This window comes from Accumulibacter sp. (genome assembly GCF_023806635.1).
Lineage (GTDB): Bacteria > Pseudomonadota > Gammaproteobacteria > Burkholderiales > Rhodocyclaceae > Accumulibacter.
In genome coordinates this window covers 1-52,820 of the sequence record NZ_JAMTDQ010000109.1, presented here as the reverse complement: position 1 = coordinate 52,820, position 52,820 = coordinate 1, and the positions used below count along the sequence as shown (strand labels likewise).

The 52,820-nt window shown below is 67.6% G+C and carries 52 protein-coding genes and 1 pseudogene; 38 read left to right on the top strand and 15 right to left on the bottom strand.

Annotated features, from left to right (window positions below):
* Positions 1-10 precede the first annotated feature (10 nt).
* The 3 genes from NFW30_RS18900 to NFW30_RS18890 are packed head-to-tail and all read left to right on the top strand — an operon-like array spanning position 11 to position 3,604.
* Positions 11-751 carry a CbbQ/NirQ/NorQ/GpvN family protein gene (locus tag NFW30_RS18900; RefSeq protein WP_295349564.1) on the top strand — a complete coding sequence of 247 codons (741 nt, stop codon included), beginning with the start codon at positions 11-13 and terminating at the stop codon, positions 749-751.
* A gap of 13 nt (positions 752-764) precedes the next feature.
* Positions 765-1,769: a 4Fe-4S binding protein gene (locus tag NFW30_RS18895; protein WP_295349556.1), complete on the top strand. Its 1,005-nt coding sequence runs from the start codon at positions 765-767 to the stop codon at positions 1,767-1,769.
* Positions 1,769-3,604: a nitric oxide reductase gene (locus tag NFW30_RS18890; RefSeq protein WP_295349554.1), complete on the top strand. Its 1,836-nt coding sequence runs from the start codon at positions 1,769-1,771 to the stop codon at positions 3,602-3,604. Before NFW30_RS18895 ends, NFW30_RS18890 begins: the two co-directional genes overlap by 1 nt.
* Before the next feature lie 191 nt (positions 3,605-3,795).
* On the opposite strand, the gene NFW30_RS18885 is transcribed toward NFW30_RS18890, so the two are convergent.
* From NFW30_RS18885 to NFW30_RS18875, 3 genes are all read right to left on the bottom strand, one after another.
* On the bottom strand, positions 3,796-4,407 hold the full coding sequence (locus tag NFW30_RS18885) for a response regulator (protein ID WP_295349562.1): 612 nt from the start codon (positions 4,405-4,407) through the stop codon (positions 3,796-3,798).
* Positions 4,408-4,756: 349 nt separating this feature from the next.
* Positions 4,757-5,419 (bottom strand): choice-of-anchor C family protein, encoded by a 663-nt coding sequence (locus tag NFW30_RS18880; RefSeq protein ID WP_295349552.1) that lies wholly within the window; start codon positions 5,417-5,419, stop codon positions 4,757-4,759.
* Positions 5,420-5,748: 329 nt separating this feature from the next.
* Entirely contained in the window at positions 5,749-6,639 is an 891-nt protein-coding gene (locus NFW30_RS18875) for a LysR family transcriptional regulator (RefSeq protein WP_295349550.1), read from the bottom strand.
* Between the two features lie 95 nt (positions 6,640-6,734).
* On the opposite strand from NFW30_RS18875, the gene NFW30_RS18870 reads away from it, so the two are divergent.
* The 7 genes from NFW30_RS18870 to NFW30_RS18840 all read left to right on the top strand — a co-directional run bounded on the left by NFW30_RS18870 (position 6,735) and on the right by NFW30_RS18840 (position 12,109).
* Positions 6,735-7,541: a class III extradiol ring-cleavage dioxygenase gene (locus NFW30_RS18870; protein WP_295349548.1), complete on the top strand. Its 807-nt coding sequence runs from the start codon at positions 6,735-6,737 to the stop codon at positions 7,539-7,541.
* A gap of 340 nt (positions 7,542-7,881) precedes the next feature.
* Positions 7,882-8,583: a pirin family protein gene (locus tag NFW30_RS18865; protein ID WP_295349546.1), complete on the top strand. Its 702-nt coding sequence runs from the start codon at positions 7,882-7,884 to the stop codon at positions 8,581-8,583.
* Between the two features lie 28 nt (positions 8,584-8,611).
* Positions 8,612-9,166: a flavodoxin family protein gene (locus NFW30_RS18860; RefSeq protein WP_295349543.1), complete on the top strand. Its 555-nt coding sequence runs from the start codon at positions 8,612-8,614 to the stop codon at positions 9,164-9,166.
* A 405-nt stretch (positions 9,167-9,571) separates the two neighbouring features.
* Positions 9,572-9,883 (top strand): DUF2282 domain-containing protein, encoded by a 312-nt coding sequence (locus tag NFW30_RS18855; protein ID WP_295349541.1) that lies wholly within the window; start codon positions 9,572-9,574, stop codon positions 9,881-9,883.
* Between the two features lie 29 nt (positions 9,884-9,912).
* Entirely contained in the window at positions 9,913-10,827 is a 915-nt protein-coding gene (locus tag NFW30_RS18850) for a DUF692 domain-containing protein (protein WP_295349539.1), read from the top strand.
* The gene (locus NFW30_RS18845; RefSeq protein ID WP_295349537.1) at positions 10,824-11,618 is read left to right on the top strand and encodes a DNA-binding domain-containing protein; all 795 of its coding nucleotides are present in this window, start codon (positions 10,824-10,826) and stop codon (positions 11,616-11,618) included. The genes NFW30_RS18850 and NFW30_RS18845 overlap by 4 nt, the downstream gene beginning before the upstream one ends.
* On the top strand, positions 11,615-12,109 hold the full coding sequence (locus NFW30_RS18840) for a DoxX family protein (protein ID WP_295349535.1): 495 nt from the start codon (positions 11,615-11,617) through the stop codon (positions 12,107-12,109). Before NFW30_RS18845 ends, NFW30_RS18840 begins: the two co-directional genes overlap by 4 nt.
* A gap of 96 nt (positions 12,110-12,205) precedes the next feature.
* On the opposite strand, the gene NFW30_RS18835 is transcribed toward NFW30_RS18840, so the two are convergent.
* Positions 12,206-12,817 carry a hypothetical protein gene (locus NFW30_RS18835; RefSeq protein ID WP_295349533.1) on the bottom strand — a complete coding sequence of 204 codons (612 nt, stop codon included), beginning with the start codon at positions 12,815-12,817 and terminating at the stop codon, positions 12,206-12,208.
* A 328-nt stretch (positions 12,818-13,145) separates the two neighbouring features.
* Between NFW30_RS18835 and NFW30_RS18830 the strand changes: the two genes are divergently transcribed.
* A complete protein-coding gene (locus NFW30_RS18830) occupies positions 13,146-13,520 on the top strand; it encodes a VOC family protein (protein ID WP_295349530.1) in 375 nt (124 codons plus the stop codon).
* Between the two features lie 31 nt (positions 13,521-13,551).
* Here NFW30_RS18830 and NFW30_RS18825 read toward each other — a convergent pair whose 3' ends face one another.
* Positions 13,552-14,103, bottom strand: coding sequence for a DUF1439 domain-containing protein (locus NFW30_RS18825; protein ID WP_295349528.1), 552 nt, complete (start codon positions 14,101-14,103; stop codon positions 13,552-13,554).
* Between the two features lie 385 nt (positions 14,104-14,488).
* Between NFW30_RS18825 and NFW30_RS18820 the strand changes: the two genes are divergently transcribed.
* Both NFW30_RS18820 and NFW30_RS18815 read left to right on the top strand, forming a co-directional pair.
* Complete coding sequence (locus NFW30_RS18820) at positions 14,489-14,638, top strand: hypothetical protein (RefSeq protein WP_363322129.1); 150 nt, start codon at positions 14,489-14,491, stop codon at positions 14,636-14,638.
* Positions 14,625-15,503 carry a methylated-DNA--[protein]-cysteine S-methyltransferase gene (locus tag NFW30_RS18815; protein ID WP_295349526.1) on the top strand — a complete coding sequence of 293 codons (879 nt, stop codon included), beginning with the start codon at positions 14,625-14,627 and terminating at the stop codon, positions 15,501-15,503. The genes NFW30_RS18820 and NFW30_RS18815 overlap by 14 nt, the downstream gene beginning before the upstream one ends.
* 42 nt (positions 15,504-15,545) lie before the next feature.
* Here NFW30_RS18815 and NFW30_RS18810 read toward each other — a convergent pair whose 3' ends face one another.
* Entirely contained in the window at positions 15,546-16,442 is an 897-nt protein-coding gene (locus tag NFW30_RS18810) for an SPFH domain-containing protein (RefSeq protein ID WP_295349524.1), read from the bottom strand.
* 383 nt (positions 16,443-16,825) lie between these two features.
* Between NFW30_RS18810 and NFW30_RS20140 the strand changes: the two genes are divergently transcribed.
* The 16 genes from NFW30_RS20140 to ureG all read left to right on the top strand — a co-directional run bounded on the left by NFW30_RS20140 (position 16,826) and on the right by ureG (position 32,876).
* Positions 16,826-16,900: a PEP-CTERM sorting domain-containing protein gene (locus NFW30_RS20140; protein WP_363322130.1), complete on the top strand. Its 75-nt coding sequence runs from the start codon at positions 16,826-16,828 to the stop codon at positions 16,898-16,900.
* A gap of 427 nt (positions 16,901-17,327) precedes the next feature.
* The gene (urtA, locus tag NFW30_RS18805) at positions 17,328-18,596 is read left to right on the top strand and encodes an urea ABC transporter substrate-binding protein (protein ID WP_295349522.1); all 1,269 of its coding nucleotides are present in this window, start codon (positions 17,328-17,330) and stop codon (positions 18,594-18,596) included.
* A gap of 92 nt (positions 18,597-18,688) precedes the next feature.
* A complete protein-coding gene (gene urtB, locus NFW30_RS18800) occupies positions 18,689-20,290 on the top strand; it encodes an urea ABC transporter permease subunit UrtB (protein ID WP_295349520.1) in 1,602 nt (533 codons plus the stop codon).
* A gap of 20 nt (positions 20,291-20,310) precedes the next feature.
* Positions 20,311-21,486, top strand: a complete 1,176-nt coding sequence (urtC, locus tag NFW30_RS18795; RefSeq protein ID WP_295349518.1) for an urea ABC transporter permease subunit UrtC — start codon at positions 20,311-20,313, stop codon at positions 21,484-21,486.
* The gene (gene urtD / locus NFW30_RS18790) at positions 21,483-22,325 is read left to right on the top strand and encodes an urea ABC transporter ATP-binding protein UrtD (protein WP_295349516.1); all 843 of its coding nucleotides are present in this window, start codon (positions 21,483-21,485) and stop codon (positions 22,323-22,325) included. The genes urtC and urtD overlap by 4 nt, the downstream gene beginning before the upstream one ends.
* 7 nt (positions 22,326-22,332) lie before the next feature.
* Positions 22,333-23,025 (top strand): urea ABC transporter ATP-binding subunit UrtE, encoded by a 693-nt coding sequence (gene urtE / locus NFW30_RS18785; RefSeq protein ID WP_295349514.1) that lies wholly within the window; start codon positions 22,333-22,335, stop codon positions 23,023-23,025.
* A gap of 89 nt (positions 23,026-23,114) precedes the next feature.
* Positions 23,115-26,276 (top strand): EAL domain-containing protein, encoded by a 3,162-nt coding sequence (locus NFW30_RS18780; RefSeq protein ID WP_295349512.1) that lies wholly within the window; start codon positions 23,115-23,117, stop codon positions 26,274-26,276.
* Positions 26,277-26,408: 132 nt separating this feature from the next.
* Positions 26,409-26,750, top strand: a complete 342-nt coding sequence (locus NFW30_RS18775) for a hypothetical protein (RefSeq protein ID WP_295349510.1) — start codon at positions 26,409-26,411, stop codon at positions 26,748-26,750.
* 481 nt (positions 26,751-27,231) lie between these two features.
* A complete protein-coding gene (locus tag NFW30_RS18770) occupies positions 27,232-27,792 on the top strand; it encodes a Uma2 family endonuclease (protein WP_295349507.1) in 561 nt (186 codons plus the stop codon).
* A complete protein-coding gene (locus tag NFW30_RS18765; protein ID WP_295349505.1) occupies positions 27,789-28,670 on the top strand; it encodes an urease accessory protein UreD in 882 nt (293 codons plus the stop codon). The genes NFW30_RS18770 and NFW30_RS18765 overlap by 4 nt, the downstream gene beginning before the upstream one ends.
* A gap of 18 nt (positions 28,671-28,688) precedes the next feature.
* Positions 28,689-28,991 (top strand): urease subunit gamma, encoded by a 303-nt coding sequence (locus NFW30_RS18760; RefSeq protein ID WP_295349503.1) that lies wholly within the window; start codon positions 28,689-28,691, stop codon positions 28,989-28,991.
* Between the two features lie 11 nt (positions 28,992-29,002).
* Positions 29,003-29,311 carry an urease subunit beta gene (locus tag NFW30_RS18755; protein ID WP_295349501.1) on the top strand — a complete coding sequence of 103 codons (309 nt, stop codon included), beginning with the start codon at positions 29,003-29,005 and terminating at the stop codon, positions 29,309-29,311.
* Positions 29,308-31,020, top strand: a complete 1,713-nt coding sequence (ureC, locus tag NFW30_RS18750) for an urease subunit alpha (protein ID WP_295349498.1) — start codon at positions 29,308-29,310, stop codon at positions 31,018-31,020. Before NFW30_RS18755 ends, ureC begins: the two co-directional genes overlap by 4 nt.
* A gap of 7 nt (positions 31,021-31,027) precedes the next feature.
* A complete protein-coding gene (gene ureE, locus NFW30_RS18745; RefSeq protein WP_295349496.1) occupies positions 31,028-31,579 on the top strand; it encodes an urease accessory protein UreE in 552 nt (183 codons plus the stop codon).
* Positions 31,576-32,247 carry an urease accessory protein UreF gene (locus NFW30_RS18740; RefSeq protein ID WP_295349494.1) on the top strand — a complete coding sequence of 224 codons (672 nt, stop codon included), beginning with the start codon at positions 31,576-31,578 and terminating at the stop codon, positions 32,245-32,247. The genes ureE and NFW30_RS18740 overlap by 4 nt, the downstream gene beginning before the upstream one ends.
* 17 nt (positions 32,248-32,264) lie before the next feature.
* Positions 32,265-32,876 carry an urease accessory protein UreG gene (ureG, locus tag NFW30_RS18735; RefSeq protein ID WP_295349492.1) on the top strand — a complete coding sequence of 204 codons (612 nt, stop codon included), beginning with the start codon at positions 32,265-32,267 and terminating at the stop codon, positions 32,874-32,876.
* A 91-nt stretch (positions 32,877-32,967) separates the two neighbouring features.
* Here ureG and NFW30_RS18730 read toward each other — a convergent pair whose 3' ends face one another.
* Positions 32,968-33,759, bottom strand: a complete 792-nt coding sequence (locus NFW30_RS18730; protein ID WP_295349490.1) for a hypothetical protein — start codon at positions 33,757-33,759, stop codon at positions 32,968-32,970.
* Positions 33,760-34,571: 812 nt separating this feature from the next.
* On the opposite strand from NFW30_RS18730, the gene NFW30_RS18725 reads away from it, so the two are divergent.
* The 5 genes from NFW30_RS18725 (at position 34,572) to NFW30_RS18705 (ending at position 41,398) form a co-directional block, all read left to right on the top strand.
* A complete protein-coding gene (locus NFW30_RS18725; RefSeq protein WP_295349561.1) occupies positions 34,572-35,369 on the top strand; it encodes an NF038130 family PEP-CTERM protein in 798 nt (265 codons plus the stop codon).
* 150 nt (positions 35,370-35,519) lie between these two features.
* Positions 35,520-37,055 (top strand): MraY family glycosyltransferase, encoded by a 1,536-nt coding sequence (locus NFW30_RS18720; protein WP_295372471.1) that lies wholly within the window; start codon positions 35,520-35,522, stop codon positions 37,053-37,055.
* Positions 37,056-37,060: 5 nt separating this feature from the next.
* Positions 37,061-37,501, top strand: coding sequence for a low molecular weight protein-tyrosine-phosphatase (locus NFW30_RS18715; RefSeq protein WP_295349487.1), 441 nt, complete (start codon positions 37,061-37,063; stop codon positions 37,499-37,501).
* Between the two features lie 295 nt (positions 37,502-37,796).
* Positions 37,797-39,002, top strand: a complete 1,206-nt coding sequence (locus tag NFW30_RS18710) for a polysaccharide biosynthesis/export family protein (RefSeq protein WP_295349485.1) — start codon at positions 37,797-37,799, stop codon at positions 39,000-39,002.
* Between the two features lie 128 nt (positions 39,003-39,130).
* On the top strand, positions 39,131-41,398 hold the full coding sequence (locus tag NFW30_RS18705; RefSeq protein ID WP_295349483.1) for a polysaccharide biosynthesis tyrosine autokinase: 2,268 nt from the start codon (positions 39,131-39,133) through the stop codon (positions 41,396-41,398).
* Between the two features lie 45 nt (positions 41,399-41,443).
* Here the strand turns inward: NFW30_RS18705 and rlmB are convergent, their stop codons facing one another.
* The 8 genes from rlmB to NFW30_RS18665 form a co-directional block, all read right to left on the bottom strand.
* The gene (rlmB, locus tag NFW30_RS18700) at positions 41,444-42,208 is read right to left on the bottom strand and encodes a 23S rRNA (guanosine(2251)-2'-O)-methyltransferase RlmB (RefSeq protein WP_295349481.1); all 765 of its coding nucleotides are present in this window, start codon (positions 42,206-42,208) and stop codon (positions 41,444-41,446) included.
* A gap of 71 nt (positions 42,209-42,279) precedes the next feature.
* Positions 42,280-43,356, bottom strand: a complete 1,077-nt coding sequence (locus NFW30_RS18695; protein WP_295349479.1) for a carboxysome shell carbonic anhydrase domain-containg protein — start codon at positions 43,354-43,356, stop codon at positions 42,280-42,282.
* Between the two features lie 125 nt (positions 43,357-43,481).
* Positions 43,482-44,795: a GTP-binding protein gene (locus tag NFW30_RS18690; RefSeq protein ID WP_295372467.1), complete on the bottom strand. Its 1,314-nt coding sequence runs from the start codon at positions 44,793-44,795 to the stop codon at positions 43,482-43,484.
* Positions 44,795-45,715: a sulfate adenylyltransferase subunit CysD gene (gene cysD, locus NFW30_RS18685; protein WP_295349475.1), complete on the bottom strand. Its 921-nt coding sequence runs from the start codon at positions 45,713-45,715 to the stop codon at positions 44,795-44,797. Before cysD ends, NFW30_RS18690 begins: the two co-directional genes overlap by 1 nt.
* Before the next feature lie 27 nt (positions 45,716-45,742).
* Positions 45,743-46,468, bottom strand: a complete 726-nt coding sequence (locus NFW30_RS18680; protein ID WP_295349473.1) for a phosphoadenylyl-sulfate reductase — start codon at positions 46,466-46,468, stop codon at positions 45,743-45,745.
* Positions 46,465-46,986: a DUF934 domain-containing protein gene (locus NFW30_RS18675; RefSeq protein ID WP_295349472.1), complete on the bottom strand. Its 522-nt coding sequence runs from the start codon at positions 46,984-46,986 to the stop codon at positions 46,465-46,467. The genes NFW30_RS18680 and NFW30_RS18675 overlap by 4 nt, the downstream gene beginning before the upstream one ends.
* On the bottom strand, positions 46,979-48,682 hold the full coding sequence (locus NFW30_RS18670; RefSeq protein WP_295349470.1) for a nitrite/sulfite reductase: 1,704 nt from the start codon (positions 48,680-48,682) through the stop codon (positions 46,979-46,981). The genes NFW30_RS18675 and NFW30_RS18670 overlap by 8 nt, the downstream gene beginning before the upstream one ends.
* A gap of 58 nt (positions 48,683-48,740) precedes the next feature.
* Entirely contained in the window at positions 48,741-49,517 is a 777-nt protein-coding gene (locus tag NFW30_RS18665; RefSeq protein ID WP_295349559.1) for a sulfite exporter TauE/SafE family protein, read from the bottom strand.
* 105 nt (positions 49,518-49,622) lie between these two features.
* On the opposite strand from NFW30_RS18665, the gene cysB reads away from it, so the two are divergent.
* The 4 genes and pseudogenes from cysB (at position 49,623) to NFW30_RS18645 (ending at position 52,544) form a co-directional block, all read left to right on the top strand.
* The gene (gene cysB, locus NFW30_RS18660) at positions 49,623-50,570 is read left to right on the top strand and encodes an HTH-type transcriptional regulator CysB (RefSeq protein ID WP_295349468.1); all 948 of its coding nucleotides are present in this window, start codon (positions 49,623-49,625) and stop codon (positions 50,568-50,570) included.
* A 165-nt stretch (positions 50,571-50,735) separates the two neighbouring features.
* Positions 50,736-50,931: pseudogene (locus NFW30_RS18655) on the top strand (hypothetical protein); the annotation flags it as partial.
* Between the two features lie 16 nt (positions 50,932-50,947).
* Positions 50,948-51,979: a hypothetical protein gene (locus NFW30_RS18650; protein WP_295349466.1), complete on the top strand. Its 1,032-nt coding sequence runs from the start codon at positions 50,948-50,950 to the stop codon at positions 51,977-51,979.
* A 73-nt stretch (positions 51,980-52,052) separates the two neighbouring features.
* A complete protein-coding gene (locus NFW30_RS18645; RefSeq protein ID WP_295349464.1) occupies positions 52,053-52,544 on the top strand; it encodes a hypothetical protein in 492 nt (163 codons plus the stop codon).
* The last annotated feature ends 276 nt before the right edge of the window (positions 52,545-52,820 follow it).

Genomic DNA, 52,820 nt, shown 5'->3' with positions numbered 1-52,820 from the left:
CGTTCGCGGGATGAGCGAGCGCCTCAGCCCTCTGGGAGAGGAAGACGTAACACTCAAGGGGCCGACCGGCGTCGGCAAGACGCGTTTCGTCGAATACATGGCCGCGCGGCTGGGTCTGCCGCTGTTCACCGTTTCCTGTCACGACGACCTCGCTGCCGCCGATCTGATCGGCCGTCACCTGATCGAGGCGGGCGAGACGCGCTGGTGCGACGGCCCGCTGACGCGCGCCGTTCGCGCCGGCGGCATCTGCTATCTCGACGAGGTGGTCGAGGCGCGCAAGGACACCACCGTCGTCATCCATCCGCTCGCCGACCATCGGCGCGAGTTGCCGATCGATCGCACCGGCGAGGTTCTGCCGGCGCCGCCGTCCTTCATGCTCGTCGTTTCCTACAATCCCGGCTACCAGAACCTATTGAAGGGCATGAAGCCCTCGACCCGCCAGCGCTTCGTCAGCCTGCGCTTCGACTTCCCGGCGGCGCTGCGCGAGGTGGCGATCGTCGCCCGCGAGAGCGGTTGCGCGATCTTCGTCGCCCGCCAGCTGGTCGACCTCGGCAACCGCCTGCGCGCGCTGCAGGACATCGACATCGAGGAAGTCGCCAGTACCCGCCTGCTGGTCTATGCCGGCAAGCTGATGCAGTCCGGGATGTGCGCGACGGATGCCTGTCGCGCCGCGCTCGTCGAGCCGCTGACCGACGACGAGGAGACCGCTGCGGCGCTGATGGAGGTCGTCGCCATCAGCTTCGGCGGCTGAACGCGAGCGACGCATGCCCAATCTCGGCGAGACGCCAGACCGGCTGCAGGCGAAGCGCAGCGCCGCGCAGATCGCTTTCTTCCTTCTCTTTGCGCTGGCACCGGTGTTCGACATCTTCCGCATCGATCTCGTCGCCGCTCACGCGGTGATCATGGGAATGGAATGGCGTCTCGGCATCGACGCCTTTCTCGCCGGGCACATCGGCGCCGGCGAGATGGCGGCCAACCTGTTCCTGCGTCTTTTCCTGCCACTCGGCGCTGCCGCCGGGCTCCTGCTCATCGTCGCCTGGCGCTGGGGACGTCTCTACTGTGGCTGGCTGTGTCCCCACTTCGCGGTCGTCGAGACGATCAACGACCTGATGCGCTGTGCCACCGGCAAGCCCTCGCTCTGGGATCGCCAGAGCTTGCCGGCGCGCCATGCGGACGGATCACCGATCTCGCGCCATCGCGCGTGGTGGCTGCTGCTGCTGCCGACTGCCGCCACCGTCGGCTTCGTCTGGGCGGTCGTCCTGCTCAGTTACCTGCTGCCGCCGGCCGAGGTCTATGGCAATCTGATCGCCCGCTCGCCGACGCGCAACCAGGCGCTGTTCATCAGCATCGCCACGGTCGTGTTCACCGCCGAATTCCTTCTCGCGCGCCACCTCTTCTGTCGGTTCGGCTGCGCTGTCGGTGTCTTCCAGAGCCTGCTCTGGATGGCGAATCGGGGTGCCATGGTGGTCGGCTTCGCGCGCGGCCGCGCCGCCCACTGCGCCGATTGCTACGCCGCCGACGGCCCCGGCCACGCCGTCTGCGAAGGCGTTTGCCCGATGCGTCTGCGACCGCGACTCGCCAAACGCAAGATGTTTACCTGCACGCAGTGTGGCCAGTGCCTGAGCGCATGCGCCACCGTCGAAGCGGGCCGCGGACGCGAGCCGCTGCTGCGCTGGATCGAAGGCGAGGCCGCGCGGCAGAGCGAGGCGCCGGTTAGCCTCATCGGCCGCCGCGGCAAGGCACCGGCAGTTGCGCGGGGAGACGGTTGATGGAAGAGTGGATCGGCGGTGTCTGGGACCGTTTCATCACTCGCGTCGCATGCCGCGAGCACCCCGAGGCGGCGGTGTCGCTGCACGAGGTCGAGCGCAGCGTCGGCGTCCTCTACCGCGCCTTCGGCGGCAGCGCCGGGGTGCGCATCGTCGCCGCCAGCGAGGCGCGTCACGGTGCCCGGCGACGGCTGATCGAGCGTATCGCCGGCAGCGGCGAGAAGCGTGCGCAGGCATCGGTCGACGCGGAAACACTGCGCCTGCCCGAAATGATCGCCCTCTTCGCCGAGCGCGAACTGAACCGCGATCTCTACGTCTGGCTTGCCCTGCTCGCCGCGAGCGATGCAGCGGACTGCGGCGACGACTGGTTCGTGCGCAATCAGCGTCTGAGCAGCGCCTTGCTGCGGCGGCAGCCTGCGCTGCTGCCACGCTACCGGCGTCTCGTCGAAGCCGTACTCGCGACGCGTCCGCCGCCGGCGACGCTCCCTGGCGATGAGGCGGCCTGCGAGGCGGCGATCCGCAGCGCACTGCAGGAGCCCGGCAGCGTCGCCAGCCTGCCGTCGTGTCGCCGGCCACCCGTACCGGTGCCGCTCTGGCTGCACGCACCACCGCCGGCCGGTGCCGCCGGCGAGCGACCCCATGCAGCAGCGGCAGGCGGTGCCGGCGGCAGTCGTCAGCGCCCGGGCGATGGCAAGCGGCGTGCTGCAGAACGCGTCGGCATGCCCGAGCGCAAGTCACCCTTCCTGCTCCCTTTCCGCGCCGAAAGCCTGCTCTCATGGGCGCAATTCGTGCGCGTGAATCGCGACATCGACGATGACGAGGATCCGGATGCCGCCCGCGCAGCCGACGACCTCGACAAGCTGACGCTCGCCGATGACGCCGGTGCCAATCCCGCCTCGCGCATCCGTTTCGACCTCGACCTGCCGCCCGCCGCCGAGGACGAGCTCATTCTCGCCGACGGCATCCGGTTGCCGGAATGGGACTGGCGGCGTCGGGTGCTGCGCCTGGACTACTGCCGGCTGCAGACGATGCGGGCGCGCGATGCGGCGGCGGTACCGCTGCCGCTGCAGCTGCGCCGTACCGCAGCGCACATCCGCCGGCAGTTTGCCTGCCTCGCGCCGGCGCACAGCTGGCTGAAGGCGCAGCCGGACGGCGAGGAGATCGATCTCGACGCCTGCGTGCGCGGGCATGCCGATCGCGTCGCCGGCATCGGCGCTTCGCTTCCGGCCAGCTTCCGCGCGCTGCAGCGCCACGAGCGCGATCTCGCCTGCCTGGTGCTTGCCGATCTTTCGCTGTCCACCGACGCCTGGGTCAGCGACACGCACCGCGTCATCGATCTCATCCGTGACGGCATGCTGCTCTTCGGCGAGGCGCTCGCGGCCACGGGTGACCGCTTCGCGATGTACGGCTTTTCGTCGCTCAAGCGCAGCCTGGTTCGCTTCCACGAAATCAAGACCTTCGACGAGCGCTACGACAATGCCGTGCGCGGTCGCATCCTGGCGATCCGGCCGGGCTACTACACGCGCCTCGGCGCGGCCGTGCGGCGGGCAACGACCCTGCTCGCCGCACAGCCGGCGAGGTTGCGGCCACTGCTCATCGTTTCCGACGGCAAACCGCACGACATCGACCACTACGAGGGGCGCTACGGCATCGAGGACACGCGGATGGCGGTCATCGAGGCACGTCGACAGGGGCTCGAGCCCTTCTGCATCACCATCGACCATGCCGGCGAGGATTACCTGCCGCACCTCTTCGGGACCGCCGGCCATACGGTCGTCAGGCGGCCGGAGGAACTGGCGCTGCGACTGCCGCGGCTGTATGCGCAGCTGACGCGTTGAGGGGTTGCGCGGGGATCGTCGCCGGTCGGCGTGGATGCTTGGCGCCGGTCAGCGAGCGAGGCAATCTGTCCAACGGGCGCCGAGGCGCGGCGAGTTCTCGGCGGACGCCATCGGCGCGACGACCGACCGCGCGCGCGATGGCCCAGGCTGCCGAACGGCGGATCGGGCGTGGAACGCTTCGCCGCCGGCCTTCACGGCGGCAAGCGCTTGGCCGGCGGCCGCAGCACGCGCGACAGCGCGGCGCCACGGTCGCCGCGGTTGCGTGCCGCCAGCTTGCGTTGCAGCGTCCGCCGATGCATGTCGAGTGCCAGCGCCGCGCGCGAGATGTTGCCGTCGCAGTCGCGGAGGGTCTTCAGGATATGGCGCCATTCGACGTCATCGAGGGTGTGCTGCCTGCCGCGCAGCGCAAGCGAAGGCTGCTCGACGGGCGAGTTTGCGGCGGCAGCACAACCGAGGGTCGCCAGGATCTCGTCGATGTGGACGGGCTTTGCCAGGTAGTGATGGGCACCAAGCTTGATCGCCTCGATCGCCGTCGCGATGCTGGCGAAGCCTGTCAACAGGCAGATGCGCGTTGCCGCGGAGAGCGCACGCAGTGGCCGGATCAATGGCAGAGCCGAGTCGCTGCCCAGCTTGAGGTCGAGGATGACGCAGTCGGGCGCCACTTCCCGTGCGACAGGCAGTGCCTGCGCCGCCGTCGTCACCAGAGTCACAGCGAAGCCCCGTGAACGCAGGCCCCGCGTCAGGACGCGCGAGAAGGCCGGATCATCCTCGACCACCAGAAAACACTTCCCGCCTGCCTGCATCGTCAGCACGACCCCGCCATCGAAGATGTGTCGAGCATAACGACCGGGAGGCTGCCGGGGAAGGCGACGGATTGCCGCGCGACGCGATGTCACAGGGCAAGCGGAACCTCTTTTCCCCTGGCAGTCGTCGTCGGAACGGCTGGCGTCGTGGCGGAATGCGGCTCTCGGGAGCCGCCGGATGCCTGCGCCGACCGCCCCGCGGATGCCGTGCGAGGTGTCCTGGATCGCAGCGGACCGCTTCTGCAACGCAGGTTCGCCAAGCCGGCGCGGCGGATGAAGCATCGTTCTCGAAGGCTCGCCGCGTGCGCCGTGGGCAAGCCCGCGACGATCCGCCGCGGCCGGCAAGGCCCTAACGGTGCTCGCCCTGCGGCCGCCGCTGCTGGCGGTTGCTCCGCGACCAGCCGAGGCCGGCGAGCGACAGGCCGACGAGCAGTGCCGAAGCGGGTTCCGGTACGGCGCCGGGTTGCGCCGTGATACGCACGTCGTCGAGCGCGGCGCCGTAGCAGCAGGTGCCGTTGAGTGCCGAGAAGCTCAGCGTCGTCTGCGCCGTGTCGGCGGTGAACTGGAAGCTGTAGTCCAGCCAGCCCATGTTCGATCGCGACTTGCCGCTCTGGTCGAACGAGAACTGGGCCTGCTCGTTGCCGGCGACGACCTGCAGCAGCTTCGTTGCCGGGCCGCCGTCGGTGTTGCCGGCCACCGCGAACTCGACCGTATACAGCCAGCCAATCTGGGTGTCGAAGGTCTGGCTGATCGTACCCAGCGTGTTGCCGGCGAGGTCGATGCTGCGGCTGCCCTGGGCTGCCTGCCAGTAGCTCCCGATGTAGTCGACGTTGCCGCCGCTGATCGTCCAGCCGGCGATCTGGCTGTTGTTGAGGCCAAGCGTGGTGAAGGTGCCCGGGTTGACGGCGGCGGTCTCGAAACTGCCGTTCTGGAAGGGCGTGGCATGCGCCAGAGCGGCGGCCGAAAGGGCGCCGACGAACGTCAGCAGGCGGGCGGTTGTACCTATGGTCATCGTGAATTTTCCTGGGTGGTGAAATGGAGAACTGGCGGCCCGTGCCGCTCCCGGCATGCCGGGGACTTGGCAGCAGCAACGCTCGCTGCCCTGTTCGCCTGTCGCTTCGCTCCGGGCGCCATGCACGAGCCTGTAGCAAGCACGCAGCGCGCGGCGGCAGTGTCGCCGGGCCGTCTTCCACTCTGGACCGGAGCAGCACGACGTTGCGGTGGGGCAATCAGGGCCCGCGGGAATTGCCGCCCGAGGCCATGGTTGAAGCATCCCGCATCGCGTGCTCGATCGCCGTGCGAAAGCGCACAGGCCGAGCGCATTTGCGGTGATGGCCGCGGTCAGCCGCTCGCGCCGACGCCGGCTGCCAGGAAGTCCATCAGCACGCGGACGCGGTGCGGCACATGGCGGTTGCTCGGCAGGATCGCGTAGATGCCGAGTCCGGGAGCGGGAAAGGCGGTCAGGATGGGCTCGACGCGGCCGGCGGCGAGCAAGTCCTCGACGATGAAGTCGGGCTGCAGGCTGATTCCGAGGCCCTGCGCCGCTGCTTCGCCCAGCACCTCACCATTGTTTGCCTGGATGCGGCTGCGCACGGCAAAGCTCGCCACTTTCCCGTCGACGAGGAACTGCCAGCCAGGCACGGCGCCGCCCGTGGTATATCCCAGGCACTCGTGATGGATCAGTTCCGATGGATGTTGCGGCTGCCCGTGGCGGGCGAGGTAGGCGGGGGCCGCGACCACCAGCATGCGACCCGAGCCGATCCGTCGTGCCACGTCACCGCCAGCGAGCCGGCGCGTGATGCGGATCGACACGTCGAAGCCTTCCTCGATCAGGTGCACCCGGCGGTCGCTGTAGTCCATGTCGAGCCCCACTTCCGGATAGAGGCGCGAGAACTCGAGCAACAGCGGTGCCAGCCGTTTGAGTCCGAAGCTCAGCGGCAGGCTCAGCCGGATGGTGCCGCGCGGCGTGGCGCGCTCCGCCGCGACATCCGTCTCCGCGGCATCGACGAGATGCAGGATCAGCCGGCACTTTTCCAGGTAGGCGGCGCCGGCCGAGGTCAGCGAGAGGTGGCGCGTGCTACGTTCCATCAGCCTGATGCCGAGATGGGTCTCGAGCGCTGCCACCTGCCGCGTGACGACCGAGCGTGCGACGCCGAGCTGCTGCGCCACGGCAGCAAAGCTGCCGAGCTCGGCGACGCGCAGGAAGAGTCTCATGGCCTCGAGTCGGTCCATTGTTGCTCCATGAGCAATGATGACTTGCAGATTGTCGCCTGTTTCGATCGTGAAGGAAGGTCTACAGTTCGTCCATCGCATCCGGACCCTGCCAAATGAAAACAAGCCAGACGCAACCCGCACTGTTCGTACCGCACGGCGCACCGACCTTCGCGCTGCGACCAGGCGCTGCCGGCGCAGCCATCGCCGACCTCGCCCGCACGTTGCCGCCAGCGCGCGCGATCGTCATCGTCAGCGCGCACTGGGATACCGCCGTGCCGACGGTCGGTTTCGCCGACCGGCCGCTGACCATCCACGATTTTCACGGCTTTCCTTCGGCGCTGTACGCGATCAGCTATCCGGCAACCGGTTGCCGCGAGGTGGCAGAAGAAGTGTTCGCGGCAATCCGCGCTGCCGGGATGGCGGCCGAACGGGCGCCTGCGCGCGGTCTCGACCATGGTGTCTGGGTACCGTTGCGGTTGATGTTTCCGCAGGCGGACGTACCGGTCATTCCGCTTTCGCTGCAGAGCCTTGGCGGCCCGCAACAGGCGTGGCTGCTCGGCCGGGCGCTGGCACCGCTGTTGCGCCGTGGCGTTCTCGTCATCGCTTCCGGCAACGTCACGCACAACCTGCGTGACTACCAGCGGGCGGCAGGCGACGGCGGCGCGATCCCCGCCTATGTCCGCCAGTTCCCGGCCTGGCTGGCGGAGCGCCTGCAGGCGGGCGACACGGCGGCCGTGCTCGACTACCGCCGGCAGGCGCCGGGCGCAGTCGCCGCGCATCCGAGCGAGGAGCACCTGCTGCCGCTCTTCGTCGCGCTCGGGGCGGCCGGCGACTTGCCCCGGGTCAAGCGCATCCATGCCGGTGTTGACGATTTCGTCATCGCCATGGATGCCTATTCCTTTGCCCCCGTCAGCGCCTGACGGCGCGTGCAACGGGCGGCAGGCGCGACGGATGCGATCGGCACCCACGCCATCACGGGGGGTGTGCGCACTGGCTGCGGCGGCAGCGACGCGTCGGCCGCGGTCGGGGTGCCGGGCGCCGACGCCGCCATGGCACTCAGAGGTTGTGAATAAAGCTACTGCGCGACCGATCTGCTGCGTTGCTCAGTCGCTCACTCCTCGCCTATCCACTTGATATGTCTCGTCGTTCGCTCCATCGCGCCTTGCATCTCGGCCTGCTCGCGACGATTTCTTCACAACCTCTCAGCACGACCATCGATCGATGAGCAGCGCTTTGCCGCTGCCATCACAGGAGAAGCCCATGCTGCAGATCAGGAAAGCAGAAGACCGCGGCCACGCGAACCACGGCTGGCTGAAAAGCCATCACTCGTTCTCGTTTGCCGACCATCACGACCCGGCGTACATGCGCTGGGGCAACCTGCGGGTCCTAAACGACGACCTGATCGCGGTCGCTGGCGGCTTTGCCACGCACGGCCATCGCGACATGGAGATCGTCACCTATGTCACCGCCGGATTGCTCGGGCACCGGGACAGCCTCGGCAACGGCACCGACATCCCGCCCGGTGACGTGCAGCGGATGAGCGCCGGACGCGGGGTCCGCCACAGCGAGTTCAACCACGCGCCCGACCAGCCTACCCATCTGCTGCAGATCTGGATCGAGCCACGCTGCAAGGGAATCGAACCGGGCTACGAACAGCGGCACTTCGCCGCCCTCGAAAAGCGCGGCCGCCTGCGACTGATCGCTTCGCCCGACGGCGCCGCCGGTTCGCTGACCATCCATGCCGATGCCGCGATCCACGCCGGGCTGTTCGACGGCGCGGAATCGGCGAGCCTGCCGCTTGACCCGGCGCGCAAGGCCTACGTGCATCTCGTCCGCGGCCGCCTGATCGTCAATGGCCACCTCCTGCGTGCCGGCGATGGCGCATCGGTGGCCGCTGAAGAGCACCTCGAACTCGGCGACGGGGACGACGCCGAAGTCCTCGTTTTCGATCTCGCCCCCTGATCTGCCAACCCGCACAAGGAGATTCACCATGAGCAAGATCGCCGTTGTCTTCCATTCCGGTTACGGCCACACCCTGCGCATGGCGCAGGCCGTGGCCGAAGGTGCCGGCGCCGAACTGGTTGCCATCGACGCCAAGGGCAACCTGCCCGCCGGCGGCTGGGAATGCCTCGCCGCCGCCGACGCCATCATCATGGGCAGCCCGACGTACATGGGCAGCGTCAGCTGGCAGTTCAAGAAGTTTGCCGATGCGTCGAGCAAGCCCTGGTTCGCCCAGGTGTGGAAGGACAAGCTGTTTGCCGGCTTTACCAACAGCGCGACGATGAACGGCGACAAGCTGTCCACCCTGCACTACCTGTTCACGCTCGCCATGCAGCACGGCGGCGTCTGGGTCGGCACCGGCATGATGCCCGCCAACACCAGTGCCGCGCAGCGCAACGACCTCAACTACGTCGGCTCGTTCTGCGGTGCCATGGCCACCTCGCCCGCCGACGGTGGCGCGGACGAGATGCTGCCGGGAGATCTCGAGACCGCGCGCCTGTTCGGGCAGCGCGTGGCGGATCTGACCGTCCGCTTCCGGCGCTGAGCGGCCGTGACGGCTGCCGGAGCCGTCGGGGCCGACCACGGTTCCCTTGCGGACGCAACCTGTTGCGCCGGGTGCGCAACGACACGCGGCTGACGACCGACAGGGATTGCCCTGGGCGAGCACCCGAGTGCTTGGGCCATCTGTCCGCAGCGCGGCAGCGCCGGGCGCGCCAGGCGAGGTGGTGGTGGTCGCCGTGGCGACGCGAACGGGTGACGAGAAATAGGTCACGGTCTGTCCCGTGGCAGCTGTCGGATCACTTTACACCGCGACCCAAGCCGCGCCGGGGCCCGCAGCCAATGCCCGTCGGCATCTGTAAGGATTCGTCGATCAGTTCGTCCAATGAGCGGACCACGCTGCCGCGAATGGTCCACCGACCCACTTGACCGATCGAGAAGGAGTCTCACCATGCATCAGAACGACACCACCCGCCATGCCTCCGCTGCCGCCCTTGCCCTTGCCCTGGGGGCTGCCCTGAGCATGGCCGCCGCGCCGGCCATCGCCGCCGACGCGGCCAAGGAGAAGTGCTACGGCATCGCCATGAAGGGCAAGAATGACTGCAAGGCCGGTCCCGGTACCTCGTGCGCGGGCAGCTCGACGAAGGACCACCAGGGCAATGCCTGGACCTATGTCCCTGCTGGCACGTGCGAGAAGACGGCGTCGCCGACCTCGCCGACCGGCATGGGGCAGCTCAAGGAATTCAAGGAGAAGAAGGCCTGAGCGGCGGATCCGGGATCCGGCGCCTCGTCATGTCTGACATCGGCAAGCCACGGGCGGCGGTTGTCGCCGCGCGCGGCGGCGGGGCGTCGCTGCCCGCCGCCGCGGGCGTCGGGCTCAAGCCCGAGCACTTCCTCGAGGTGCTCGAAACGAAGCCGGCGCTCGGCTTCTTCGAAATCCACGCCGAGAACTACATGGTGCCGGGCGGCCCCTTCCACCATTACCTCGGCCGCATCCGCGCCGACCATGCGCTGTCGATCCACGGCGTCGGCCTGTCGATCGGCGGCGAGGCGCCGCTCGACGAAGCCCACCTCGACCGGCTGGCCGCGCTGCTCGACCGTTACCAGCCAGAATCGTTTTCCGAGCACCTGGCCTGGTCGTCGCACGGCGGCAACCACTACAACGACCTGCTGCCGGTGGCGTTCAACTCGGTGACACTGCAGCGCGTCTGCGAGCACATCGACCGCGTGCAGCACCGACTCGGGCGCCGCATGCTGCTCGAGAACCCGTCCACCTACGTCGAGTTTGCCGCTTCCGATCGCGACGAAGCCGCATTCATCGGCGAAGTGGTCGCGCGCACCGGTTGCGGTCTCTTGCTCGACCTGAGCAACGCCTACGTCTCCTGCACCAACCACGGGCGCGACCTGCAGGCCTACCTGCGCGCGTTGCCGCTGGCGGCAGTCGGCGAAATCCACCTCGCCGGCTTCGCGCGGGATGTGGACAGCCTGGGTGCGCCGCTGCTCATCGACAGCCACGCTGCGCCGGTGGCCGAAGCGGTATGGGCGCTGTATGACGAGGCTCTGCGCTTCACCGGTGCGGTGGCGACGCTGCTCGAACGTGACAACGATCTGCCGCCTTTCCCGGTGCTGCTGGCCGAGGCATTGCAGGCCGGCCGGCGCCTGGATGCGTTGCGCGCGCCTGCTGCGATGCGCGTGGTGGCCGCATGAGCCGCTTCGGCGGCGATGCCGCCTTCGCCGCCGCGCTGCTCGATCCGGCGCAGCCGGCGCCGCCCGGCCTCGTCAGCTGGAACGGCTCCGACCCCGCGCAACGCTTCGGAGTCCATCGCAACAACGTGATCGTTTCGCTGATCGACGCACTGGCGGACAGCTTTCCGGTGGTGCAGCAACTGGTCGGCGAAGCCTTCTTCCGCGCCATGGCGCACGAATTCGCGCGCCGGTCGCCGCCGCGGTCGCCGGTTCTGGCCTGGTATGGCGATGGTTTTGCCGATTTCGTCGCCGCTTTCCCGCCGGCGGCCGGCGTGCCCTACCTTGCCGACATGGCGCGGCTGGAGTACGCCCGGCTGCTCGCCTTCCACGCCGCCGATGCCGCGCCGCTGCCGGTGGCCGCCGTCGCCGCCTGTCTCGCCGACCCCGCGATGCTGCCGAGGCTGCGGCTGCAACTGCACTCCTCGCTGCTGCTGGTCGGCTCGCCGTTTGCCATCGCTTCCCTTTGGGGCGCGCACCAGGGCATCGGCGACCTCGCCGCCGTCGACCCGCTGCAACCCGAATGCGCACTGGTGCTGCGCCAAGGGCTATCGGTTGCCGTGATCGCGGTGTCGCCGGCAACCGCCCGCTTCATCGCCGCGCTGCAGCGCGGCGCGGCGCTCGGCGATGCCGTGCAGGAAGCCTCGACGAAAGAGGCTCCCTTCGACCCCGCGCCCGCCCTCGGCCTCCTGATCGGCAACGATCTCCTGCTCGGCATCGGGCAGGCCCCTCGAGAGCAAGGAGAACAACCATGACCGACCATGCCGACCGCTGTCTCGTGCGCAAGTCCGTCGAGCTGCTCAGCCGCATCCCCGACTCGCTGATCGCCTTCCTCGCCCGCTTCGCGCTGGCTGCCACCTTCTGGTCGTCCGGCCAGACCAAGGTGCAGGGCTTGCGCATCGACATCGTCGGCGGCGAGTTCGAGTTCGGCTGGCCACGGCTTGCCGATTCGCTGCTCGACCTTTTCCGCGACGAATACCGCTTGCCGCTCATTGCGCCCGAAGTCGCGGCACCGATGGCGGCAGTCGCCGAACATCTCTTCCCGCTGCTGCTGCTGATCGGACTGGCGACGCGATTTTCCGCGTTGGCGCTGCTCGGCATGACGGCGGTCATCCAGATCTTCGTCTATCCGGATGCGTACGCGCTGCACGGCACCTGGGCGGCGGGCCTGCTTTTCCTGGTTGCCCGGGGAGGTGGCGCCTTGTCGGCCGATGCGCTGCTTGTCCGCCGCTGTGGCGGCGCCTGACCGGCGCTGCGGGCAGCAGCCTGAGCCGCGCCACGTGCTCGATGCCGGCCGGACGCGCCGCGCAGCCGGCCTGCGACCCGCCGCGTCGTCGCCGTGCTATGCCGAAGGCCTGAGCCAGATCAGCAGCGCCCCCACCAGAACGATGACTTCGCAGGCCGCACAGCCGAGCAGGATGCGGCGGCAGCCCCGCAGTGGCGAGAAGAAGGCTGCGAGCGACAGGGCGAGGGCGAGCCCCGGTGCCAGCAGCAGACGCAGTGGCGCCAGGAGTGAGCACGCTGCGGGCGGGAGCGTGGCGGAGTGCGCGGCCGGCAGGGCGACCAGTGCGGCGATGCCGGTTGCCCCGGTGGCGAGCGCGATCAGCGATGCGATTCGCCAGAAGACCGGCCGCGTCCGCAGGAAGAACAGTGCGGCGCCGGTTGCCGGCATCGCTGCGCCGGCGAACACGATCAGGAACCACAGTGCGTCGCCGAAAGCGGCCATGCCAGCAGCGCCACCGCTGTCTGCATCCGCCTGCAGAAGCCAGCGGGCAGCCACCGCTGCCGCAGCGACGACCAGCGCCGCAGCGTAGCCGCCGGTGACGAGCAGAATCTGCGTCCAGCGGCACGGAGCCTCGCTGCGGCGAGCGGACTCGCTGCCGGCGGTTGGCGCCGGCAGCGTCTGGGCGCCGGCGCGCAGACTGCGTCGCCCTCGGTCGCGGAGATCGTTCATCGACTGCCCCGGTCCCGCAGCATGCCATCGTGGCATCGATCCGCGGGAGTCTGGCGCCGATCATAACCCGGAGTCGCGTCGCCCAGGGTTGATTCGTGCTGCCGGGGCACCGTGCTTGACGAAAGCCGGTGCAGGACCGATCATCCGGCGCAGGCCGCTGCGGCCGGCCACCGTGCCCGGCCGTCGGGCAGCGGCGCGCAGTGGGATTCCTGCCGTCGCTGGGCTGGCTGCCGGGGTTGCCGCTGTGGCGGCGGGTCCATGGATGCGGCCTGCGGTGCATCGCGTTGTCGACGACGGATCGACCAAACACCCCTGAAAGGAAATCGGCATGAACAATGAAAACCCCGTCCGCTGGTTCGAGATTTACGTGCAGGACATGCAGCGCGCCAAGTCATTCTACGCCACCGTCCTCGGCGTCGAGTTCACGCAGCTCGATAGTCCGGGGATCGAGATGTGGGCCTTTCCGATGCAGATGGACGCCGGCGGCGCGTCGGGATCGCTGGTGAAGATGGAGGGCATGCCGTCGGGTGGCAACAGCACGCTCGTCTACTTCGGCTGCGAGGACTGCGCCGTCGAGGTCGGACGTGTCGTCAAGGCTGGTGGTCAGGTCTGCAAGGACAAGTTCTCGATCGGCCAGTACGGTTTCTGTGCGCTGGCCATCGACACCGAGGGCAACATGTTCGGCCTGCACTCGATGGTCTAGGCGCTTGGCGCGAGCAGTCGTCGCCTGCCGATCAGAACGGCGACAGCACGGCGACCACGCGGCCCGTTTCGATGCGCACCGACTTCAGCAGCCAGCGCGCGGTCTTTTCCTGCAGGTTGCCGTTCTCGCGCAGGACGTAGACCGGCTTCGACCGGAAGTACGATGCGAGCAGTTGCGAGGCCGCCTGACGAACGAGCGGGTTGGCCTCCTTCCGCTGCGACGGTATCTTCACCGAGTCGATGACCGGATCGTCGATGAAGAAGGCCTTCTGCTGGTCATCGTAGCGAAGACCGGCGCGGCCGGCGACAGCGACGCGCAGCGGCCGGTTGCCCGGCATCTGCACGTCCACGGCGCTGGCGATGCCGGCACGGCCATCGTCGCCGTCGAGCCGGATCGTCGGCGGCTCGTTCAGGGCGACCGAAATCAGCCCGCCGTAGGACAGTTGCAGCGGCTTCGCCCTGGCCAGGGCCGCGTCGACGTCCGCCTGCGAGAAGACGACTTCCCTTTCGAAAAGGCCGGCACCTGCACTCGGGCCGCTGGCCAGCAGGGTGGCGACAAGAAACAGCGCGCGTGCGAGTTGCATGAGGTCCCCGGTTCGCTTCAGACAATGCGCCATCGTCGGCCGATCAGCTGATGAAGGCAAGCGATGTCGTCCCGTTGGCGGCGACCGCCCGGCCGCCTGCCGCCGTCGACGGGCTTGCTCCGGATCCTGCTCCGGCCGGCGGGCGCCCTGCCGCCAGGCTCCGGACAGACTGACGGCGGGGGGATTTGCGACCATCGGGCCTCGCCACGCGGCAGGAGTTCCATCCGGCACCGATGGTGCAGGGAAACTCAGCAAGAATCGGATTGCGCCTCCGGTAGCACCTGCCGCAGACTCAGGCATCCTTTCACTTCCGTGGTGGTGATGGCGCCATGAACGATTGCAGCCTGATTCGCCTTCTCATCCTGTCCGCCATCCGGCCTTCGGCGTGCTGTGGGGCCACCTCTTCCTCGGCGAGGCGGTCGGCTGGCATACGCTGCCTGGCGCCAAACTGGTGCTGGCGGCCACCGGGCTGACAACGGGATTCTCGCCGGCATCGCTGCTGGCTTTGTGGAAGGCAAGGCATGCCCACTCCTGAACTCGACGAGCAGTCGCGCAACTTCGCCGCCGTCGCGCGCGCCATCGAATACATCCGGGCGAATGCACGCGCCCAGCCGACGCTCGAGGAGGTCGCCGCCGCCGTGCACCTGAGTCCCTTCCACCTGCAGCGGCTGTTCTCCAGCTGGGCCGGCATCTCGCCGAAGCGCTTCCTGCAGTACCTGACCAAGGAACACGCCCGGCGCGAACTGGCGAAGGCACGCGACGTCCTGTCCGTGGCGGCCGACAGCGGTCTCAGCAGCGGCAGCCGCCTGCATGATCTGATGGTCCATTGCGAGGCGCTGTCGCCTGGCGAGATCCGCTCGGGCGGCCTCGGCATCGAGATCTCCTGTGGTTTCGCGCCATCCCCCTTCGGCGACGCACTGATCGCGTGGACGGCGCGCGGCGTCTGCCATCTCGCCTTCTGCTCGATGGCCGAGCCGGCGATGCTCGCCGAGCTGCTGGCACGCTGGCCAGCGGCGACGACCGTGCGCGATGACGAGCAGGCGCGGCGGCTGCTGGCCCGCATCTTTCCCGCCACGCCGGCGCGCGGCACCCTGCACCTGCTGCTGCGTGGAACGAACTTCCAGATCAAGGTCTGGGAGGCGCTGATCCGCGTCGAGCCCGGTACGCTGATCTCCTATGGCGAACTGGCGCGGCGGGCGGCCGCGCCCAACGCCCAGCGGGCGGTCGGCAGTGCGCTGGCGGCCAACCGCATCGCCTACCTGATTCCCTGTCACCGGGTGATCCGCGAGTCGGGAGAGATCGGCAGCTATCGCTGGGGAAGCAGCCGCAAGCTGGCGCTGCTCGGCTGGGAGGCCGGCATCGCCGAGCGCACGCGTGCCGCCGCCGGCGACGAAGCGTGATCGCCGCTGCCCGGCCGTCGCCGCACGCCCGGGCGCCGGGCGCTATTCCCTGCCGACCGAGAGCACCGGATGGGTTTCGCTCTCCGAGACGAGGACGGTCATCAGATTGGTGACCAGCCTGATGCGGTCTTCGGCAGACAGCCTGACGACTCCTTCGGCTTCCAGTTGCTCGATGCCGAGCCTGACCATGCCGACCGCTCCGTCGACGATCCGGGCGCGTGCGGCGACGACCGCTTCCGCCTGCTGTCGGCGCAGCATGGCGCTGGCGATCTCCGGCGCATAGGCGAGGTGGGAGATGCGCGCCTCGACGACCTCGAGGCCGGCGAGCGCGACGTGCTCCTGGATTCGCGTCGCCAGCAGTTCGGCGACGGCGTCCATGTCGCCGCGCAGCGAGTTCCTGCCGTCGGCGTCGCCGTCGTACCAGCGCGCGCTGACCACCGAGCGCACGGCCGACTCGCTCTGGATGACGATGTAGTTGGCGTAGTCCTCGACGTCGAAGGCGGCGCGCGCCGTGTCGGCGACACGCCAGACGACGACCGCCGCCACTTCCACCGGGTTGCCCGCCCGGTCGTTGACCTTCAGCGTTGGCGTGTTGAGGTTGTTCGCGCGCAGCGACATCTTCTGCCGCTGGTAGAAGGGGTTCACCCAGTAGAAGCCGTCCCGGCGCAGGGTGCCGGCATAGCGGCCGAAGAAGGTGAAGATGCCGGCGATGTTCGGCTGCAGGATGCCGAAGCCCTTGCCGACAAGGGCAAGCAGTGGAATCGCCAGGATCCGGGGCAGCGAAACCGGCGTCGGAAAAGGCAGTGCCAGGCCGATGAGGTTCCACGCCACGAGACCGATGAACGGCCAGAGGGCCCACACCAGAAAGGCGAACCACAGGGGCAGGGCCAGCCAGCCGGAGATGCTCGCAGCCGGCCTTTCTTCAGCGATCTCGCGCACCGGATACTCCTCGTCAGCGTTGCATTGGTTTTCTCATTGTAGATGCTTCCGGCCAGGCTGGGCGCCGTCACATCGCGTCGCCGCGGCTGCCGGCCACAAAGGCCTGCGCGCGGTGTGCCGGAGGGCCCGACTTGCGGCGGGGCAGGGAGGCTTCGGTCGCCGAACGCCGAGCGAGCACCCAACCTGCCGACCGAGCTCGCCTGGCACAGCGCCCCGCTTCGTCCCGACGCTGGGTTTGCGGCTCGCGACGCCGTGGCTCGATCGCGCCTGCAGAACTGTCGACATGCTTTACACCGAGTCGCCACCGTACGCCGACAAGACGGAACAAAGCCAACCAGTCGCCCTTCGGCGGCGGCGGCGCCTATGTCGAGGTCGAGTCGGCGGTGCCGCTGCCGGGCACGCTGGCGCTCGTCGGTCTCGGTCTGGCTGGACTCGGCCTGCGTCGCCGGGCAGTCTGAACCTGACGATCGGGCGGCGGTCCGCTTCGGGCTGCCGCCCGTGACACGGCCCGGTTCGCCAGGCTGTGTCACGAAGAAAATCATGCCGGCATCGCCGGCATTTTTTTTGGTGGCGGGTCGCGCGGCAGTGACTGGCGGCGCTCCCGACTTCCCTCCCGTATGGGCCCGCTCCTGCAGGCTGCCGCGCACCGTGTCTGCCTGGGGATGAGTCGTCGTGGCCGCTCACCCATGCTGGTGCTCGCGATCGGCAGCCGCCCCAATCTGGTGCGACGGTACACACGAGGCTTGCCGAGTGCATCGCCAGAAGACGTCGGAACGTGGCTTCCAGGCTGCTCCAGCGGGTCTTTGCGAAAGTGGCACGCTCCTTGCTCTGTCCCTCCTCGTGGAAGATTTCTTCCCGATCCCACAACACTCGAGGAGCTGACAGATGGTACGTCGCAATTTCATGAAGACGATCTCGGCGGTCGCGGTGACCGCTGCCTTCGGCCTCAACTCGTTCGCCGCAATGGCCGCCGAGACGATCAAGGTCGGAGTCCTGCATTCGCTGTCGGGCACGATGGCCATCTCGGAGACGGCGCTCAAGGAGACCGTCCTGATGGCGATCGCCGAGATCAACAGCAAGGGCGGCGTTCTCGGCAAGAAGCTCGAGCCGGTGGTCGTCGATCCGGCGTCGAACTGGCCGCTGTTCGCCGAGAAGGCGCGCCAGTTGCTGAGCAAGGACAAGGTGGCGGTGGTCTTCGGCTGCTGGACCTCGGTGTCGCGCAAGTCGGTCCTGCCCGTGTTCAAGGAGCTCAACGGCCTGCTCTTCTATCCGGTGCAGTACGAGGGCGAGGAACTCGAATACAACGTCTTCTACACCGGCGCGGCGCCAAACCAGCAGGCGATTCCGGCAGTCGAGTACCTGATGAGCAAGGACGGCGGCGAAGCCAAGCGCTTCGTGCTGCTCGGCACCGACTACGTGTATCCGCGGACGACGAACAAGATCCTGCGAGCCTTCCTGAAGTCGAAGGGGGTCGCCGACGCCGACATCATGGAGGAATACACGCCCTTCGGTCACAGTGACTACCAGACGATCATCGCCAAGATCAAGAAGTTCTCCAGCGAAGGCAAGAAGACGGCGGTGGTGTCGACCATCAACGGCGATTCGAACGTACCGTTCTACAAGGAACTCGGCAACGCCGGCATCAAGGCGACCGAGGTGCCGGTGGTTGCCTTCTCGGTCGGTGAGGAAGAGCTGCGCGGTGTCGACACGAAGCCGCTGGTCGGCCACCTGGCTTCGTGGAACTACTTCATGTCGCTGAAGAATCCGCAGAACGAACAGTTCACGAAGATGTACCGCGCCTGGGCAGTCAAGCAGAAGCTGCCGAATGCCGACAGGGCGGTGACCAACGATCCGATGGAAGCGACCTACATTGGCGTCAACATGTGGAAGCAGGCCGTCGAGAAGGCGAAGTCGACCGACGTCGACAAGGTGATCGCGGCGATGGCGGGGCAGACCTTCAAGGCACCGTCGGGATTCACGATCAAGATGGACGAGACGAACCACCACCTGCACAAGCCGGTGTTCATCGGCGAGATCAAGGCCGACGGGCAGTTCACCGTCGTCTGGAAGACGCCGGGACCGGTGCGGGCGCAGCCGTGGAGTCCGTTCATCCCGGGTAACGAGCAGCGGAAGGATCGGCCGGAAGGCAGGTAGGTCGGCAGCGGCATGGCGCGCGCCGCTGTTGCGGGCGCGCCGGCCGCCCTGCCGCGGGCATTGCGGGCGGGGTTCGGCGCGAGGGAGAATTAATGCACAAGTTGCGATTACTGCTGGCCATCTGCCTGCTCGGCATCTCCTGCGCGCAGGCGGCGATCGATCCGGAGTTGCTCAAGCCGCTCGCCGACGACGATTCGGATCGACGCATTGCCGCCATCCTGGCGCTGGTCGAGGCGGCGCCGGAAGAGGCGCAGCCGGTGCTCAAGGCGATGGCCGAGGACTCGCTGGCGCTCGCCGGCGAGCGCGTGGTGATATTGGGCGAGGGTGGACGCGTCTTCGACGCGGCCAGCAAGCGCGAGCTGACGCCACCGCCGGCTGGCGTCGAGACGATCGGCATCAACAACCGCGTGCGGCGCGAGCTGGCTTCGGCCCTGGCGGCGTTGCGCCTCTTCTCGGCCGAGCGAGCGGTGCGCTGGCAGGCGGCGCAGGAAGTCAACCAGAATGCTGACGCCAAGATGTTGCCGCTGCTCGAGCGCGCGCTCGCGGCGGAACAGGATGCCGCGATCCGCGCCCGGCTGCAGCTCGCGCGGGCGCAGGCGAGCCTCGGCTCGAGCGACGCCGACGTCCGCCTCGATGCGGTGCGCACGCTCGGCGAGAGCAGCGATCCACGCGTCCGCCAGCTTCTCCTGCCGTTGACCCAGAAGCAGGGCGACGACTGGCTCGAACCAGACAGCGCCGTGCGCGCCGCCGCCGGCACCTCGATCCGTTCGATCGAGCAGCGGCTGGCCTGGGCCGACAACCTCGGCCGCGCCTTCACCGGTCTCTCGCTCGGTTCGATCCTGCTGCTCGCGGCGCTCGGCCTGGCGATCACCTACGGCGTCATGGGGGTGATCAACATGGCGCACGGCGAACTGCTGATGGTCGGCGCCTATTCGGCGTGGGCGATGCAGAGCGTCTTTCGCGCCCACCTGCCGGGCGCGCTCGACTGGTATCTGCTGGCGGCGATTCCGGTGGGTTTCCTCAGCGCGGCGCTGGTCGGCGTGCTGATGGAGCGGATCGTCATCCGCCACCTCTACGGCCGGCCGCTGGAGACGCTGCTCGCCACCTGGGGCATCTCGCTCTTCCTGATGCAGGTGGCGCGCACGCTGTTCGGCGCGCAGAACGTCGAGGTTGCCAATCCGGGCTGGATGGCCGGTGGCGTCGAGCTGCTGCCGAACCTGCTGCTGCCGTGGAACCGGATCATCATCGTCGCCTTCTCGATCGCCGTGCTGGTCGCCATGTGGGCGATCCTCAACCTCTCGCGACTCGGCATGTTCGTCCGCGCGGTGACGCAGAACCGGCCGATGGCCGGCTGCGTCGGCGTCCCCACCGGCCGCATCGATACCCTGGCCTTCGGCCTCGGCGCCGGTATCGCCGGCCTTGGTGGCGTCGCGCTGTCGCAGATCGCCAACGTCGGACCCGACATGGGACAGGGCTACATCGTCGACTCGTTCATGGTCGTCGTCCTCGGTGGCGTCGGCCAGCTTGCCGGTGCCGTCTGGGCAGCGCTCGGCCTCGGCGTGTTCACCAAGTTCCTCGAAGGCTGGACGGGTGCCGTCGTCGCCAAGATCGTCGTCCTCGTCCTCATCATCGTCTTCATCCAGAAGCGTCCGCAGGGCCTGTTCGCCCTCAAGGGCCGTTTCGTCGAATCCTGACCGTGGGGGAAGCAAGGATCATGCGCCCTTCGCCTGCACGCACCCCGTTCATCGTCCGCCTCGGGGCCAGTTTCGACGCCCGTGGCTGGCGGTTGAGCGGCCTGTTCGCCGCCTTCGCGCTGATCGCCGTGCCGGTCATGCACCTGGCGCTGCCCGCCGACCATCCGCTGCACCTGTCGACCTGGTTCATCACGCTGGTCGGCAAGATCCTCTGCTACGCGATCGTCGCCGTCGCCATGGACCTGATCTGGGGTTATGGCGGGATTCTCTCGCTCGGGCACGGGCTCTTCTTCGCCCTCGGTGGCTACGGCTTCGGCATGTACCTGATGCGGCAGATCGGCCGCGACGGCAGTTATCAATCCGACCTGCCCGATTTCATGGTCTTTCTCGACTGGAAGGAGCTGCCGTGGTTCTGGGTCGGCAGCGACAGCTTCCTCTGGGCGGTACTGCTGGTCCTCGTCGTGCCGGCGCTGATCGCCTTCGTCTTCGGCTACTTCGCCTTCCGCTCGCGCATCAAGGGGGTCTATTTCTCGATCATCACGCAGGCGCTGACCTATGCGGCGATGCTGCTCTTCTTCCGCAACGAAACCGGCTTTGGCGGCAACAACGGCTTCACCGACTTCAAGCGCATCCTCGGCCATCCGATCACCGCGCCGGAAACGCGTGTCGTCCTCTTCGCGCTGTCGGCGCTGGCGCTGATCGGCACCCTGCTGCTGGCGCGCTACCTCGTGCGCTCGAAGTTCGGCCGCGTGCTGACGGCGATTCGCGATGCCGAGTCGCGCGTCATGTTCATCGGCTACAACCCGCTGTGGTACAAGCTCTTCGTGTGGACGCTGTCGGCGATGCTCTGTGCCGTCGCCGGCGCGCTCTACGTGCCGCAGGTGGGGATCATCAATCCCTCGGAAATGTCGGTCGGCAATTCGATCGAGATCGCCATCTGGGTTGCCGTCGGTGGCCGCGGTACGCTGATCGGGCCGGTGATCGGCGCCTTCCTGGTCAATCTGGCGAAGAGCTGGTTCACCGTCAGCTTTCCCGAGTACTGGCTGTTCTTCCTCGGCACACTGTTCATCGTCGCCACGCTCTACCTGCCGCAGGGTGTGGTCGGCCTCTGGCTGCGGCTGCGCGCCCGCCGGCGGGGCAAGGGCGCCGCGGCCGGCGAGCCACCGGCGGCGGTGGCGAAGGGAGTGGGGGCATGAACGCCGCCGACCTGCCGCCGACGAACGGCGACAACCCGGACTGGGACAGCGGCACCGCCGAGCTCGGCCACATCCTGAAGCCGGGACAACTCGACCTCTCGCACAAGGTCATCCTCTATCTCGATGACATCACGGTCAGCTTCGACGGCTTTCGGGCGCTCAACAAGCTGTCGCTGACGATCGACGCCGGCGAGCTGCGCTGCATCATCGGCCCGAACGGCGCCGGCAAGACGACGATGATGGACGTCATCACCGGCAAGACGCGACCCGACGAGGGGACGGTGTTCTTCGGCCAGACGATCGACCTGACACGGCTTTCCGAACCCGAAATCGCCCACATGGGGATCGGCCGCAAGTTCCAGAAGCCGACGATCTTCGAGAACCACACGGTGTTCGAGAATCTCGAACTGGCGATGAAGACCGACAAGCGGGTCTGGCGCAGCCTCTTCGCCACCCTCGATTCGGCGGCTGGCGACCGCATCGCCGAGACGCTGCAGTTGATCCGCCTGACAACCGACGCCGACCGGCTGGCCGGCCTGCTCTCGCACGGCCAGAAGCAGTGGCTGGAGATCGGCATGCTGCTGATGCAGGAGCCGAAGCTGCTGCTGCTCGACGAGCCGGTCGCCGGCATGACCGACGAGGAGACCGAACGGACCGGCGAGTTGTTCCTGTCGCTGGCCGGCAGGCATTCGCTGGTCGTCGTCGAGCACGACATGGCTTTCGTCAAGCAGCTTGGCGGCAAGGTGACGGTGCTGCACGAAGGCAGTGTGCTGGCCGAAGGCAGCCTGGAGGAAGTCCAGGCCGACCAGCGGGTGATCGAAGTCTACCTGGGACGTTGACGCGACGATGTTGCAGATCAGCAATCTGAACCAGTACTACGGCGGCAGCCACATCCTGCGCAACCTCAGCTTCAGCGCCGAGGCGGGCAAGGTGACGGCGATCCTCGGGCGCAACGGCGTCGGCAAGTCGACCCTGCTGAAGTCGCTGATGGGCCTGCTGCCGACGAAAGGCGGGACGATCGAGTTCGCCGGCCGCGACCTGACGCGTGCGCCGTCGCACCAGCGCGTGCGGGCGGGAATCGGCTACGTGCCGCAGGGGCGGGAAATCTTCCCCCGCCTGACGGTACAGGAGAACCTGCTCATGGGGCTGGCGACCTGCCCCGGCGGCACGCGTGTTCCCGAGCGCATCTTCGAGATGTTCCCGGTGCTGCGGCAGATGCTGCGCCGGCGTGGTGGCGACCTCTCCGGTGGCCAGCAGCAGCAACTGGCGATCGGCCGCGCGCTGGCGATGGGGCCGAAGCTGCTGATCCTCGATGAGCCGACCGAGGGCATCCAGCCGTCGATCATCAAGGACATAGAGCGCGCGATCCGCTCTCTCGCGGCGAGTGGCGAAATGGCCATCCTGCTCGTCGAGCAGTACTACGACTTCGCGCGTTCGCTCGCCGACCAGTACCTGGTCATGGAGCGCGGCGAGATCATCATGCGCGGGCGGGGAGACGAGATGGAGAAGGACGGGGTGCTGGCGGCGCTGGCCGTGTAACCGACAAGAGATCATCGAGTGCGAGGCAGGCCGCAAATGAGCCGTTCGGTGGCAGGAGTCCCTTGCGGCCGCGCCCACGGTGATTCGGCATGCGCCATCTCCTGCTGAACTTCATTGCTCGCCTCAGCGTTGCGCGCAAGCTGATCCTGATCTACGCGCTCGACCTGTCGGCGGTGATCTTCGTCTCGACGATCCTGATCAACGAGAAGTTCATCGCCATCGACTTCGCGCGCAAGGAGATCGTCGGTAACGACTACATCGGCGCGCTGCGCACAGCCACGCTCGGCGCGCTGACGGGCGGCGGGCCACGTGGCTCGGCGGACGCCGTGCTCGCAGCCGAAGGACGTCATGGTTCGGCGCGCGGTGATCTGGGCAGCAGCGAACTGGCGCAGGCCCTGGCCGGCAAATTGCGCCGGCTGGAGGATGCCGACTCCCGGTCAGCCAGCGACGAACACGCGGTCGCGTCGGCATTGCAGGCGCTGATCACCCGTATCGGCAATCAGTCGAATCTGATCCTCGATCCCGATCTGGACAGTTACTACACGATGTCGCTGGTGGTCCTGCGTTTCCCGGAACTCCTCGACCTGATCGGTCGCATTCGCGACCAGGCGCAGACGGCCGCGGCGGCGGCGCCAGCCCGGCGGGCGCATGAACAGAGCTCCTACCTCATCCTCGAAGGCCGTCTCGATGCCGTCGTCAGCGGCATCGAGAGCGACTACGCTGAAGCCTTCGCGGCCGGCAGCGCGGAACTCGGGGTCGCGCTGCAGCCGACACGGCAGAGACTGCTGGCGGCGGTGGAAGCGTTGCGCGCCAGCGCCCGACGACTGGCCATCGACCAGGATGGCAGCCGACGCGGTGCCGACCACGATCGGCTGGCGCTCGCCACCTGGCGGCAGCTCGACGCCGCGTGGATGGCGGCCGGCAGTGCCCTCGGCGGCCTGCTGCAGCAGCGGATCGATGACCTGTTCCAGCGCATGTGGCTGCACCTGGGTACCGCTGCTGCCCTGTTGCTGCTCCTGCTCAGCGTCGTCTATTTCGTGGCGCGCCAGATCGCGCTGCCGATTCGGCGTCTCGCCGACGTTGCCGATGATGTGCGCCGCTCGGGCGATTACACGCTGCGGGCGAAGTGGCCTTCCTCCGACGAGATCGGCCGCCTGATCAACGCCTTCAACGACATGCTGGAGCAGCTCGACCGCAGCCGCCGCCTCGAACAGGAACTCGCTGCCCAGGCGCGCGCCGCCGAAGCGCAGCGGCAGCTGCTGGATGCCGTCCCGATCCCGCTGCTGGTGACGGCGACGCCACAGCATGAGGTGCTGCACACCAACGCGCAGGCGAACGCCTGGCTCGACAACCGCCGCAGTGACCCCTGGGCGGGCGGTCTGCCAGCCGAGGCGCGGGTGCAGTTCTTCCAGATGCTGGCTGACCGCGGCGCGGTGGACGAGTTCGAGATCCTCTGGCACGGTGCCAACCGGCGCGAGTGGGCCTTGATCTCGGCACGACGCCTGCGCTATCAGGATCGTGATGCCGTGCTCACCGCCTTCACGCCGATCGGCCGGACCAAGCAGATGGAGTCACGCCTGGAACTGTGGGCCAGGGTGTTCGAAGCGTCCTCGGAAAGCATCCTGATCACCGACGCCAGGCGCATCATTCTGACCGCCAACCGGGCCTTCAGCCGCAGCACGGGGTACGAGTGCCTCGAGGTGGTCGACGACACGCCCGAATTCCTGCGTTCCGATCGCCATCCGGATGGCTTCTACGAGGAAGTCTGGCAGATGGCAGTCGCTCGTGGCCACTGGCAGGGCGAGATGTGGATCCGGCGCAAGAGCGGGGAGGCCCTGCCGGTATGGGCGGCGCTGAACGCGGTACGCGACGGATCCGCCCGGATCACCCACTACATCGCCACCTGGTTCGACATCAGCGCGCGCAAGGCCGACGAGCAGCGCATCAGCCACCTCGCACAGCATGACGTCCTCACCGATCTGCCCAACCGGGCGCTTTGCGTCGAACGCTTGCGCCTGGCGCTCCAGCAGGCAGACCGGCACAAGCGGCGGCTGGCAGTGCTGTTCATCGACCTCGACCGGTTCAAGAACATCAACGATTCGCTCGGTCATCATATCGGCGACGCAGTCCTGCGCTCGGTCTCGAGCCAGCTCCAGCGTGGGGTGCGCAGCGGCGACACGGTGAGCCGCATGGGCGGTGACGAATTCGTCGTCGTTCTCAATGGCGTCACCGACGTCGAGGAGATCCGTCAGATCGTCGAGTGTCGTCTGATCCGGCTGATCCGCCAGCCACACAACGTCGGTGGCGCCGAGCTGCACGTCTCGTGCAGCATCGGCATCGCCGTCTACCCCGAGGATGGACTCGAGATCGAAACCCTGATGCGCAACGCCGATGCGGCGATGTACCAGGCGAAGCAGCAGGGCCGCAACAATGCCCAGTTCTTCACCCTGGAGATGGACCGGCGCGCGCGCGAGCGGATGCAGATCGAGAACGACCTGCGTGTGGCGATCGAGCGTCGGCAACTGTGTGTCTTCTATCAGCCAAGAGTCGAATGCTGCAGCGGCAGGCTGCTCGGCGCCGAAGCGCTGGTGCGCTGGCGGCACCCGCAACACGGGCTGATCACACCGGCACGATTCATTCCGGTGGCCGAAGACAGCGGTTTGATCGTCCCGATCGGCGCCTGGGTGCTCGCCGAAGCGTGTCGTCAGCTGGCGACCTGGCGCGCGACCAGCCAGGAACTGGCAATCTCGGTCAACCTCTCGGCGGCACAGCTGCACGATCCCGATCTGCTGGTGACGCTACGGCAGGCGATCGCCGAGCATGGCGTCAACCCGGCGATGATCGAGCTGGAACTGACCGAGTCGCTGCTGATGGAAGACGTCACTCTGACCATCGACCTGCTGCAGGCGATCAAGGCGCTGGGCATCTCGCTCGCGGTCGATGACTTCGGCACCGGCTACTCGAGCCTGAACTACCTGCACCGATTCCCGATCGACAAGCTGAAGATCGATCAGTCCTTCGTCAGGAACATGCTCGACGATCCCAACGACCTGGCGATCACCAAGGCGGTGATCGGCCTCGGTCACACGCTGGGACTGCGCGTCGTCGCCGAAGGCGTCGAACAGACCGAGGAAATGCGCGTGCTTGCTGCAGCCGGCTGTGACGAACTGCAGGGTTACCTGTTCGGCAAGCCGATGCCGGCGGATGACTTCGGCCGCTGGCGCGAGTCCTTCGCGGGCGGGATGGGCTGATGATGTATCGTTGGTGGCGCTTCCGTTCCCGGACGGGAACGAGGCTGCTCATCCCGACCGGGGCGGGCTCGCTGCCCAGTCCTGCGAACTCTGCCTGGCGCCCGCCAGGCGGCATCTCTTGTGGAGCGCTGCATGGAAGAACGACTCGAGATCAAATCACCCTGGTCGATGGTCCCGATGGACGCCATGGACGGCCTCATCGCCGAGATCAAGGATGCCCTGCCGTCCGACCACCCGCTGCAGGAGCACGAGCTCTTTCCCGGCATCAAGTGGGCGGGGCGACCGATCTTCATCGTCGACGACGACACCACCGGTGAGCGCCTTCGCATCGATTTCGAGCAGCCGGAGCGCTGGCGGAAGACGCGCTTCAAGGTGCCGGCGATACAGGTGTTGCGCGATGGCGCCGAAGTCGCGGCGATGATCGAGCGGGATCATCTCGCCGAACTCGTCGCCTGGCCCACCGCCGGCGACTGAGGCGCCCCGCGGCGCTGCCGCGCACCCGGGTTGTAGTGGCGGCCGAACCGGCACTCGGGATCGGGCAGGAAGCCATCCGCGTCGAGGTTCAAGGTGGCGCCCATCGGCAGCCAGTAGCGCTGCCAGCGATGGTGAATGTTCGCGCTCATGCGATGACGAGCGGGGCAGGCGAGAGCGGCAGCACCCCGGCGCTGGTCGATGAGCCAGGGTCCGGTCGGTCGCGGCTGATCATTGAAGTGTCCTTGCGGTGAGTGGCACACATCATCGACGTTTTGACGAGCAGCGACAAGACCACTGGCAGGGAGTGCGGGAAGCCTTCCCGCGCCTGTGATGCCGGATTGCTTGCCGGACTCGTCGCTCGTCGCGGACAGCGATCCGCCAGCCACGCGCTCGCGCGGCGGCGCGCCGATCCGGCTCGCTGCTGTTTGTCGGGGCAGGCGATCCGCGCTAGACTTTGCTCGGTCGATCATCGGAAACCGCCATGCGTCTGCCGCAAGAGAAACCCTCTGTCTACGAAGATCTTTTCGCTCTGCCGGAATACGTCGTCGGCGAGATCATCGACGGCCGTCTGGTCACCCATCCGCGGCCGGCCCCACGGCATGCCCGGGCGAGTTCTTCGCTCGGCTTCGAGCTGGGCGGTCCGTTCGATCTGGCGCGAAATGGTCCGGGCGGCTGGTGGATCCTCGACGAACCCGAGATCCATCTCGAGCAACACGTTCTCGTCCCCGACGTCGCCGGCTGGCGGCGCGAACGCCTGCCGCGATTGCCCGAGACCGCCGGGTTCGATCTCGCCCCCGACTGGGTCTGCGAGATCCTGTCGCCGGCGACGGCACGCGTCGACCGGGCGGAAAAGTTGCCGATCTACGCCGCGCACGGCGTGCAACACGCGTGGCTCGTCGATCCCGATCTGCGCATCCTGGATGTCCTCGAGAACCGCGGCGGCCAGTGGCTGTTGCTTGCCGTTCTCGAGGACGAGGCGGCCGTTGCGCAGCCGCCGTTCGCCGTCATCAGCTTCGCGCTCGCGGGGCTGTGGGCGGATTGAGCGAGCGCACCCGGTTCGCGTCGTCCAGCGTCGCGCCGGCGGTCGGCAATGTCCCCCGGCCGGGCTGGCAGGCTCGCCTGTCACTCGGTTTCGAACGGCGTGGCGAGCGGACGGTGCTGGCCCACTGCGCCCACCTGGGGCCGCTGCGGGTTCAGAAGGCGCTCTACCCGGAGGGGCCGGCGGTCTGCCAGGCGATCGTCCTGCATCCGCCGGGCGGCGTCGCCGGCGGCGACAGCCTCGACATCGTCGTCGTCGCGGCGGCGGCTGCGCACGCGCAGTTGACGACACCGGGCGCCGGCAAGTGGTATCGTTCGGACGGGCGGCGCGCGCGGCAGACCGTCGGTCTGCGTGCGGACGAGCAGGCCATCGTCGAGTGGCTGCCGCAGGAAACGATCGTTTTCGACGGCGTCGAGGCGGAGATGCTGACGCGGGTCGATCTGGCCGCTGGCGCCGTTTACTGTGGCTGGGAAATCCTCTGCCTCGGGCGAACGGCCGCCGGCGAGACTTTCAGCCAGGGCCGGCTCGAATTGTCGACGCGCATCGAGCAAGGCGGGCGGCCGTTGTGGATCGAACGCGGCTGCCTGCGCGGCGGTTCGCCGTGGCTCGCTGCCGCCGCCGGCCTCGGCGGGCTGCCGGTGAGCGGCACGCTGCTGCTCGCCGGCCGGCCGGTCGCAGCGGAATGGCTGGCAGCCTGCCGCGCCGTGCCGTCACCCCGCGGCCTGCGCGTCGGTGTGACGGCGCTGCCCGGCGTGCTCGTGGCGCGCTGTCTGGGGCCGGCCAGCGAGCCGGCAAAGGCGTGGCTGACGGGGGTCTGGCGGCGCTTGCGGCCGCTGGCGCTGGCCAGGGAGGCGGTGCCGCCGCGCATCTGGAGTACCTGATCCTGTTGAGAGGAAGCAATGGAACTGACGCCAAGAGAGAAGGACAAGCTGCTGCTGTTCACCGCCGCGCTGCTTGCCGAGCGGCGCCGCGCACGCGGCCTGCGGCTCAATTATCCGGAAGCGGTGGCGCTGATCAGCGCGGCGATCATCGAGGGGGCGCGTGACGGACGGACGGTGGCCGAACTGATGCACCACGGCACGACCCTTCTTTCGCGCGACGAGGTCATGGAGGGTGTTCCCGAGATGATCCACGATATCCAGGTCGAGGCCACCTTTCCCGACGGCACCAAGCTGGTCACCGTCCATCACCCGATCGTCTGAGGAGGTCCGGCATGATTCCCGGAGAGATGCACATCGAGCCCGGCGAGATCGAGCTCAACGCCGGTCGCGAGACGATCCGGCTGGCTGTTGCCAACACCGGTGACCGACCGATCCAGGTCGGTTCGCACTACCACTTCGCCGAGACCAACGCGGCGCTGCAATTCGATCGCGTCGCCGCGCGCGGCTTCCGGCTCGACATCGCCGCCGGTACGGCGGTGCGTTTCGAGCCGGGGCAGACGCGCAGCGTGCAGCTCGTCGCGCTCGCCGGCGAGCGCCGGGTCTACGGCTTCACCGCCAGCATCATGGGAGCACTCGAATGAGCGTCCGCATCTCGCGCCAGGCCTATGCCGAAATGTTCGGGCCGACGGTCGGCGACCGCGTCCGCCTCGCCGACACCGATCTGTGGATCGAGGTCGAGCAGGATTTCACCGTCCATGGCGACGAGGTCAAGTTCGGCGGTGGCAAGGTGATTCGCGACGGCATGGGCCAGGGCCAGAAGCCGGCGGCGGAAGTTGCCGACACGGTGATCACCAACGCTCTGATCGTCGACCACTGGGGAATCGTCAAGGCCGACATCGCCCTCAAGGACGGCCGCATCGCCGCCATCGGCAAGGCCGGCAACCCGGACATCCAGCCCGGTGTAACGATCAACATCGGTGGCGGCACCGAGATCATCGCCGGCGAGGGGATGATCGTCACCGCCGGCGGCATCGACAGCCACATCCACTTCATCTGCCCGCAGCAGATCGAGGAAGCGCTGATGTCGGGCGTGACGACGATGCTCGGCGGCGGCACCGGGCCTGCCACCGGCACCTACGCGACGACCTGCACGCCGGGCCCGTGGCACATCCAGCGCATGCTGCAGGCCGCCGAGGCGTTCCCGATGAACCTCGGCTTCTTCGGCAAGGGCAACGTCTCGCTGCCCGAGCCGCTGCGCGAGCAGGTGCGCGCCGGCGCGATCGGCCTCAAGCTGCACGAGGACTGGGGAACGACGCCGGCGGCGATCGACAACTGCCTGTCGGTCGCCGACGAGATGGACGTGCAGGTGGCGATCCACACCGACACGCTCAACGAATCGGGTTTCGTCGAAACGACCCTGGCTGCCTTCAGGGGGCGGACGATCCACACCTTCCATACCGAAGGGGCCGGCGGCGGGCACGCACCGGACATCCTGCGCGCCGTCGGCGAAGCCAACGTCCTGCCGTCGTCGACCAACCCGACGCGGCCGTACACGGTGAATACCGTCGACGAGCACCTCGACATGTTGATGGTCTGTCACCACCTGGACCCGGCGATCGCCGAGGATGTCGCCTTTGCCGAGAGCCGCATCCGGCGCGAGACGATCGCTGCCGAGGACATCCTGCACGACCTCGGGGCGCTGTCGATGATGTCGTCCGACTCGCAGGCGATGGGGCGGGTGGGCGAGGTGATCATCCGCACCTGGCAGACGGCGCACAAGATGAAGCTGCAGCGCGGTCCGCTGCCGTCTCCCGGCGCTGGCGCGCAGCGGCACGACAACTTCCGCGTCCAGCGCTACCTCGCCAAGTACACGATCAATCCGGCGATCACGCACGGCATCAGTCATCTCGTCGGCTCGATCGAAGTCGGCAAGCTCGCCGACCTGGTGCTCTGGAAGCCGGCCTTCTTCGGCGTCAAGCCGTCGCTGATCCTCAAGGGCGGGATGATCGCCGCCGCCGCCATGGGCGACGCGAACGCTTCGATTCCGACACCGCAACCGGTGCACTACCGGCCGATGTTCGGCTCCTTCGGCAGTGCCCTGCAGACTTCGGTGATCTTCGTCTCGCAGGCGGCGCTGGCCAGCCCGGCGATCGCCGCACTGCAGCTGCGCAAGCCGCTGGTCGCCGTTCGCCAGACCAGGGGGATCGGCAAGGCGGACATGGTGCACAACGGCGCGACGCCGAAGATCGAGGTCGATCCGGAGACCTACGCCGTCCGCGCCGACGGCGAGCTGCTGGTGTGCGAGCCGGCGAGCGTGCTGCCGCTGGCGCAGCGCTACTTCCTGTTCTGAGCGGCACATGCTTCTTGCCGAATCCTTTGCTGCCGCCGATGCGCCGGTCAGCGATCATCTGGTGCTGCCCTACGACGCCCGTTGCCGGAGCCGGCAGCGCGTCAGGCTGGTCGGCGGCGAGGAGATGGGCTATGTCCTTCCGGCGGGCACCGTGCTGCGGCATGGCGACCGGCTGCTGGCCGGCGATGGACGGGTAGTCGAGGTCGCCGCGGCGCCCGAAGAGCTGCTCGAAGTTCGCGCCCGTGACAGCTTGCAGTTGACCCGTGCCGCCTATCACCTGGGCAACCGGCACGTGCCGGTGCAGCTCGGCGACGGGTTCCTGCGCCTGCAGCCGGACCACGTGCTGGGCGACATGCTGCGGCGTCTGGCCTGTTCCGTCAGCGAGGTGGTGGCGCCGTTCGACCCGGAGGGGGGCGCCTACGGCGCGGCGCACGGCCATGGCGAGGCGCCTGCGCATGGGCACGACTACCGGCCGACGAAGGGCCGGCGGGTGGTCGAAGCACACGACCCTGGCCACGGTCCGCATCGCTCGCCGGCGAAGATCCACGAGTTCAAGTGAGCCTAGTGCTGACACGCCTGCTGCAGCTCGCCAGCCCGGCGTTGCCGGTGGGGGCCTACACCTATTCGCAGGGGCTCGAATGGGCCGTCGAGGCCGGGCTGGTGCGCGACGAGCGGAGCGCCGGGCAGTGGATCGGCGGTGTGCTCGAGGAAGGCATCGGTCGCTTCGAGGCGCCGCTCGCGGCCTGCCTGCAGCGCGCCTGGCGCGCCGCCGATATCGGCGAGGTGGCGCGTCTGAACGGCGAGTTCCTGGCCAGCCGCGAGTCGTCCGAGCTGCGTGCCGAGACCCTGCAGATGGGATACTCGCTGCGCCGCCTGCTGCATGACCTCGACGATTTCCCCTTGCCGGAGGTCCTCGATGAACTGCCGGAGACGGCTTTTCCGACGGTCTGGGCGCTCGCCGCTGCGTCCTGGCGGATCCCGCTGGCCGATTCGCTTGTGGCCTATCTGTGGTCCTGGTGCGAGAATCAGGTGCTGGCGGCGCTGAAGGCCGTGCCGCTTGGCCAGACCGCCGGACAGCGGGCCCTGCTGCAGCTCGGTGGCCGCATTCCGGCGGTCGTGCAACGGGCGCTGGTCCTCCCCGAGGCGGCATGGAGCAACTTCGCCCCTGGCTTCGCGCTGGCGTCGAGCCAGCACGAAACGCAGTACTCGAGACTGTTTCGATCATGACGGAAAGCGAGCCAAGGATGAACGCCCCAACCGCCCTGCGCATCGGCATCGGAGGTCCGGTCGGCTCAGGCAAGACCGCACTCACCCTGGCGCTGTGCCTTGCATTGCGCGACAGGTACAGCCTTGGCGTGGTGACCAACGACATCTATACCGCCGAGGACGCGAACTTCCTCGTGCAGCACGCTGCCCTGCCACAGGAACGCATTCTCGGCGTCGAGACGGGTGGCTGCCCGCACACCGCGATCCGCGAAGACGCCTCGATCAACCTCGAAGCCGTCGCGCGGCTGACCGCTACGTTCCCGGACATCGAGATCGTCCTGGTCGAGTCGGGAGGGGACAATCTTGCCGCGACCTTCAGCCCCGAGCTATCCGACCTGACGCTCTACGTCATCGACGTCGCCGCCGGCGACAAGATCCCGCGCAAGGGTGGTCCGGGGATCACCCGCTCCGACCTGCTGGTGATCAACAAGACCGATCTCGCGCCGCTGGTCGGCGCATCACTCGAAGTCATGGCGCGCGACAGCCGCAGGATGCGCGGCGAGCGTCCCTTCGTCTTCAGCAACATGAAGACCGGCGAGGGGCTGGCGGAGATCATCACCTTCATCGAGGAGCGCGGTCTGTTCCACTGAACGGGCGCCGACCCGCCAGCGGATCGGCGTAATGTTTCCGGCGCGCGCGGGATGGTCGTCGAGTTGACAATACTGTCACCGAAATGTGGGGTCAGCAGGCGCGGCCATCGGGCAGGCGGCTGAAGCCGAAGCCGCCGGCGTGGCTTGGCTGGATGCAGATCGTCACGCCGAGCGAGCGCGCGGCGCGGTCGATGTCCGGCGGAAAGGCAGCGAAGGGGATCGATCGCTCGACCACCGAACGGATGAACGCAATCTCCTCCTGCTGATCGCCGGCGTTGAGGACGGCGAAGGACTTGAGGCTGCCGTTGGGGTTGATCCGGAACTGGACTGCGGCCGGCTTCACTCCCCTGCTGCGCGGGTCGTTGCGGACGAAGGCGGCACTGCGGTTCAGTCGCCGGACGATGCCATCGAGGTAGAGGTCGAGGCTGAACGGGTCGGGCGGCGGCGTGTCGGGCCGGCGTTCGAGCATGAGCAGTCCCTGTTCGTCGCGCCGCGCCTGCTGCCGCCCGAGCTCCGCCGCCTGCGCCAGGGAGCGTTGTGCCAGCGACGGCTTGGGAGCCGCCTTCGCCTGCTCTTCGAGCTCGTCGAGGAAACGCTTCATTTCCTGCCTTTCACTCGGGGTCCAGCGCGGCGTTTCTTGGCGAACCGCGGCATCGGCGGGGGTCGGCGTGTTCGGGCTGCGCGGGCGTGGTGGCTTGCCTGTCGGTCGGGCGGCGGCCCGTGGCGGCGCTTTGGCGGTCACCGGTGGGGGCGGCAGGGATGCCCGCGTTGCCGCCTGCGGCGCCGGCGACAGCCGGGCATCGAAGCGCGTCGAGGCGATCGGCCGGGGTACTGCCTCCCGCTCCGGAAAGAAGAGAACGATGGCGTGCAGGAGCAGCGACACCGCCAGGGCAGCAGACAGCGAGCGCGAGATCGGAGTCTGTTCTACGCCAACCTCGTCATCTGCCGGAACCGCTTCGCGCGACAGGCTGCCCGCTGGCCGCGCGGCATCTCCTGGGCGGCTGGGCCGGTGGCAAGCGGAGGGCACACGCGCCAAGGCGGTCGTACGGCAGCATCACCTGCAACCTGGTGGTGGCGCGCCGACCGGGTCTGTGGTCGGGTTCGACCGGCTGCGGCGGGATCGCGGTCGCTGGATGTCATCAGAGCCCATGGTGGCAGGATAGCGAGCCGGCAGATGGTCGTCAATTCGTGCGGCGGTTGGTCTGCGGCATGGGCGGACCGAAACCGATGGGCCCATTGGTGCTCCCATGCGTCTGCCGGCAGGCTCCGTCAGGGCCAGTGTTCGTGGCGAGCCCGGTCTCCCGGAACAGCGGTCGACAGCGGCCCCTGCTATAGTGAAGACGTCCATTCGGTGGGGCGCCGACGTCGACTCGTTGCCGGACCGGAGGCAAGCATCGGGTTGCTGGGGGGGGGGCGAACTGTCGGAATTTCTTACAGCCGATCGGTCCGAAAGCAGCGTGACATTTGTAACACTCTGCTGCAAAAAGAAGTTTTTTTTGGGCACGAATATTGCTACATCAAAACCAGGTTTTGCTGAGGGGCGGGGGTGGAACGGTACAGCCCCTTGAAGCCAAGACTTGTGAAGCCCAATTAAACCCTCATCCACCGGTTTTCCGAGCAGGGGGCTGGTGACCGCAGTGAAGGAGTGAAACGATGAGTGTAACTTGTAGCAGGACCAAAATAGCCTTGGCCGTCATGGCTCTGGCAGCGTCGACCGGCGCGTCGGCGGCGCTGTCGTTGGGCAATGTGAGTTTGAACAACGGGCTATGCCAGACGTGGCTGGGTTCGCCGCAGCTCTCTGCCGGCAGTTGTTCGGATGCGAACATTGCTGACGCCCTGCAGGTCGGGGGCGGCAACGTCGAACTGGGCAAGTACGGCAGAGGCGGTGTAACCACACTGTCTGGCGACTTCGCCGGAAAGCCCGTGACCCTGCGGAGCCTCGTCGCCGCTGACTGGACGACCGGGCAGCTGCAGCCGACCGCGCTGACCGAGCGCTATATTCAGGGCGCTGCGAAGGAGGCTGGAATCAACCTGTCGCCCACGGATCTGACTGACGCGGTAAACGCCTTCCTTTCGCCCAATGCCGGCCTCGGTGGTCTGGCACCGTGGATGTACGTCAGCGATCCCAACATCGATTATGTCGAGATGCGCGACGGCCATGGCGTGTACATCGGTCTGGCCGGAATCTACAACGCGACGCCGTTCCTCCAGGCCGTTTTCGGTTCCCAACTGCCACCGGGGACTCAGCTGCCGAGCGGGCTGCAGGTGAGCGAGGTGGTCCATGTGAATCTCGCCGGTGTGCAGGACTACCTGTTCGGCTTCTATGCGGAGAGGTCCGGTGTCTATGCAGGGCCGACGCCGCCGAATCAGGCGGTCCAGGAGACTCTGTCCTATTCGGGCACCTATGAGGTGAAAATACCCGAGCCGGAGTCGCTGGCGCTGCTGGGCCTTGGCTTGGTCGGCCTGTTCATCGGCCGCCGTCGCCGCGCCTGAGGCGCTTCGCGAGAGCTTCTCGGCGCGCAAGCGCCTGTGGGGGGTGCCTGCAGAGCCCGTAAGGGCTCTGCGCGCGATGGGACTCGGGAGTGGGACCGTCGGCCAAGGGGCAAGGACTGAAGCCTGGAACTGCTCACCGCGGAGGTGGCCTTGGAATACGCTGCACTTTTTGGCCTCTGTGCCCTCTTCTCGGGGGTGGTCATTCGTTTCAGCATCGTGCTGGCCGGCCGCCTCGGGGCGATGGACCGCCCCGGCGGGCACAAGCAGCATGCGGTGAGCACGCCGTTCGTCGGCGGCTTCGGCCTCATCAGCGTGGTCGTGGTGGCTTTCACCCTCGGCGATCGTCTTCCCGGCGGATCCACCTCGGTCGCCTTGCTGGCGGGATCCGCATCCATGTTCGTGACCGGGCTGGCCGATGACATCTGGCACCTGGGCTTCAAGCCGAGGTTCGTCGTGCAGGCGGCCGTTGCTCTGGCGATGGTCTTCGTCGGCGGGGTGGAGCTGGCTTCGCTCGGGGAACTCCTGCCGGGCGTTGCCGTGGATCTCGGTTGGCTTGCCGTGCCGATCACCGTCTTCGCGACGATCGGCCTGATCAACGCGGTCAACATGATCGATGGCATCGACGGGCTCTCGGGTTCGGTGAGTCTGGTCAGCTTGGCGTTCATTGCCGTCGTCGCGCACGGCGCCGACAACCCGGCCTACCTGCTGCTGGCGGTGGCGTTGATGGGTGGTATCGTGGGCTTCCTGTTCTTCAACCTCCGCTATCCCGGGAATGTCCGCGCGCGGGTGTTCCTTGGCGACAACGGCAGCATGCTGCTCGGTTTCGTCTTTGCCTGGCTGCTGATCGCGCTGTCGCAGGGTGGCGATGCGGCGGCAATGACTCCGGTCACTGCCCTGTGGTTGTTCGCGTTGCCGCTGATGGATACGGTTGGCGTCATGCTGCGGCGGATCTGGCTTGGCAAGTCGCCTTTCCGGGCCGACCGCCACCATCTGCATCACCTCCTGGTCCGGGCGGGTTTTCGTGTCTGCGATGTCGTCGCCGTGGCGGTACTGATGCAGTTCGTCTTTGCGCTGATCGGTGTCACCTGCCTGTTGCTCCGGGTTCCGGAGTACTTGGCTTTCGGGCTTTTTCTGGGTATTTTTGCCGTGTATTTCGTGCTCGTCGCGCGGCCGTGGCGGCTGGTGCCCTGGTTGCAGTGGCTGAACCGACGCCTCGGTCTGCCATCGGCGCAGGTGCGCGGCATCTTCGTCGGATACGTGCGCCGCGAAACGTGCCCGCAGCTGCTTGACCTGATTGCGCAGGGGCTCAGTGGCCGCTACGACTACCAGTTGAGCGTCTTCGAGACCGACAGGAAGAGCGCGCAGGAGCGCAAGGTGTATTGCATGGTCCATGTTCCGAATATCGGGGACGAACACCTGATTGGCGCTGTCCGGCGAGACGTGCTGCGGCTGCGCAGGCGCCTGGCCAGGGGGCATGGACTCGACATCCGCCTGCTCCTCGCGCGTGCGGAGCAGAGCGGGTTGCAGTCGGCATCCGACACCGCGGCGGCAGGCGGTCGGCGGATCGGCGAGCGCGAGCGTCGCCAGCCGCAGAGCACGTTGATCTATTCGATCGAGCGCGGACGGCACAGCGTGCGCAGTGACCACGGTGGCTTCGAAATCAGCCTGCCACCCCCCTGCAGGTAGTCCTCATGTTCAGCCGTATCCTCACCGTGTGTACCGGCAACATCTGCCGCAGCCCGGCGGCAGAGTACCTGCTGCGGCAGCGGGCGGCCAGCTCCGGGCGCCGCATCGAGGCACGCTCGGCCGGTATCGGCGCGCTCGTCAATCATCCGGCGGAGGAGGCCACACGCGAGCTGATGAGCGCGCGTGGAGTCGACCTCAGCGGTCACCGTGCCAGTCAGCTGACTCGTGAGCGCCTGCGCTGGGCGGAATTGGTGCTGGTCATGGAGAAGCACCACCGGGACGCGGTGGTGGCCATGGACCCGACGGCTCGTGGCAAGACCTTCCTCATCGGGCACTGGACGAGCAGGGAAATCCCCGACCCTTACAGGCGCGGCGAAGAGGCGCATGCCGAGGCGCTGCAACTGATCGACGAGGCACTGGATCCCTGGGTCAGCAAGCTGGGCTGAAGAACTGACCGATCTGCCGGTTTTTCTCGCCGTGGCGTGAGATTTAGCACCGGACGGTGCCATTCCAGGCGTTAGTCTCTCCCCGTCGCCGGTCCCTGGCCAGAGAAGACCAGTGGACACTGGCCGCGTTTCGGAGAGACACGGCGATCGACCGGAAGATGCTGCGTGGCAATTCACCTGCCGGCAAGCTCCAGCACTGGCTTTGCGCGACGCGCCACTGGAAGTTACACTGCACGGCTCGCCCTGGCCGGGACGTACCGACCGGATGAAGAGGCTACGAGATGAGGATTTTGGCATGAATCTTTTGCGACATCGGCTGCCAGCGGGGAGAAGCGTAGTGCTGTGCCTCGCGTTGGGCACGCTGGCAGGGTGCACCATCATTCCTGGCAACCAGAGTTACGCCAACCGCGAGGAGTCCGACGTCAGGCTGCCGGTGCAGCAGGGGGACCAGCTGCAGCCGGCGAACGTGCGCATCCGGCCGATCACGGCCGAGTTGATCATCGATCTCTTCAAGTCGGCGTTGCCGCCAGTCGGTGACGGAACCAGTTCGGCGCAGGCGGCAACGGCAACCAATCCGCGCTCCCGTGGCCAGGACCCTTCACCAGTCCCCAACTATCGCCTGGGGCCGGGAGACATCATCTCGATCATCGTCTGGGATCATCCCGAGCTGACGATCCCCGCCGGCAGCTTCCGGACGGCAGAACAGGCCGGCACGGTGATCGCCGAGGATGGCACGATCTTCTATCCGTATATCGGTGTGGTCAAGGCGGCCGGCCGGACGACCAGCGAACTGCGCGAAATCCTGTCGACGCGGCTCGCCAAGTTCATCGAGCGCGTGCAACTCGACGTGCGGATGGTGGCGTTCCGCAGCCAGCAGGTCTATGTCGTCGGCGAGGTGGCGAAGCCGGGAATCCAGCCGGTCAACGACGTGCCGATGACCGTTCTCGATGCGGTCAACCGTGCCGGCGGCTTCACGCCGGAGGCCGACTTCAGCCGCGTGCTGCTCACCCGGCGCGGGATGACCTACCTGGTCGATGTCCAGGCGATGTACGACTATGGACGTACCGAGAGCAACCCGCTGCTCGAACACGGCGACATCGTCAACGTCTCTGACCGCAGCTACAACAAGATCTTCGTTCTCGGCGAGATCGCCAAGCCCGGTTCGTGGGTCATGAACAAGAAGCGCTCGACGCTGGCGGAGGCGCTCGGCGATGCCGGCTACATCAACCAGAACACGGCCGATCCGCGCTGGATCTACGTCATGCGCGGCAACAGCAAGGATTCCCCGGAGCTGTTCCACCTCGACGCGCGACTGCCCGACGCGATGCTGCTGGCCGACCGTTTCCCGTTGCGACCGCGTGACATCATCTACGTCGACGCAGCTCCGGTCGTCCGCTGGCAGCGCGTGATCGCCAACATCCTGCCGACGGCGACGATGCTCAACCTGACAAGCCAGACGCAATGGCCCCTCTTCGGGTCAAGGCAGTCGCCCAACAATTGAGCTGGCGCAGCGGCGGAAAATGGCTGGCCGGGAGCGTCGTCGCAGGCGCTTCGCTTGCACGCGCAGCGGCTGCTCGCTGCCTGATGCCAGCCGGTCTGGAAACAGGCTAGAGACCACTCGGACAACACATGGATAACGATCAACTGAAACCCTCCCACAGTGCCGGCCCATTTGCCGGAACGAGCGCCAGCGTGCCGCAGCAGCAGTACGTCACGCAGCAGTCGCCGGTGAGCGAGGACGAGGAAGGTCTGGCACTCGGCGAGATCATTGCCGCCCTGATGGACTATCGCTGGCTGATTGCGGCGACCTGCCTGTTCGCGCTGATCATCGGCCTGGCCTGGGTGCTGGTCGCCAGTCCGACCTATCGTGCCGATGGCCTGCTGCAGATCGAGGAGAAGAAGGGAGCCGGCGGCGTCCTCAAGGCGCTCGAGCCCCTTCTCGGTGACACCACGACCGCGCCGGCAGAGGTGGAGATCCTTAGTTCGCGGATGGTTCTCGGCCGCGTCGTATCGAAACTGCGGCTGGACATCATTTCCAGACCGCGGACCTTTCCTCTGATCGGCAGGGCGATCGCCCGTCGCTATGAGGGCGAGCAGCCGAATTCGCCTTGGCTCGGCCTGTCGAGCTATGCCTGGGGCGGCGAGCGCATCCAGGTGGACTCGCTCGAAGTTCCGCTGCACGCGCTCGACGAAGAGCACGAACTGATTGCCGGCGCCGGCGGCACCTTCGAGATCTTCGACAAGGACGATCGGCTGGTGCTCGCGGGCAAGGCCGGAACGCGCGCCACCGACAAGGGCTACTCGATCTTCATTGCCCAGCTCGAGGCACGGCCGGGAACGCGCTTCAGCCTCGCGCGGCTCTCGCCGGAGACGGCCATCGAGAACCTGCGCAAGTTCTATTCGGTCAAGGAGCGCGGCAAGAAGACCGGCGTGCTGGAACTGAGCCTGGTCGGCAAGCAGGCCGACGAGATCGTTCTCATCCTCGACGACATCATGAACACCTATGTCCGCCAGAACGTCGAACGGCGGTCGGCGGAGGCTGAGAAGACGCTGAAGTTCCTCGACACGCAGTTGCCGGCGCTGAAGACCCAGGTCGACAGCGCTGAAGGTGCGTACAACAGCTATCGCCAGAGTCGCGGCTCGCTCGACCTGAGCCTCGAGACGCAGGGCATCCTGAAATCTCTGGTCGAGGTCGAGAACGCCGCCGTGCTGCTGAAGCAGGAGCGGGACGAACTGCGGCAGCACTTCACGCCGGAGCATCCGCGCATCCAGGCCGTCGACAGCAAGCTGGCGCGCCTCAACGAGCGCCGCAAGCAGTTCGACGCGGACGTCTCGCGCCTCCCCGACACGCAACAGACCGTGCTGCGCCTGGCACGCGATGTCGAGGTTTCGAACCGGTTGTATACCGAGTTGCTGAACACCGCACAACAGTTGCGCGTGTCGAAGGCCGGCACGGTTGGCGACGTGCGCGTCATCGACACGGCGGCGGTGGGGCGTGAGCCGGTCGGCGCCAAGCCCGTCGCCATCCTCGGCATCGCCCTGTTGCTGGGGGTTCTGGCGAGCCTCGTCGTCATCTGGGTGCTGCGCTCGCTGCGCGTGGTGGTCGAGGATCCGGAGGTGATCGAGTCGCAACTCGGTCTGCCGGTCTACGCCACGGTGCCGCACAGCAAGCTCGAGGTCGACCTGCATCGCAGGGCACAGGCGGGCGGTGGCGGTGAGCTGCTGGCGGTGGCCCATCCGCAGGAAGACGCGGTCGAGAGCCTGCGCGGGTTGCGGACGACTCTGCATTTTGCCTTGCTCGATGCGCAGGGCAACTCGCTGTTGATTACCGGCCCCAGCCCGGGACTCGGCAAGAGCTTCATATCGAAGAACCTCGGCGCTGTCCTGGCGCAGGTGGACAAACGCGTCGTGATCGTCGATGCCGACCTGCGTCGCGGGCACCTGCACAAGGAGTTCGGTATCGAGCGCGCAGTCGGCATCTCCGAGTACGTCGCTGGTCAGGCTGCGCTCGACGACGTCCTCAAGAGCACCGCCGTCAGTGGGCTGACCGTCGTCACCACCGGACAGATCCCGCCGAACCCGTCCGAGCTGCTGATGCACCCGCGCTTCGAAGTGCTGCTCGGCGAACTGGCGGCGAGGTTCGACACGGTAATCGTCGATGCGCCCCCGGTCCTCGCCGTCTCCGACGCGGCGATCATCGGCCGCCACGTCGGTGCGACGCTGATGATCGCGCGTGCCGGCAAGCACCCGATCCGCGAGCTCGAGCAAGCGGTCAAGAGGCTCAACCAGGCCGGCGTGCAGGTGAAGGGGTTCGTCTTCAACGACCTGAACGTCAGCCGCCAGAGCTATCGCTATGGCTACAAGGGCTACGTCTACCGCTACTCCTACAGGACGTAGAGTCCGTCCCGCTGCCGTGACGGGAGAACCCCGGCAGCCGCCGCGCTAGCCGCTGCGATCCGCCGTTTTCGGACCGCCGATGCGTCGCCTCGCCTCGAAAAGGCAGACGCCTGTGGCGACCGAGACGTTCAGGCTGGCGACCGAGCCGAGCATCGGGATGCTCACCAGTTGATCACAGGTCGCTCGGGTGAGGCGGCGCAAGCCTTCCCCCTCGGCACCGAGCACCCAGGCGCAGGCGATCGGCCAGATGGCGCCGTACAGGTCCTGCGGCGCCTCGGCATCGGTGCCGACGACCCAGATGCCGCGTTCCCTGATTTCGCGCAGGCTGCGGGCGAGGTTGGTGACGGTGATGTAGGGTACCGTTTCGGCCGCGCCACTGGCGACTTTCACCGCCGTCTGTGTCAGCCCGACGGCACGGTCCTTCGGCGCGATCACCGCGTGCGCACCGGCGGCATCGGCAACGCGCAGGCACGCGCCGAGATTGTGCGGATCCTGGACGCCGTCGAGGACGAGGAGGAAAGCGGGTTCGTCGAGGGTGTCGAGGACATCGTCGAGGGTCAGACGGCGCTGCGTCGCATCGACGATGGCGATGACTCCCTGATGGCGGGCGCCGGGCGCCATCGCCTCGATCCGCGCTGTGGCCACCGGCAGCAGGCGAATCCCGGCGAACTCGGCGTGCGTCCGCAGATCGCGCAAGCGGGCATCATGGCGCGCCGCGTCGACATGGATCTCGCGGACTGCGCCCGCGTCATGGCGCAGTTTGGCGAGGACCGAATGGAAACCGAAGATCAGGCGTGTGGCGGAGGGCATGGGCGTGGTCTGCAGGAGGAGGGGCGTGGCGGGCGATTCGTCCGCGAGGGAAAGCTGGTGGCCGCCCGCGTTCAGTCACCGCTTCCGACCCTTTCGAGAGCCCGCGAGCGCCAGTCGAGAACGGCCGTGCGGATGCTCATCTGCTCGCCGAGGCGCGGAAACTCGGCGCGGATGACATGCGCGGCAAAGTTCGACAGGAAGCGTGATTTCAGCTCGGCGCGTGCGCGATCGACGCCGAGTTCGTCGTAGGGCACCGAGGCAAGGAGCAGGAAACCGTCGTCGGGAATGCGGCCGGCCTGCATGTTGGCCTCGATGATCCCGGCCGCCTTGCGGATCGGCACGTCGAGATTCGGACTGTAGGGGCCGATGATCAGTGCGACGTTCGGGGTGTGCAGGAAGTCGAAGCCGCGCCCGAGGCAGATCATCCACTCGCGGTGCTCGATGTCGAGCAGTCGTTCGTTGCGGCGGATCTGGGCGCGCACGTTCTCGATGTGTTCGAGATTGCCGTGCAGCAGCGGCAGCAGGTCGGCGCGCATGCGCGCCGGCATGTCGGGCAACAGCGCGGCGAGGCGGAGTTCGAGCGTCGCCCGGTCGGTCGAGGTCAGCGTCGCGAGATCGAGCCGGTCGCCTGCCGTGCCGTGGATCACCAGCGCATCCTCGTCGGTCTCGAAGCCGCAGACGAGCGGATAGACGGTGCTGTGATCGGTGCCGAAGATGTGCTCGACCTGGCGCCTGATTTCGTAGGTATGGGCGATCGCTGCCTCGGTGTCGTACTGGAAGCCGGCGCAGCCGCGGCGTGGATCGCCCTGCGAGTAATGGTAGGTGACGAGGAAGACGACGTTGCGGCCGGCGCTGACGACGCGCTGGACATGGTGCGCCAGGACCTCGCCGAGGTGCGGCCAGCCGAGGTCGAAGATGCCGCCGAGGTTGCGGAAGGGCATCAGCAGGCCGACCGGCGTATTGGTCGCGACGGGGATGTTGATCCGCCCGTCCATGCACTTGAGGACGGCGATCGCTGTCGGATGCTCGGCGAGGTAACGCTCACGCGCCAGCCACGCTTCCGGACTGCGAAAGATCGCGCTGTGGCGGTCGGCGAGACCGAACAGCCACTCGATGCGTTCCTCGATGGGCTTGCCGTGAATGTCCATGGCAAACGGATCCTCCTGCCTGAAGGCCTGGCCCGTCAGCGGCCGGCCGCTGGCTGCCGCCGGATGCGGGTGGCCTCGGCGACAGTATCCACGCGGCCGGCCTCGCGGTCAAACGCGCGGCCGGGTCATCCGCTGTCGCCGCTCGCGATGCCCAGGATCATGCCGGCGGCGACGGTGTTGTTCGTCGACTCGTCGATGATGATGAAGGCGCCGGTGCCGCGGCTTTCGGCGTACGGGTCGGCGAAGATCGGCTGCGCCAGCCGGAAGCTGACGCGGGCGATGTCGTTCATCACGAGTCGCTCGGCGGGCTGCTGCTGCATGCCGTTGATGTCGACGCGGAAGGCGATGGCGGCGAGCATCGCCTTGCTGTCGCGCGTCGTATGGCGCAGCAGGTACTTGCGGCGGGGGTCGAGCGGCGACTCCGACAGCCAGCAGAGCATCGCGTCGATGTTCCGGCTCACCTGAGGCAGTTCGTCGCTGCGGACGATCATGTCGCCGCGCGAGATGTCGATCTCGTCGTCGAGCAGGATGCTGACCGACTGTTCGGCAACCGCGCGCGGCAGCGACTCGCCGAGCACCTGGATGTCACGGACGCGGCTCTCGAGACGCGAGGGCAGGACCGTCACGCGATCGCCGATGTGCAGTTCGCCGGACTCGACGCGGCCCATGAAGCCGCGATAGTCGTGCAGCTCGGGGTTCGCCGAGTCCTGCGGGCGACAGACGTACTGCACCGGAAAGCGGAACTTCTCGACGTGCTCGCTGTGGATCGCCGGCGCAGCCTCGAGCATCTCGAACAGCGTCGGGCCTTCGTACCATCGCAGGCGATCGCCGCGCTCGACGATCATGTCGCCGTGCAGCGCCGACAGCGGGATGAAGCGCACGTCGGTGATGCCGAGCCGGCTGGCGAACTCGAGATACCCGTCGTGGATGCGGTCGAAGGTCTCCTGCGCATAATCGACCAGATCCATCTTGTTCACCGCGACGACGATGTGCGGGATGCCGAGCAGATGGGCGACGTAGGAGTGGCGGCGGGTCTGCGTCAGCACGCCCTTGCGTGCGTCGATGAGGATGATCGCCAGGTCAGCGGTGGAGGCCGCGGTCACCATGTTGCGCGTGTACTGCTCGTGGCCCGGCGCGTCGGCGATGATGTATTTGCGCGTGCCGGTGGTGAAGTAGCGGTAGGCGACGTCGATGGTGATTCCCTGTTCGCGCTCCGCCTGCAGGCCGTCGGTCAGCAGCGACAGGTCGACGATGTCGAGCCCACGCCGGGCTGAACTGCGCTGGATGGCGTGCAGGGTATCGGCGAGGATCGTCTTGCTGTCGTAGAGCAGGCGGCCGATCAGCGTGCTCTTGCCGTCGTCGACGCTGCCGCAGGTCAGGAAGCGCAACAGGCCGTTGTCGGGAATGTCTTCGGCGGGGAGTCTCTCGATCGCTGACATCAGAAATAACCTTCCTTCTTGCGTTGCTCCATCGACGCTTCCGAGGTCTGATCGTCGAGTCGCGTCGCGCCGCGCTCGGTGATCGTCGTCACCGCCGTTTCGGCGATGATGCTGGCGACGTCCGTGGCGGCGGATTCGACCGGCGCCGTACAGGTGATGTCGCCGACGGTGCGAAAGCGGACCTGCAGCGTCTCGACCGCCTCGCCGGGGCGTGCCGGCGTCACTTCGGTCACCGGCAGGAGGCCGCCGCCGCGACGAACGAGCGGTCGCCGGTGGGCGAAGTAGATCGCCGGCAACGCCAGCTTCTCGCGCTCGATGTACTGCCAGACGTCGATCTCGGTCCAGTTCGAGATCGGGAAGACGCGGATGTTCTCTCCCTTGAAGCTGCGCGCGTTGTACAGATCCCAGAGTTCCGGACGCTGGTTCTTCGGATCCCACTGGCCGAACTCGTCGCGGAAAGAGAAGATGCGTTCCTTCGCCCGTGCTTTCTCCTCGTCGCGGCGGGCGCCGCCGATGCAGGCGTCGAAGCCGAACTCCTCGATCGCCTCGAGCAGGGTGACCGACTGGTGCTTGTTGCGCGGTTCGTCGGCCGACTTGAGGACGACGGTGCCGCGCGCCATCGAATCCTCGACCGAACGAACGATCAGTCGTTCGCCGAGTTCCGCCGCGCGTCGATCGCGGAAGTCGGTGACCTCGCGATAGTTGTGGCCGGTATCGATGTGCAGCAGCGGAAAGGGAAAACGACCCGGGCGAAAGGCCTTCTCGGCGACGCGCAGCATGCAGATCGAATCCTTGCCGCCGGAGAAGAGCAGCACCGGGTTGCTGCACTGGCCGGCAACCTCGCGCATGATGTGGATGGCCTCCGACTCGAGCCAGTCGAGATGCGAGAGGGTGACCCTGGCGAGCTTTGCAGTACTCATCTCATTCGTGATCCGTTCGTTGCTGTTTCACGGGCGCCCGGGGTGCAGGCCGCACTCCTTCGACTCCGGATTCTCCCACCACCAGCGGCCGGCGCGGACGTCCTCGCCGGCGGCAACCGCGCGCGTGCACGGCGCGCAGCCGATGCTCGGGTAGAAGCGGTCGTGCAGCGCGTTGTACGGCACGCCGTGCTGCCTGAGGTACGCCCAGACTTCCCGTTCGCTCCATTCGGCGAGAGGATTGAACTTCTCCAGCCCGCCGTTTGCGGTGTCGACGCTGCGCAGCGGCAGGCCGTCGCGCGTGCTCGCCTGCTGCGCCCGCATGCCGGTGATCCAGGCCCGCTGTCCGGCGAGCGCACGCTGGAGAGGCTCGACCTTGCGCAACTGGCAGCAAGCCTTGCGCAGTTCGACCGATTCGTAGAAGGCGTTGATGCCGTGCTCGCTCGTCCATGCCTCGAGCAGATCGTGCCGCGGGTAGTAGAGGCGCAACGTCAGGCCGTAATGGTGGCGAACCGTCGCCATCAGCGCATGGGTTTCCGCCGGCAGGCGGCCGGTATCGAGCGAGAAGATGCCGATCGGCAGGCTCTCGCGGACGATCAGGTCGGTGAGCACCATGTCCTCGGCACCGAGGCTGCTGGCGAACACCGCCGGCGAAAAGTCGGCGGCGATCGCCCGCAGCAGTTCCCGCGCAGCGGCGCTGCGCCGGGTGACGGACTCGTGCAGCGCCGCCTCATCCACGGCCCGTTCGCCGCTCATGCCGAGTGCTCCGCGCGACGGCGGCGAAACAGCGGCAGCGGCTGGTCGGTCGCCGCCTGGTAGCTTTCGCTGAATGCCCGCAGCCCGGCGAGCGCCTGCTCGATGTCCTTGTCGGCGCGCACCGCGTAGGCGTCGATGCCGCATCGCCGCATGAGGAAGAGCTGATCGTGCAGCACGTCGCCGATCGCCCTGATCTCTCCCGTGTAGTGGTAGCGCTCGCGCAGCAGGCGGGCGCTCGAGTAGCCGCGGCCATCGGTGAACTTGGGAAAGTTGATGCCGATGACGGCGAAGCGCGCGCAATCCTCGGCCAGCGCCTCGGGTCCCTCGTCGCTGTCGAGCCAGACGCCGGGCGGCCCGTCGCGGCGCAGCACTTCATCGCGCCGCGCCAGCCAGACGGCCAGCGGCAGCAGCACCGGTCCCGCGGGCAGCGGAACCGTCGCGGCGCTCTCGCCGGCCGCGAGGCTGAGGACCTGCCAGGGGTCGTCGACGATCTCCCGCTTCCTGATGATTCTAGGCATTGACCATCTCCCGGTTTTCCTGCCTGGCGCCGCGCCGCCGGTCGCGGCCGGCGTAGGCGCGGGCCTTGAACGGCTCGACGCCGATCCGCTGCAGCGTGTCGATGAAACGCTCGCCCGGCAGCCGCTGTTCGAGATGGACGGTGATCAGCGCCTCGATCACCAGCGGCACCTCGTGCGCATGGAACGACGGGCCGATCACCTTGCCGATCGTCGCCGAATTGCCCTGCTGGCCGCCGATGGTGATCTGGTACCACTCCTCGTCGTTCTTGTCGACGCCCAGGATGCCGATGTTGGCGACGTGATGGTGGCCGCAGGAGTTCATGCAGCCGGAGATGTTCAGTGAGATGTCACCGATGTCGTAGAGGTAGTCGAGATCGTCAAACTTCTCGTTGACCGCATCGGCGATCGGCACCGAGCGCGCGTTGGCGAGCGCGCAGAGGTCACCGCCGGGGCAGCAGATGATGTCGGTCAGCAGGCCGATGTTGGCGGTCGCCAGGCGGTGGCGGCGGGCGATCTGCCAGACTTCGTGCAGGTCGCGCTGCCGTACGTCGGCCAGGACGACGTTCTGCTCGTGCGTCACGCGCAGCTCACCGAAGCTGAAGCGCTCGGCGAGGTCGGCGACGACCAGCATCTGCGTGTCGCTGATGTCACCCGGAGCAGCCCCCGGCGCCTTCAGCGACAGGGTGACGGCGGCGTATCCGGGAGTCCGGTGCGGATGCACGCAGCGCCGCACCCAGTTGGCGAAGGCGAGGTCACCGGCGACGCGCGCGGCATGCAACTCGTCCACGGCCGGCAGCGTCTCCCAGGCCGGCGGCGGGAAATGCGCCGCGATGCGCGCGAACTCCTCGTCCGGCACCGTCGTCGGTCCGTCCTGCAGATGCGCCCACTCGGCCTCGACCTGGCGCCGGAACCCGTCGATGCCGAGGGCCTGGACGAGAATCTTGATGCGCGCCTTGTACATGTTGTCGCGACGCCCGTAGCGATTGTACACACGCAGGATCGCCTCGAGGTAGGAGAGCAGGTGCCGCCGCGGCAGGAACTCGCGGATCACCTGCCCGAGGATCGGCGTCCGGCCGAGGCCGCCGCCGACGAAGACGCGCACGCCGATCTCGCCGCGCTCGTCGCGCAACAGTTCCAGGCCGATGTCGTGCGCGCGGATGACCGCCCGGTCGGTCGCCGCCGCGTTGACGGCGATCTTGAACTTGCGCGGCAGGAAGGCGAACTCGGGGTGGAAGGTCGACCACTGTCGCAGCAGTTCGCAGTAGGGGCGCGGATCGGTCAGTTCGTCCGGCGCGACGCCGGCAAACTGGTCGGTCGTGATGTTGCGGATGCAGTTGCCCGAGGTCTGCACGGCGTGCATCTCGACACTCGCCAGTTCGCCGAGGATCGCTGGCGTCTGCTCGAGTTGCGGCCAGTTGAGCTGCATGTTCTGGCGCGTCGTGAAGTGGCCGACGCCGCGGTCGTAACGCTGCGAGATCTCGGCCAGCTTGCGCAGCTGCGTCGCCGAGAGCATGCCGTACGGGATGGCAATGCGCAGCATCGGCCCATGCCGCTGGATGTAGAGGCCGTTCTGCAGGCGCAGCGGGCGCAGCTCGTCGGTCGACAGGTCGCCGGCGAGGTGACGCCCGATCTGGTCTCGATACTGCGCCACGCGCTCGTCGATGATCTGTTGGTCAATCCGGTCGTAGCGATACATCGCGCGTTCCTCGCGTCTGTGTCTGTGGAAGCTGGTGGGGGTGCTCGTCCGGCCGCGCCTAATGGGCGATCAACTTGCCGCCGATCAGCAGCAGCATGCCGGCGAGGATCGGCCGCAGGATGCGGTCCGGAACCCGCGCCGACGCATGGCTGCCGAGCCAGATCCCCGGCAGCGATCCAAGCAGCAGGCTGCCGAGGAGTGACCAGTCGACGCTACCGATCAGCCAGTGACCGAGGCCGGCGACCAGCGTCAGCGGTACGGCGTGCGCGACGTCGCTGCCGACGATGCGGATCGCCGGCAGCCGCGGGTAGAGGTAGAACAGGATGGCGGCGCCGAGGGCGCCGGCGCCGACCGAAGAGACCGTCACCAGGACGCCCAGCAGCACACCGCAGGCGATCGTCACCGGCGCCCGGAACTGCGTGTGCGCGGCATCGTCGGCGTGCGCCAGCGCCTGGTGCTGCAGTTGCTGGCGGAAGATGATCGCCGCTGCCGTCAGCAGCAGGGCGACCCCGAGCGATACCGAGATCAGCTGCGATGTCGCCGCACTCTGCCGCGGCAGGTACGACAGAGCCCAGATCGTCAGCGCGGCCGCCGGGAGGCTGCCAATCGCCAGCAGGCGGGTGACCTGCCAGTCGACATGCCCCTTGCGGGCATGGACGACAGTACCCCCGGCCTTGGTGACGGCGGCGTAGAGCAGGTCGGTGCCGACCGCCGTGGCCGGGTGCACGCCGAACAGCAGCACCAGCAGTGGCGTCATCAGCGAGCCGCCGCCAACGCCGGTCAGCCCGACGATGGCGCCGACGACAAAGCCCGACAAGGTGTACATCCACTCCATGGTGCGCCGCAGCAGGTTCAAGGAGCGCGCATCGTAGCAGCCTTGCGTTTGATCGGAAAGGAATGTTCAGTTAGATTGTTATAACCAAACGGATTCAGTCGAGCCATGAAACTGCAGCAACTGCGTTACATCGTCGAAGTCGAGCGTCGCGGCCTCAACGTATCCGAAGCCGCCGAGGCGCTCTACACCTCGCAGCCGGGGATCTCGAAACAAATCCGGCTGCTCGAGGACGAACTCGGGGTGAGCATCTTCGAACGCGGCGGCAAGCGGCTGACGGCGATCACCGAGCCGGGCCGGGCAATCCTCGACATCGCCCGGCGCATGCTGCGCGACGCCGAGAACATCCGGCGCGTCAGCGAAGAGCATGCCGGCGGCGATTCGGGCAGCCTGGTCATCGCCACAACCCATACGCAGGCGCGCTATGCCCTGCCGGCGGTGGTCAAGAGGTTCGTCGACCGCCATCCGCAGGTGCGGCTGTCACTGCACCAGGGGCACCCGGCGCAGATCGCCGAATGGGCGCTGCAGGGAGAGGCCGACATCGCCATCGCCACCGAAGCCCTCGACCAGTATCCACAACTGGTGATGCTGCCCTGTTACCAGTGGGTTCATTGCGTCATCGCGCCCGATGGCCATCCGATCCTCGGCGAGGGGACGCTCTCGCTCGCGGCGCTCGCGCGCTGGCCGTTGATCACCTACGACTCGGCCTTCGCCGGTCGCTCGCGGATCAACAAGGCCTTCGAACTGGCGCAGATCGAGCCGAACGTCGTGCTCACGGCGATCGACGCCGACGTCATCAAGACCTACGTCAGCCTCGGTCTTGGCCTCGGCATCATCGCCCGCATGGCCTACGACCCGCTGCGCGACGGTGGCTTGCAGGCGCTGCCGGCGGAGCACCTGTTCGGATCGAACACGACCCGCATCGGACTGCGCCGCGGCACCCACGTGCGGCGCTACGCCTACGACTTCATCGAGCTGTTCGCCCCGCAACTGACACGCCGGGCGGTCGACATGGCGCTCGCCGGCGCGCGGCCCGACGAGGAGTACCAGCTGTGAGGCGGCTGGTGCTGCCTTCCCTGGCCACCGTCTGGCTGCCGGGCAGCCGGATCGGTCGGCCCGGCTGCCGACCGTGTGGTCGGCGTAGCGTGCGCGCAACGGGCTGTCCGGCGCGGGAAACCGGGTCGCAGAGCCGATCCTGGTTCCTCAGCCGCCGGCGGTCGCCGCCGCAACGAGGTCAATTTCGTCGGCTCGCCCAGCGGCGCCATGGCGCATTCGCCGTCCGACAGCAGCCCGGACGAAAATTCTGCCGGGCGACCTCGATACCGCCCGCCTGTTCGGCCAGCGCGTCGCCGCCCCCGCCGCAACGGCTTGGCCGCAGGCCGGGGCACTGTTAAGATGCGCCGCCACAAGCTGCTGACGGAGGAGGGCCGAAGATGGGAATTCTCGACTGGTTCAAGAACCGGCCGGCGCAGTTCGACGCCGATCGCGTTTCCGAGGAACTGATCCGCAGCGCCGTCGACAAGGCGATCACCCTCACCAATCCCCGACTGGTCGTCCTTCCCGGTTGCCACAAGCGGCTGGCGCCGGCGGCAGGGAAGGCGATCGAGTTCCTGCGTGCGCTGCTCGGCGAGATGCCGGCGGCGCGGCCGCTGTCGGTCGAAGGCTGGTCTGCCGAGCCGGATCTGCGCGCCTATTTCGTCGCCCCGACCGACATCACCGCCGTCCTCGCGCGATCGGACAACCTGCGCACGCTCTTCGACAAGTACATCGACCTCGACGAGGCGTACGTCGTCCTCGGCATGAGCTTCAACGAGCAGCGCGTCTTCGGCATGGCGCTGCAGGGCGACATGGTGCAGCGCGATGTCGCGCAGACCAGCGTCAGCTTTTCCGATCACCGCGCCCACCTCTGCGGTCGCGACGAGGCGCGCCTGCGCCGCGTCGTCGGCGCGCAGGCCTTCGAGTTCCTGCTGGCGCAGGCGCTGGCCGAGATCGGCGAGGAGCGTGTCGAGCGGCAGGAGCTCGAATCGAACCGCTCGCTGCTGCGCGCCCGCCTGCGCCTGTTGCGGCAGCAGGGGCCGGGACTCGGCTCGCTCTTCGGCAGCTCGGCGCCGGCTGCCCGCGGCGAGCAGGCGCAGCTCGAGGCCGAACTGCTGGAGAACGAAAGGCAGCTGGCGGCGATCGGCGGCAACGAGTCGGCCCTGGAAATGGAACTCGACAGCCTGGTCGAAGTGCTGGAGAATCCACAGCGCTATCTGCGCGTCGAACGGCGGCACCTGCGCCTGAACCCGATGAACATCGTCGTCGAACGTGAGAACGGCGAACCGGTCGTCGAGCTCGACGTCCATCTCGCCCGCCTCAGCGGCGCGACCGAGGCCTGTCGCGCCGTCGTCGTCGGCCGCGTCGGGCGCCAGCAGATGGCGCCGGCGCCGACGATGAAACTCGCCGATGCCGCCCGTTACCTGTGAGACACCGGTCCCGGCGTGAAGGCGGGCCGCGGGTGTCGACCATGCAGCACCACCAACGAAGGAGAAAACAGCGATGAATCGGGAAGAAGTTCGTGATCAGTTGCTGGCGCCGGTCCTGCAGTGGATCCGCGTCGGCCGTCAGAGCAGCCGGCTGCTGGTCGGCTCGATGGAAGTCGTCGGCGAGCGCAGCCAGCAACTGCTGCGCGGCGCCACGCTGCGGCAGCGGCACGACTGGCAGGAGATGGGCGTCATGACGCGCGAGAAGGTGGCGGTGCCGCTGGAAGCGGCGGTGGCGATGGCGTCGGCGGCGCAGAGCGAGGCGCAGGACTTCGTCGCCGAAGCCGGCGAGAAGGCGATCGCCCTCGCCGGCAGCGTTGCCGCGCTCGCCGGCAGCCGCAGCGGCGAAGACTTCAGCGCCCGCCAGGCCGCTTTCGGCGAGGCACTGCTCGCCAGCGCGCTGTGCTGGTACCAGCTCTGGGGCCGCGCTGCCGAAGTCGTCGAGCAGGGGATGCGGCCGGTGCTGCGTCAGGTCGAGGACAACGCCGGCCGTCTCGGAACGCGCTAGGCGGGCGGGCGCGGTGTTTGCGCTTGCCGCCGATTGGCACGGCAGGGAGCGATTCGACGTCGTCCGGATCGAGCTCGGGCAACCGCGGGAGAGCAACGTCCACTGCGACCGACGACCGTCCTCGAGGCACAGGGAGCGGTCGGTCGGAAATTCGGTGCTCGCACGCGGATGGGGCACCCGCAGGTCGCGATGGCGCGTGTCGAGCCTGCCCGGTTGGTATACCCTAAGCCGGCGAAGCCGGAACCAAACAGGATGAGGTTTCTGTCATAGCCAAAA

What these genes read in the sequence shown, in the direction of transcription:
- NFW30_RS18815 (WP_295349526.1), top strand. Translation starts at nt 14,625, where the DNA reads ATGCCCACTCCTGAACTCGACGAGCAGTCGCGCAACTTCGCCGCCGTC.
- NFW30_RS18845 (WP_295349537.1), top strand. Translation starts at nt 10,824, where the DNA reads ATGAGCCGCTTCGGCGGCGATGCCGCCTTCGCCGCCGCGCTGCTCGAT.
- NFW30_RS18755 (WP_295349501.1), top strand. Translation starts at nt 29,003, where the DNA reads ATGATTCCCGGAGAGATGCACATCGAGCCCGGCGAGATCGAGCTCAAC.
- NFW30_RS18835 (WP_295349533.1), bottom strand. Translation starts at nt 12,817, where the DNA reads ATGAACGATCTCCGCGACCGAGGGCGACGCAGTCTGCGCGCCGGCGCC.
- NFW30_RS18870 (WP_295349548.1), top strand. Translation starts at nt 6,735, where the DNA reads ATGAAAACAAGCCAGACGCAACCCGCACTGTTCGTACCGCACGGCGCA.
- NFW30_RS18645 (WP_295349464.1), top strand. Translation starts at nt 52,053, where the DNA reads ATGAATCGGGAAGAAGTTCGTGATCAGTTGCTGGCGCCGGTCCTGCAG.
- NFW30_RS18675 (WP_295349472.1), bottom strand. Translation starts at nt 46,986, where the DNA reads ATGCCTAGAATCATCAGGAAGCGGGAGATCGTCGACGACCCCTGGCAG.
- NFW30_RS18690 (WP_295372467.1), bottom strand. Translation starts at nt 44,795, where the DNA reads ATGTCAGCGATCGAGAGACTCCCCGCCGAAGACATTCCCGACAACGGC.
- NFW30_RS18825 (WP_295349528.1), bottom strand. Translation starts at nt 14,103, where the DNA reads ATGCAACTCGCACGCGCGCTGTTTCTTGTCGCCACCCTGCTGGCCAGC.
- ureG (WP_295349492.1), top strand. Translation starts at nt 32,265, where the DNA reads ATGAACGCCCCAACCGCCCTGCGCATCGGCATCGGAGGTCCGGTCGGC.
- NFW30_RS18680 (WP_295349473.1), bottom strand. Translation starts at nt 46,468, where the DNA reads ATGAGCGGCGAACGGGCCGTGGATGAGGCGGCGCTGCACGAGTCCGTC.
- NFW30_RS18770 (WP_295349507.1), top strand. Translation starts at nt 27,232, where the DNA reads ATGCGTCTGCCGCAAGAGAAACCCTCTGTCTACGAAGATCTTTTCGCT.
- NFW30_RS18650 (WP_295349466.1), top strand. Translation starts at nt 50,948, where the DNA reads ATGGGAATTCTCGACTGGTTCAAGAACCGGCCGGCGCAGTTCGACGCC.
- ureC (WP_295349498.1), top strand. Translation starts at nt 29,308, where the DNA reads ATGAGCGTCCGCATCTCGCGCCAGGCCTATGCCGAAATGTTCGGGCCG.
- NFW30_RS18895 (WP_295349556.1), top strand. Translation starts at nt 765, where the DNA reads ATGCCCAATCTCGGCGAGACGCCAGACCGGCTGCAGGCGAAGCGCAGC.
- NFW30_RS18875 (WP_295349550.1), bottom strand. Translation starts at nt 6,639, where the DNA reads ATGGACCGACTCGAGGCCATGAGACTCTTCCTGCGCGTCGCCGAGCTC.
- cysD (WP_295349475.1), bottom strand. Translation starts at nt 45,715, where the DNA reads ATGAGTACTGCAAAGCTCGCCAGGGTCACCCTCTCGCATCTCGACTGG.
- urtA (WP_295349522.1), top strand. Translation starts at nt 17,328, where the DNA reads ATGGTACGTCGCAATTTCATGAAGACGATCTCGGCGGTCGCGGTGACC.
- NFW30_RS18760 (WP_295349503.1), top strand. Translation starts at nt 28,689, where the DNA reads ATGGAACTGACGCCAAGAGAGAAGGACAAGCTGCTGCTGTTCACCGCC.
- NFW30_RS18885 (WP_295349562.1), bottom strand. Translation starts at nt 4,407, where the DNA reads ATGCAGGCAGGCGGGAAGTGTTTTCTGGTGGTCGAGGATGATCCGGCC.
- NFW30_RS18705 (WP_295349483.1), top strand. Translation starts at nt 39,131, where the DNA reads ATGGATAACGATCAACTGAAACCCTCCCACAGTGCCGGCCCATTTGCC.
- NFW30_RS18725 (WP_295349561.1), top strand. Translation starts at nt 34,572, where the DNA reads ATGGCTCTGGCAGCGTCGACCGGCGCGTCGGCGGCGCTGTCGTTGGGC.
- urtC (WP_295349518.1), top strand. Translation starts at nt 20,311, where the DNA reads ATGCGCCCTTCGCCTGCACGCACCCCGTTCATCGTCCGCCTCGGGGCC.
- NFW30_RS18880 (WP_295349552.1), bottom strand. Translation starts at nt 5,419, where the DNA reads ATGACCATAGGTACAACCGCCCGCCTGCTGACGTTCGTCGGCGCCCTT.
- rlmB (WP_295349481.1), bottom strand. Translation starts at nt 42,208, where the DNA reads ATGCCCTCCGCCACACGCCTGATCTTCGGTTTCCATTCGGTCCTCGCC.
- NFW30_RS18830 (WP_295349530.1), top strand. Translation starts at nt 13,146, where the DNA reads ATGAACAATGAAAACCCCGTCCGCTGGTTCGAGATTTACGTGCAGGAC.
- NFW30_RS18865 (WP_295349546.1), top strand. Translation starts at nt 7,882, where the DNA reads ATGCTGCAGATCAGGAAAGCAGAAGACCGCGGCCACGCGAACCACGGC.
- NFW30_RS18670 (WP_295349470.1), bottom strand. Translation starts at nt 48,682, where the DNA reads ATGTATCGCTACGACCGGATTGACCAACAGATCATCGACGAGCGCGTG.
- ureE (WP_295349496.1), top strand. Translation starts at nt 31,028, where the DNA reads ATGCTTCTTGCCGAATCCTTTGCTGCCGCCGATGCGCCGGTCAGCGAT.
- NFW30_RS18715 (WP_295349487.1), top strand. Translation starts at nt 37,061, where the DNA reads ATGTTCAGCCGTATCCTCACCGTGTGTACCGGCAACATCTGCCGCAGC.
- NFW30_RS18665 (WP_295349559.1), bottom strand. Translation starts at nt 49,517, where the DNA reads ATGGAGTGGATGTACACCTTGTCGGGCTTTGTCGTCGGCGCCATCGTC.
- NFW30_RS18860 (WP_295349543.1), top strand. Translation starts at nt 8,612, where the DNA reads ATGAGCAAGATCGCCGTTGTCTTCCATTCCGGTTACGGCCACACCCTG.
- urtB (WP_295349520.1), top strand. Translation starts at nt 18,689, where the DNA reads ATGCACAAGTTGCGATTACTGCTGGCCATCTGCCTGCTCGGCATCTCC.
- urtE (WP_295349514.1), top strand. Translation starts at nt 22,333, where the DNA reads ATGTTGCAGATCAGCAATCTGAACCAGTACTACGGCGGCAGCCACATC.
- NFW30_RS18710 (WP_295349485.1), top strand. Translation starts at nt 37,797, where the DNA reads ATGAATCTTTTGCGACATCGGCTGCCAGCGGGGAGAAGCGTAGTGCTG.
- NFW30_RS18695 (WP_295349479.1), bottom strand. Translation starts at nt 43,356, where the DNA reads ATGGACATTCACGGCAAGCCCATCGAGGAACGCATCGAGTGGCTGTTC.
- cysB (WP_295349468.1), top strand. Translation starts at nt 49,623, where the DNA reads ATGAAACTGCAGCAACTGCGTTACATCGTCGAAGTCGAGCGTCGCGGC.
- NFW30_RS18840 (WP_295349535.1), top strand. Translation starts at nt 11,615, where the DNA reads ATGACCGACCATGCCGACCGCTGTCTCGTGCGCAAGTCCGTCGAGCTG.
- NFW30_RS18775 (WP_295349510.1), top strand. Translation starts at nt 26,409, where the DNA reads ATGGAAGAACGACTCGAGATCAAATCACCCTGGTCGATGGTCCCGATG.
- NFW30_RS18850 (WP_295349539.1), top strand. Translation starts at nt 9,913, where the DNA reads ATGTCTGACATCGGCAAGCCACGGGCGGCGGTTGTCGCCGCGCGCGGC.
- urtD (WP_295349516.1), top strand. Translation starts at nt 21,483, where the DNA reads ATGAACGCCGCCGACCTGCCGCCGACGAACGGCGACAACCCGGACTGG.
- NFW30_RS18890 (WP_295349554.1), top strand. Translation starts at nt 1,769, where the DNA reads ATGGAAGAGTGGATCGGCGGTGTCTGGGACCGTTTCATCACTCGCGTC.
- NFW30_RS18900 (WP_295349564.1), top strand. Translation starts at nt 11, where the DNA reads ATGAGCGAGCGCCTCAGCCCTCTGGGAGAGGAAGACGTAACACTCAAG.
- NFW30_RS18855 (WP_295349541.1), top strand. Translation starts at nt 9,572, where the DNA reads ATGCATCAGAACGACACCACCCGCCATGCCTCCGCTGCCGCCCTTGCC.
- NFW30_RS18780 (WP_295349512.1), top strand. Translation starts at nt 23,115, where the DNA reads ATGCGCCATCTCCTGCTGAACTTCATTGCTCGCCTCAGCGTTGCGCGC.